At 73.8% G+C, this 55,881-nt stretch carries 48 protein-coding genes and 1 tRNA gene (2 of these 49 only partly in view); 24 read left to right on the top strand and 25 right to left on the bottom strand.

The annotated features are described in order from the left end of the window. On the bottom strand, positions 1 to 1,832 hold the 5' portion of the coding sequence (locus ACJ9NR_RS33040) for an ABC transporter ATP-binding protein (RefSeq protein WP_412491847.1). Its footprint begins 70 nt before the window's first position; only the first 1,832 of its 1,902 coding nucleotides appear in the window; its start codon is at positions 1,830 to 1,832; the stop codon falls past the left edge of the window. A gap of 174 nt (positions 1,833 to 2,006) precedes the next feature. On the opposite strand from ACJ9NR_RS33040, the gene ACJ9NR_RS33035 reads away from it, so the two are divergent. The 7 genes from ACJ9NR_RS33035 to ACJ9NR_RS33005 all read left to right on the top strand — a co-directional run bounded on the left by ACJ9NR_RS33035 (position 2,007) and on the right by ACJ9NR_RS33005 (position 10,317). Then, complete coding sequence (locus ACJ9NR_RS33035; protein WP_412491014.1) at positions 2,007 to 2,984, top strand: flippase-like domain-containing protein; 978 nt, start codon at positions 2,007 to 2,009, stop codon at positions 2,982 to 2,984. A 330-nt stretch (positions 2,985 to 3,314) separates the two neighbouring features. Continuing rightward, positions 3,315 to 4,079, top strand: a complete 765-nt coding sequence (locus tag ACJ9NR_RS33030) for a crotonase/enoyl-CoA hydratase family protein (RefSeq protein ID WP_412491015.1) — start codon at positions 3,315 to 3,317, stop codon at positions 4,077 to 4,079. A gap of 166 nt (positions 4,080 to 4,245) precedes the next feature. After that, positions 4,246 to 5,343, top strand: coding sequence for a mechanosensitive ion channel family protein (locus tag ACJ9NR_RS33025; RefSeq protein WP_412491016.1), 1,098 nt, complete (start codon positions 4,246 to 4,248; stop codon positions 5,341 to 5,343). Positions 5,344 to 5,571: 228 nt separating this feature from the next. Next, on the top strand, positions 5,572 to 7,791 hold the full coding sequence (locus ACJ9NR_RS33020; RefSeq protein WP_412491017.1) for an NADP-dependent isocitrate dehydrogenase: 2,220 nt from the start codon (positions 5,572 to 5,574) through the stop codon (positions 7,789 to 7,791). A 222-nt stretch (positions 7,792 to 8,013) separates the two neighbouring features. Continuing rightward, positions 8,014 to 8,184 (top strand): hypothetical protein, encoded by a 171-nt coding sequence (locus ACJ9NR_RS33015; RefSeq protein WP_412491018.1) that lies wholly within the window; start codon positions 8,014 to 8,016, stop codon positions 8,182 to 8,184. A 53-nt stretch (positions 8,185 to 8,237) separates the two neighbouring features. Beyond that, complete coding sequence (locus ACJ9NR_RS33010; RefSeq protein WP_412491019.1) at positions 8,238 to 9,035, top strand: N-formylglutamate amidohydrolase; 798 nt, start codon at positions 8,238 to 8,240, stop codon at positions 9,033 to 9,035. A gap of 58 nt (positions 9,036 to 9,093) precedes the next feature. Continuing rightward, the gene (locus ACJ9NR_RS33005; protein WP_412491020.1) at positions 9,094 to 10,317 is read left to right on the top strand and encodes a cytochrome P450; all 1,224 of its coding nucleotides are present in this window, start codon (positions 9,094 to 9,096) and stop codon (positions 10,315 to 10,317) included. An 18-nt stretch (positions 10,318 to 10,335) separates the two neighbouring features. Here the strand turns inward: ACJ9NR_RS33005 and ACJ9NR_RS33000 are convergent, their stop codons facing one another. The 3 genes from ACJ9NR_RS33000 to ACJ9NR_RS32990 are packed head-to-tail and all read right to left on the bottom strand — an operon-like array spanning position 10,336 to position 12,898. Further along, positions 10,336 to 10,821 (bottom strand): hypothetical protein, encoded by a 486-nt coding sequence (locus tag ACJ9NR_RS33000; RefSeq protein WP_412491021.1) that lies wholly within the window; start codon positions 10,819 to 10,821, stop codon positions 10,336 to 10,338. A 5-nt stretch (positions 10,822 to 10,826) separates the two neighbouring features. Beyond that, positions 10,827 to 11,402, bottom strand: a complete 576-nt coding sequence (locus ACJ9NR_RS32995) for an RNA polymerase sigma factor (protein WP_412491022.1) — start codon at positions 11,400 to 11,402, stop codon at positions 10,827 to 10,829. Positions 11,403 to 11,461: 59 nt separating this feature from the next. Then, the gene (locus ACJ9NR_RS32990) at positions 11,462 to 12,898 is read right to left on the bottom strand and encodes a S8/S53 family peptidase (protein WP_412491023.1); all 1,437 of its coding nucleotides are present in this window, start codon (positions 12,896 to 12,898) and stop codon (positions 11,462 to 11,464) included. 147 nt (positions 12,899 to 13,045) lie between these two features. Here ACJ9NR_RS32990 and ACJ9NR_RS32985 point away from each other — a divergent pair, with 147 nt between their 5' ends. After that, positions 13,046 to 15,610, top strand: a complete 2,565-nt coding sequence (locus ACJ9NR_RS32985) for a CHAT domain-containing protein (RefSeq protein WP_412491848.1) — start codon at positions 13,046 to 13,048, stop codon at positions 15,608 to 15,610. A gap of 93 nt (positions 15,611 to 15,703) precedes the next feature. On the opposite strand, the gene ACJ9NR_RS32980 is transcribed toward ACJ9NR_RS32985, so the two are convergent. Then, positions 15,704 to 17,638 (bottom strand): LuxR family transcriptional regulator AbsR2, encoded by a 1,935-nt coding sequence (locus ACJ9NR_RS32980; RefSeq protein ID WP_412491024.1) that lies wholly within the window; start codon positions 17,636 to 17,638, stop codon positions 15,704 to 15,706. A gap of 70 nt (positions 17,639 to 17,708) precedes the next feature. Here ACJ9NR_RS32980 and absR1 point away from each other — a divergent pair, with 70 nt between their 5' ends. Then, on the top strand, positions 17,709 to 18,794 hold the full coding sequence (absR1, locus tag ACJ9NR_RS32975) for a beta-glucuronidase AbsR1 (protein WP_412491025.1): 1,086 nt from the start codon (positions 17,709 to 17,711) through the stop codon (positions 18,792 to 18,794). A gap of 135 nt (positions 18,795 to 18,929) precedes the next feature. Here the strand turns inward: absR1 and ACJ9NR_RS32970 are convergent, their stop codons facing one another. Together ACJ9NR_RS32970 and ACJ9NR_RS32965 are read right to left on the bottom strand one after the other, a co-directional pair. Beyond that, a complete protein-coding gene (locus ACJ9NR_RS32970; RefSeq protein ID WP_412491026.1) occupies positions 18,930 to 20,369 on the bottom strand; it encodes an NAD-dependent succinate-semialdehyde dehydrogenase in 1,440 nt (479 codons plus the stop codon). A 95-nt stretch (positions 20,370 to 20,464) separates the two neighbouring features. Continuing rightward, complete coding sequence (locus tag ACJ9NR_RS32965) at positions 20,465 to 21,733, bottom strand: aspartate aminotransferase family protein (RefSeq protein ID WP_412491027.1); 1,269 nt, start codon at positions 21,731 to 21,733, stop codon at positions 20,465 to 20,467. A 224-nt stretch (positions 21,734 to 21,957) separates the two neighbouring features. Here ACJ9NR_RS32965 and ACJ9NR_RS32960 point away from each other — a divergent pair, with 224 nt between their 5' ends. Continuing rightward, entirely contained in the window at positions 21,958 to 23,595 is a 1,638-nt protein-coding gene (locus ACJ9NR_RS32960) for a PucR family transcriptional regulator (RefSeq protein WP_412491028.1), read from the top strand. 552 nt (positions 23,596 to 24,147) lie between these two features. Here ACJ9NR_RS32960 and ACJ9NR_RS32955 read toward each other — a convergent pair. The 3 genes from ACJ9NR_RS32955 to ACJ9NR_RS32945 all read right to left on the bottom strand — a co-directional run bounded on the left by ACJ9NR_RS32955 (position 24,148) and on the right by ACJ9NR_RS32945 (position 27,516). Then, positions 24,148 to 24,882 (bottom strand): DUF1775 domain-containing protein, encoded by a 735-nt coding sequence (locus ACJ9NR_RS32955; RefSeq protein ID WP_412491030.1) that lies wholly within the window; start codon positions 24,880 to 24,882, stop codon positions 24,148 to 24,150. A gap of 1,039 nt (positions 24,883 to 25,921) precedes the next feature. Beyond that, positions 25,922 to 25,998: transfer RNA gene (locus ACJ9NR_RS32950), tRNA-Pro, on the bottom strand. A gap of 66 nt (positions 25,999 to 26,064) precedes the next feature. Further along, entirely contained in the window at positions 26,065 to 27,516 is a 1,452-nt protein-coding gene (locus ACJ9NR_RS32945; RefSeq protein ID WP_412491031.1) for an MFS transporter, read from the bottom strand. 249 nt (positions 27,517 to 27,765) lie between these two features. Here ACJ9NR_RS32945 and ACJ9NR_RS32940 point away from each other — a divergent pair, with 249 nt between their 5' ends. Then, the gene (locus ACJ9NR_RS32940) at positions 27,766 to 28,374 is read left to right on the top strand and encodes a TetR/AcrR family transcriptional regulator (protein WP_412491032.1); all 609 of its coding nucleotides are present in this window, start codon (positions 27,766 to 27,768) and stop codon (positions 28,372 to 28,374) included. A gap of 181 nt (positions 28,375 to 28,555) precedes the next feature. Here ACJ9NR_RS32940 and ACJ9NR_RS32935 read toward each other — a convergent pair whose 3' ends face one another. Genes ACJ9NR_RS32935 through ACJ9NR_RS32925 form a run of 3 tightly spaced genes read right to left on the bottom strand, consistent with a single transcriptional unit; the run spans position 28,556 to position 31,181 of the window. After that, the gene (locus tag ACJ9NR_RS32935; protein WP_412491033.1) at positions 28,556 to 29,638 is read right to left on the bottom strand and encodes a maleylacetate reductase; all 1,083 of its coding nucleotides are present in this window, start codon (positions 29,636 to 29,638) and stop codon (positions 28,556 to 28,558) included. Further along, on the bottom strand, positions 29,635 to 30,558 hold the full coding sequence (locus ACJ9NR_RS32930; RefSeq protein ID WP_412491034.1) for an intradiol ring-cleavage dioxygenase: 924 nt from the start codon (positions 30,556 to 30,558) through the stop codon (positions 29,635 to 29,637). Before ACJ9NR_RS32930 ends, ACJ9NR_RS32935 begins: the two co-directional genes overlap by 4 nt. Positions 30,559 to 30,584: 26 nt before the next feature. Further along, the gene (locus tag ACJ9NR_RS32925) at positions 30,585 to 31,181 is read right to left on the bottom strand and encodes a hypothetical protein (protein ID WP_412491035.1); all 597 of its coding nucleotides are present in this window, start codon (positions 31,179 to 31,181) and stop codon (positions 30,585 to 30,587) included. 274 nt (positions 31,182 to 31,455) lie between these two features. Here ACJ9NR_RS32925 and ACJ9NR_RS32920 point away from each other — a divergent pair, with 274 nt between their 5' ends. Next, the gene (locus ACJ9NR_RS32920; protein WP_412491036.1) at positions 31,456 to 31,800 is read left to right on the top strand and encodes a cupin domain-containing protein; all 345 of its coding nucleotides are present in this window, start codon (positions 31,456 to 31,458) and stop codon (positions 31,798 to 31,800) included. On the opposite strand, the gene ACJ9NR_RS32915 is transcribed toward ACJ9NR_RS32920, so the two are convergent. Beyond that, positions 31,790 to 32,812, bottom strand: a complete 1,023-nt coding sequence (locus tag ACJ9NR_RS32915; RefSeq protein ID WP_412491037.1) for a LacI family DNA-binding transcriptional regulator — start codon at positions 32,810 to 32,812, stop codon at positions 31,790 to 31,792. The two genes, ACJ9NR_RS32920 and ACJ9NR_RS32915, sit on opposite strands and share 11 nt — an antisense overlap. 131 nt (positions 32,813 to 32,943) lie before the next feature. On the opposite strand from ACJ9NR_RS32915, the gene ACJ9NR_RS32910 reads away from it, so the two are divergent. Next, a complete protein-coding gene (locus ACJ9NR_RS32910) occupies positions 32,944 to 34,104 on the top strand; it encodes a Gfo/Idh/MocA family protein (protein ID WP_412491038.1) in 1,161 nt (386 codons plus the stop codon). Here the strand turns inward: ACJ9NR_RS32910 and ACJ9NR_RS32905 are convergent. Continuing rightward, on the bottom strand, positions 34,085 to 34,705 hold the full coding sequence (locus tag ACJ9NR_RS32905) for a poly-gamma-glutamate hydrolase family protein (protein WP_412491039.1): 621 nt from the start codon (positions 34,703 to 34,705) through the stop codon (positions 34,085 to 34,087). The two genes, ACJ9NR_RS32910 and ACJ9NR_RS32905, sit on opposite strands and share 20 nt — an antisense overlap. 10 nt (positions 34,706 to 34,715) lie before the next feature. Then, complete coding sequence (locus ACJ9NR_RS32900; RefSeq protein WP_412491040.1) at positions 34,716 to 35,747, bottom strand: LacI family DNA-binding transcriptional regulator; 1,032 nt, start codon at positions 35,745 to 35,747, stop codon at positions 34,716 to 34,718. 143 nt (positions 35,748 to 35,890) lie between these two features. Between ACJ9NR_RS32900 and ACJ9NR_RS32895 the strand changes: the two genes are divergently transcribed. The 6 genes from ACJ9NR_RS32895 to ACJ9NR_RS32870 all read left to right on the top strand — a co-directional run bounded on the left by ACJ9NR_RS32895 (position 35,891) and on the right by ACJ9NR_RS32870 (position 41,874). Next, complete coding sequence (locus ACJ9NR_RS32895) at positions 35,891 to 37,054, top strand: phytanoyl-CoA dioxygenase family protein (RefSeq protein ID WP_412491041.1); 1,164 nt, start codon at positions 35,891 to 35,893, stop codon at positions 37,052 to 37,054. Between the two features lie 12 nt (positions 37,055 to 37,066). Then, positions 37,067 to 37,846: an SDR family oxidoreductase gene (locus tag ACJ9NR_RS32890; protein WP_412491042.1), complete on the top strand. Its 780-nt coding sequence runs from the start codon at positions 37,067 to 37,069 to the stop codon at positions 37,844 to 37,846. A 45-nt stretch (positions 37,847 to 37,891) separates the two neighbouring features. After that, the gene (locus tag ACJ9NR_RS32885; RefSeq protein ID WP_412491043.1) at positions 37,892 to 38,896 is read left to right on the top strand and encodes a Gfo/Idh/MocA family protein; all 1,005 of its coding nucleotides are present in this window, start codon (positions 37,892 to 37,894) and stop codon (positions 38,894 to 38,896) included. Positions 38,897 to 39,054: 158 nt separating this feature from the next. Continuing rightward, positions 39,055 to 40,374: a protoporphyrinogen/coproporphyrinogen oxidase gene (locus tag ACJ9NR_RS32880; RefSeq protein WP_412491044.1), complete on the top strand. Its 1,320-nt coding sequence runs from the start codon at positions 39,055 to 39,057 to the stop codon at positions 40,372 to 40,374. Beyond that, complete coding sequence (locus ACJ9NR_RS32875) at positions 40,371 to 41,387, top strand: Gfo/Idh/MocA family protein (protein ID WP_412491045.1); 1,017 nt, start codon at positions 40,371 to 40,373, stop codon at positions 41,385 to 41,387. The genes ACJ9NR_RS32880 and ACJ9NR_RS32875 overlap by 4 nt, the downstream gene beginning before the upstream one ends. Positions 41,388 to 41,427: 40 nt before the next feature. Next, positions 41,428 to 41,874: a GNAT family N-acetyltransferase gene (locus ACJ9NR_RS32870; protein ID WP_412491046.1), complete on the top strand. Its 447-nt coding sequence runs from the start codon at positions 41,428 to 41,430 to the stop codon at positions 41,872 to 41,874. Here the strand turns inward: ACJ9NR_RS32870 and ACJ9NR_RS32865 are convergent. The 4 genes from ACJ9NR_RS32865 to ACJ9NR_RS32850 form a co-directional block, all read right to left on the bottom strand. Then, positions 41,867 to 42,892 carry a Gfo/Idh/MocA family protein gene (locus tag ACJ9NR_RS32865; RefSeq protein WP_412491047.1) on the bottom strand — a complete coding sequence of 342 codons (1,026 nt, stop codon included), beginning with the start codon at positions 42,890 to 42,892 and terminating at the stop codon, positions 41,867 to 41,869. The genes ACJ9NR_RS32870 and ACJ9NR_RS32865 overlap by 8 nt on opposite strands. 447 nt (positions 42,893 to 43,339) lie before the next feature. Beyond that, positions 43,340 to 44,248 carry an ATP-binding cassette domain-containing protein gene (locus ACJ9NR_RS32860; RefSeq protein ID WP_412491048.1) on the bottom strand — a complete coding sequence of 303 codons (909 nt, stop codon included), beginning with the start codon at positions 44,246 to 44,248 and terminating at the stop codon, positions 43,340 to 43,342. 4 nt (positions 44,249 to 44,252) lie between these two features. After that, complete coding sequence (locus tag ACJ9NR_RS32855) at positions 44,253 to 45,323, bottom strand: ABC transporter permease (RefSeq protein WP_412491049.1); 1,071 nt, start codon at positions 45,321 to 45,323, stop codon at positions 44,253 to 44,255. 5 nt (positions 45,324 to 45,328) lie between these two features. After that, positions 45,329 to 46,348 carry a sugar ABC transporter substrate-binding protein gene (locus tag ACJ9NR_RS32850; protein WP_412491050.1) on the bottom strand — a complete coding sequence of 340 codons (1,020 nt, stop codon included), beginning with the start codon at positions 46,346 to 46,348 and terminating at the stop codon, positions 45,329 to 45,331. 289 nt (positions 46,349 to 46,637) lie between these two features. Here ACJ9NR_RS32850 and ACJ9NR_RS32845 point away from each other — a divergent pair, with 289 nt between their 5' ends. The 5 genes from ACJ9NR_RS32845 to ACJ9NR_RS32825 are packed head-to-tail and all read left to right on the top strand — an operon-like array spanning position 46,638 to position 52,102. After that, on the top strand, positions 46,638 to 46,970 hold the full coding sequence (locus tag ACJ9NR_RS32845) for a hypothetical protein (protein ID WP_412491051.1): 333 nt from the start codon (positions 46,638 to 46,640) through the stop codon (positions 46,968 to 46,970). Positions 46,971 to 46,997: 27 nt separating this feature from the next. After that, positions 46,998 to 47,888: a 5-deoxy-glucuronate isomerase gene (gene iolB, locus ACJ9NR_RS32840; RefSeq protein WP_412491052.1), complete on the top strand. Its 891-nt coding sequence runs from the start codon at positions 46,998 to 47,000 to the stop codon at positions 47,886 to 47,888. Beyond that, positions 47,888 to 49,765, top strand: a complete 1,878-nt coding sequence (gene iolD, locus ACJ9NR_RS32835) for a 3D-(3,5/4)-trihydroxycyclohexane-1,2-dione acylhydrolase (decyclizing) (RefSeq protein ID WP_412491053.1) — start codon at positions 47,888 to 47,890, stop codon at positions 49,763 to 49,765. The genes iolB and iolD overlap by 1 nt, the downstream gene beginning before the upstream one ends. Before the next feature lie 28 nt (positions 49,766 to 49,793). Further along, on the top strand, positions 49,794 to 51,287 hold the full coding sequence (locus ACJ9NR_RS32830; protein WP_412491054.1) for a CoA-acylating methylmalonate-semialdehyde dehydrogenase: 1,494 nt from the start codon (positions 49,794 to 49,796) through the stop codon (positions 51,285 to 51,287). A gap of 32 nt (positions 51,288 to 51,319) precedes the next feature. Beyond that, positions 51,320 to 52,102 (top strand): GntR family transcriptional regulator, encoded by a 783-nt coding sequence (locus ACJ9NR_RS32825; protein WP_412491055.1) that lies wholly within the window; start codon positions 51,320 to 51,322, stop codon positions 52,100 to 52,102. Here ACJ9NR_RS32825 and ACJ9NR_RS32820 read toward each other — a convergent pair. The 5 genes from ACJ9NR_RS32820 to ACJ9NR_RS32800 form a co-directional block, all read right to left on the bottom strand. Then, positions 52,051 to 52,254: a hypothetical protein gene (locus ACJ9NR_RS32820; protein WP_412491056.1), complete on the bottom strand. Its 204-nt coding sequence runs from the start codon at positions 52,252 to 52,254 to the stop codon at positions 52,051 to 52,053. The genes ACJ9NR_RS32825 and ACJ9NR_RS32820 overlap by 52 nt on opposite strands. Positions 52,255 to 52,369: 115 nt before the next feature. Then, positions 52,370 to 53,245, bottom strand: coding sequence for a DMT family transporter (locus ACJ9NR_RS32815; protein WP_412491057.1), 876 nt, complete (start codon positions 53,243 to 53,245; stop codon positions 52,370 to 52,372). Positions 53,246 to 53,353: 108 nt separating this feature from the next. Beyond that, complete coding sequence (locus ACJ9NR_RS32810) at positions 53,354 to 54,103, bottom strand: acetate uptake transporter (protein ID WP_412491058.1); 750 nt, start codon at positions 54,101 to 54,103, stop codon at positions 53,354 to 53,356. A 120-nt stretch (positions 54,104 to 54,223) separates the two neighbouring features. After that, positions 54,224 to 55,339: a YihY/virulence factor BrkB family protein gene (locus ACJ9NR_RS32805; protein WP_412491059.1), complete on the bottom strand. Its 1,116-nt coding sequence runs from the start codon at positions 55,337 to 55,339 to the stop codon at positions 54,224 to 54,226. A gap of 121 nt (positions 55,340 to 55,460) precedes the next feature. After that, positions 55,461 to 55,881: the 3' end of an ABC transporter ATP-binding protein gene (locus tag ACJ9NR_RS32800; protein ID WP_412491060.1), read on the bottom strand. 1,430 nt of this gene lie beyond the right edge of the window; only the last 421 of its 1,851 coding nucleotides appear in the window; the start codon falls outside the window, past its right edge; it ends in the stop codon at positions 55,461 to 55,463.

Raw genomic sequence — 55,881 nt, 5'->3', positions numbered from 1 at the left:
TACAGCTCCGCGTACCGTCCGCCCGCCGCGAGCAGCTCCTCGTGGGTGCCCCGCTCGACGATCAGCCCGGCCTCGATCACCAGGATCACGTCCGCCGCCCGCACGGTGGACAGCCGGTGGGCGATGACGACCGCGGTGCGGCCGGCCAGGGCCTCGGTCAGGGCCTCCTGCACGGCCGCCTCCGAGGTGTTGTCGAGGTGGGCGGTCGCCTCGTCGAGGATGACGACGCGCTGGCGGGCCAGCAGCAGGCGGGCGATGGTCATGCGCTGGCGTTCGCCGCCGGAGAGGCGGTAGCCGCGCTCGCCGACCACCGTCTCCAGGCCGTCGGGCAGGGAGCGTACGAGATCGTCGAGGCGGGAGCGGCGCAGCGCGTCCCACAGTTCGGCGTCGGTGGCCTCGGGTGCGGCGAGGAGGAGGTTGGCGCGGACCGTGTCGTGGAAGAGGTGGCCGTCCTGGGTCACCATGCCGAGGGTGGCCCGCAGGGAGGCGGCCGTGAGGTCGCGGACGTCGGTGCCGCCGATGCGTACGGCGCCCTCGTCCACGTCGTACAGGCGCGGCAGCAGTTGCGCGATGGTCGACTTGCCCGCGCCGGAGGAGCCCACGAGGGCGACGGTCTGGCCGGGTTCGGCGCGGAAGGAGATGCCGTGCAGGACCTCGGCGCCGCCGCGGGTGTCGAGGGAGGCGACCTCCTCCAGGGAGGCCAGGGAGACCTTGTCGGCGGACGGGTAGCCGAAGCGGACGTCGTCGAACTCGACGGAGACCGGCCCCTCGGGTACGGCGCGCGCGTCCGGCTTCTCCTCGATCAGCGGCTGGAGGTCGAGCACCTCGAAGACGCGCTCGAAGCTGACCAGGGCGCTCATCACCTCGACGCGGGCGCCGGCGAGCGCGGTGAGCGGCGCGTACATGCGGGTCAGCAGCAGCGCCAGGGAGACCACCGCGCCCGGCTCCAGGCTGCCGCGCAGCGCGAACCAGCCGCCGAGGCCGTAGACCAGGGCGAGGGCGAGGGAGGAGACCAGGGTCAGGGCGGTGATGAAGACCGACTGGGCGGTGGCGGTCCGTACCCCGATCTCGGCGACCCGGCGGGCCCGCGCGGCGAACTCCACGGACTCCTCCTCCGGGCGTCCGAAGAGCTTGACCAGGGTGGCTCCGGGGGCGGAGAACCGTTCGGTCATGCGGGTGCCCATCGCCGCGTTCAGCGTGGCCGCCTCCCGCTGCATCCGGGCCATCCGGCTGCCCATGCGCCGGGCGGGCACCACGAACACCGGCAGCAGCACCAGCGCCAGCAGGGTGATCTGCCAGGACAGGGTGAGCATCACCACGAGCGTGAGCACCAGGGTGACCAGGTTGCTGACCACTCCGGAGAGGGTGTTGCTGAAGGCTCGCTGGGCGCCGATGACGTCGTTGTTGAGCCGGGAGACCAGCGCGCCCGTACGTGTACGTGTGAAGAACGCGACCGGCATCCGCTGCACATGATCGAACACAGCCGTCCGCAGATCGAGGATGAGCCCCTCGCCGAGCGTCGCCGAGAGCCTGCGGCCGAGGATGCCCAGGGCCGCCTCGGCCACCGCGATCAGGGCGATGAGCAGGGCCAGGCGTACGACCTTGCCCTCCTCATCACCCGACACGATCGCGTTCACGACGCGGCCGGCCAGTACGGGGGTCGCGACGGCGAGCAGGGCCGTCATCACCCCGAGCACCACGAACTGCGCGATGCGCGCGCGGTGCGGGCGGGCGAAGGCGGCGATACGGCGGAGCGTGGCACGCGCCACGGGGCGCCGTTCCTGCTGGGCCGTCATGACACTGTGCAGCTGTGTCCACGCTGTGGTCTCCATGCTCATGGGAGAGAACCTAGAACCTCGAGCGTCGTTGAGGTCAACTCCCCCGCTGCCCCGTCCCGCCGCGGGAAGGACCCCATGGCCCCGCCTCCCCACCCGCTGCCCGTCCGTAAGACGCCGTCCGCGGTCCCGCAACCCGCAGTTGGCGCGGTGCGGAGAACCTCTTCGGGTGTGACCGCGGTTGAACTCCCCCAAGGCCCGCCCCCGGGACGGCTCCCCCGTCGCGTCCCGGTCCGCCGGATCCTGTGCCTGGTTCCTCTTCTGCTGGTCGCCGTCGTCGCCGTACGGCACCGGTCGGTCCTCGTGGAGGGCCTCGGTCAGCTGCGGGCCGCGCAGTGGCCCTGGCTGCTGGCGGCGGTCGGCGCGACCTGTCTGACCTGGGTGGCCGCCGCCTTCACCCGGCAGGGCGCCGTCGTCGACCGGCTGCCGAGGCGGCGGCTGCTCGCCACGCAGTTCGCGGCGGGCTCGGCCAACCACCTGCTGCCGACCGGCCTCGGCGCGGGGGCGGTCAACCTGCGCTTCATGACCGTGTGCGGCATCCCCCTCGCCCGCTCCTCGGCCGCCCTGGCCCTGTATCTGCTGGCGGAGTCGGTCACCCGGGTGGCGCTGCTGGTCACGCTGCTGCTCGCCTTCCCGGGCGCCCTGCGCCCCGGCGGCCTGCTGCCCGCGGGCACGACGGGCCCGCTGCTGCTCGCGGCCACCGCGGTCGTGCTCGCGGCAGCCGTCCTCCTGGTCCTCCTGCGACGGCTGCGGACGGCCGCGCTGTCCTTCCTGCGCACGGCGCTGGGCGAACTGCGCTCGGTGCACTCCCGCCCCTCCCGGGCGCTCGCGCTGTGGGGCGGTTCACTCGCCTTCCCCACGCTGCAGGCGGCCGGGCTGGTGCTGGTCGGGCTGTCGCTGGGGCTGCCGGTGCCGCCCGTGCACATGGCCGTGGCATATCTGGCGGCGACGGTCGCCGTCGCGGTGGTACCGACGCCGGGCGGGATCGGCTCGGTGGAGGCGGCGCTCGTCGTGGCGCTGGTGGCGGCGGGCGCCCCGGCCGCCGTAGCCACGGCCGTCGTTCTCGCCTACCGGGTCATCACGGTGTGGCTGCCGCTGCTGCCGGGGGCACTGACGCTCGGCGCGCTGGTGCGGCTGAAGGTCATCTGAAACGGGCGGGGGCCACCGGCCACGGGCCGACCGTGCCGGAAGCAGCCACCCGGAATTCAGGGACACTGCCTTGTGCGGGGCGCCCCGGACTCGCACACGAGCCCGGGGCCGCGAGTCCACAGAGCCACACGACCGTACGGCCACAGAGTCGCAAGGCCACGGAGCCGCACGGCCACACGGCCACAGAGTCGCACGGCCACACGGCCGCACGACCACAGAGCCACACAACCGCAAGGCCGCAAGGCCGCAAGGCCGCAAGGCCGCAAGGCCGCAAGGCCGCAAGGCAAGATCACGGAGTCACACGACCGCAAGGATGAAAGGGGACCCGAGATGCCGGTCCGTACCGAGCGCCAGGGGCACGTCACCACCGTCGTCCTCTCCCGCCCCGCGGCCCGCAACGCGGTGGACGGCCCGACGGCCGCCGAACTCGCCTCCGCCTTCCGGGAGTTCGAAGCGGACGAGGAGGCGCGGGTGGCGGTGCTGTGGGGTGAGGGCGGCACGTTCTGCGCGGGCGCCGACCTGAAGGCGATCGGCACCGAGCGCGGCAACCGCGTCGCGGAGGACGGCGACGGCCCGATGGGACCCACCCGGTTGCGGCTGTCCAAGCCGGTGATCGCCGCGGTCGCGGGGCACGCGGTGGCCGGCGGACTGGAGCTGGCCCTCTGGTGCGACCTGCGGGTGGCCGAGGAGGACGCGGTCTTCGGCGTCTTCTGCCGCCGCTGGGGCGTGCCGCTCATCGACGGCGGCACGGTCCGCCTGCCCCGCCTGATCGGGCAGAGCCGCGCGATGGACATGATCCTCACCGGCCGCCCGGTCGCGGCCCCGGAGGCCTACGGGATGGGCCTCGCCAACCGCGTGGTCCCCACCGGTACGGCCCGCGCGGAGGCGGAGGCCCTGGCCGCCGGGATCGCCCGTTTCCCGCAGGCCTGCCTGCGGGCCGACCGGGCGTCGGTGCTGGAGCAGGACGGGCGGGACGAGGCGGCGGCGATGCGCGGCGAGCTCCGTCACGGTACGGGCGTGCTGGCCCAGAGCCTCCAGGGGGCGGCGCGGTTCGCCTCCGGGGCGGGACGGCACGGGTCGTTCGAAGAGGTGTGACGTGCCGGCCGGCCGAGCGGCGACGGCAGGTACGGCACCCCTCGCCGGGTACGGCAGGATGGACGGCCGTACATCCGACATGGCGAGCAGGTGGAAACGTGACGACACTTCACATCCGGCACTCCGCGGCCCCGCCGGCCGCAGATCGGCTTTCCGGAGGTGACCGGTGAACCGCGCACTCACCGTGGACGACCTGGTCATCGCCGGTATCGCGGTGGCCGCGGGCCTGCTGGCCGCCTTCCTGCTGCGCGTCCTGACGCGCTGGCTGGGCAAGCACGCCGAACGCACCCGCTGGAGCGGTGACGACGTCATCGTGGACGCGCTGCGCACGGTGGTGCCCTGGGCGGCGGTGGTCGGGGGCGTGGCCGCGGCCGGCGGGGTGCTGCCGCTGACGAGGACGGTCCAGCACCATGTGAACCAGGTCCTGACCGTGATCCTCATCTTCGTGGTGACGCTGACCGCGGCCCGGGTCATCGGCGGCCTGGTACGCGCCGTCACCCAGTCCCGGTCCGGTGTGGCCGGATCGGCCACGATCTTCGTCAACATCACCCGGGTCCTGGTCCTGGCGATCGGCTTCCTGGTGGTGCTGCAGACACTGGGCATCTCCATAGCGCCCCTGCTCACCGCCCTGGGAGTCGGCGGTCTTGCGGTCGCCCTCGCGCTGCAGGACACGCTCGCCAACCTCTTCGCGGGTGTCCACATCCTGGCCTCCAAGACCGTGCAGCCGGGCGACTACATCCGGCTGAGCAGCGGCGAGGAGGGATACGTGGTCGACATCAACTGGCGCCAGACGACGGTCCGCCAGCTGTCCAAGAACCTGGTCGTCATCCCCAACGGCCAGCTGGCGAAGACGAACATGACCAACTTCACCCGGCCCGACGAGGACCTGACCATCCTGCTCCAGGTCGGCGTCTCCTACGACAGCGACCTCGAGCACGTGGAACGGGTGACCACGGCGGTCATCGCCGAGGTGATGACCGAGATCACCGGCGCCGTCCCGGACCACGAACCGGCGATCCGCTTCCACACCTTCGGTGAGTCCAGCATCGACTTCACGGTCATCCTGGGCGTCGGCGAGTTCAGTGACCAGTTCCGCATCAAGCACGAGTTCATCAAGCGCCTGCACAGGCGCTACCGCGACGAGGGCATCGGCATCCCGTACCCCACGCGGACCGTGACGCTGCAGCAGGAGGCGGTCGCCATCCCGCAGCAGCGCGGCGCGGAGCGCGAGCCGGGCGAAGCGCCCTCCGCCCGGCTCGGCTGAGCCGCTGCCGCGTGGCCGGGTCGCCGTGGTACCGCCCGGCCCCGCGGCGGTGCGGTGAGGCGGGCGCCGGGTGCACCGGCGTGACCGTCCGGCGCGGCCGGCCGGGCGCCCGGCCCCCTCGGATCGGGTGCCGGAGTGTGGGACGTGTGGCCGACCCCTTTCGAGCCCGGCTCGCTCACGAGATATCTTGATGTCGAGCAATGTTGCAGACGTGGAGCGGAGCACCCGGTGACTGACTCGACCATCTTCTATACGCACACTGACGAGGCCCCGGCCCTGGCGACGTATTCCTTCCTGCCGGTGGTCCAGGCGTACGCCTCGCAGGCGGGTGTCGCCGTGGCCACGCGGGACATCTCGCTGGCCGGACGCATCATCTCGGTGTTCCCGGAGTACCTGACCGAGGACCAGCGCGTCCCGGACGCGCTGCACGAGCTGGGCGAGCTGGCCAAGACGCCCGAGGCCAACATCATCAAGCTGCCGAACATCTCGGCGTCGATCCCGCAGCTCAAGGCCGCGATCGCCGAGCTGCAGGGCCAGGGCTACGCGCTGCCGAACTACCCGGACGAGCCGAAGACCGACGAGGAGCGGGAGATCCAGGCCCGCTACGACAAGGTCAAGGGCTCCGCGGTCAACCCGGTGCTGCGGGAGGGCAACTCCGACCGCCGCGCCCCCGCCTCGGTCAAGAACTACGCCAGGACCCACCCGCACCGCATGGGCGCCTGGTCCCCGGACTCCAGGACCGAGGTCGCCACCATGGGCGAGAACGACTTCCGCTCCACCGAGAAGTCCGTGGTCATCTCCGAGGCCGGTTCCCTGAGGATCGAGCTGGTCGGCGAGGACGGCACCACCACCGTGCTGCGCGAGTCCGTCCCCGTCCTCGAGGGCGAGGTCGTCGACGCCTCCGTGATGCGCGCCGCCGCGCTCAACGAGTTCCTCGCCGCGCAGGTCGCCCGTGCCAAGCAGAACGGCGTGCTGTTCTCCGTGCACCTCAAGGCGACGATGATGAAGGTCTCCGACCCGATCATCTTCGGCCATGTGGTGCGCGCCTTCTTCCCGAAGACCTTCGCCAAGTACGGCGAGACGCTCGCCGCGGCCGGACTGAGCCCGAACGACGGTCTGGGCGGCATCTACAAGGGCCTGGAGTCCCTGCCGGAGGGTGCCGAGATCAAGGCCTCCTTCGACGCGGAGATCGCCGACGGCCCCGAGCTGGCCATGGTCGACTCCGACCGCGGCATCACCAACCTGCACGTGCCGTCCGACGTGATCGTCGACGCCTCCATGCCGGCCATGATCCGCACCTCCGGCCACATGTGGGGCCCGGACGGCCAGGAGGCCGACACCCTCGCGGTCCTGCCCGACTCCTCCTACGCGGGCGTCTACCAGGCCGTCATCGAGGACTGCAGGGCCAACGGCGCCTACGACCCCTCGACCATGGGTTCCGTCCCGAACGTCGGCCTGATGGCGCAGAAGGCCGAGGAGTACGGCTCCCACGACAAGACCTTCGAGATCAAGGCCGCCGGCACGGTCCGCCTGGTCGACGCCGGCGGCAACGCCGTCATCGAGCAGCCGGTCGCCCCGGGCGACATCTTCCGCGCCTGCCAGACCAAGGACGCCCCGATCAAGGACTGGGTGAAGCTGGCCGTCACCCGCGCCCGCGCCACCGGCGACCCGGCCGTGTTCTGGCTGGACGAGACCCGCGCGCACGACGCCAACCTGATCGCCAAGGTCAACGCCTACCTGCCGGAGCACGACACCGAGGGCCTGGACATCCGCATCCTCCCTCCGGTCGACGCCACCAGGCTGTCGGTCGAGCGCATCCGCCGCGGCGAGGACACCATCTCGGTGACCGGCAACGTGCTGCGCGACTACCTCACCGACCTCTTCCCGATCCTGGAGCTGGGCACCAGCGCCAAGATGCTCTCGGTGGTCCCGCTGATGGCGGGCGGCGGCCTGTTCGAGACGGGCGCCGGCGGCTCCGCGCCGAAGCACGTCCAGCAGCTGGTCAAGGAGAACTACCTGCGCTGGGACTCCCTCGGTGAGTTCTTCGCCCTCGTCCCCGCCTTCGAGCAGTACGCCACGGCCACCGGCAACGCCCGCGCCAGGGTCCTGGCCGACACCCTCGACCGGGCCACGGCGACCTTCCTCAACGAGGACAAGTCCCCGACCCGCCGCGTCGGCGGCATCGACAACCGCGGCAGCCACTTCTACCTGTCCCTGTACTGGGCGCAGGAGCTGGCCGGGCAGACCGACGACGCGGACCTGGCCAAGGCCTTCGCCCCGCTCGCCGAGACGCTCGCCGCGAACGAGCAGAAGATCGTCGACGAGCTGATCGCCGTCCAGGGCAAGCAGGCCGACATCGGCGGCTACTACCAGCCCGACCCGGCGAAGGCCGCCGCGGTCATGCGCCCCTCGGCCACGTGGAACGAGGCGCTGGCCTCCCTGAGCTGACGTCCGCGGCCCGGCGTCCGCGCTCCGGCTCTCCGGCTCCGCCCCGGCAGGCACCACGCCCGCCGGGGCGGAGCCGTGTCCGCGGGCGCGCGGCGTCCAGGAGCTGGGCGCGGACGGCGATACGGCGGGCGTCGGTGCGCGAGAGCCGGTGGACGGTCATGGATCGAGACTAGGCGAGGGGTCCGACAACGCGGCCCGGCACCGGGGCGGATACTCGGGTGCATGGAGTCCGCCCTCTTCACGACCCTGCACGGGCCGCCCGCGACCCCGCCCGCCATGGCCTTCGGATCAGCTGCTGCTGCGTGCCGGGAGGACGGCGCGCCTGCGCGTCGCACCGCCGTGGACCCGGCGGGCGGGGTCGCGGCCGGGCAGGTGCCGCCGCGCGGCCCGTAGGTGGCAGGGACCGTTCCACGCCCCCGGCCGCATCACCACCGCAGGAGCAGCCCGTGCCCCGCCCCACCCCGTCGTTCGAGTACCTGCCCGGCGCCGCCGGCTCCCCCGTGATCCTCCATGTGCCGCACTCGGCGCGGGACGTACCGGACGGCGTACGCGCGGGCATCGTGCTGGACGACGCGGCACTGGAGCGGGAGCTCGACCACATCACCGACGCGCACACGGCCGAGATCGCCGCGGCGGCGGGCGGGCTGTCGGCGCTCGCGCCCTGGCGGTTCGTCAACCGGCTCTCCCGGCTGGTCGTCGATCCGGAGCGGTTCCCCGACGAGCGGGAGGAGATGCTGTCGGTCGGGATGGGCGCGGTCTACACCGCCACCACGCACCGGGAGGCCCTGCGGCCCGCGGACACCGACCCCGAGCCGCTGATCGCACGGTACTTCCTGCCGTACGCCCGCGCCATGACCGAGGCGGTCGCCGGCCGGCTCGCCGCCACGGGCCGGGCCGTGATCATCGACGTGCACTCCTATCCGAGCGCCCCGCTCCCCTACGAACTGCACGGCACGGGCCCCCGCCCGCCGGTCTGCCTCGGCACCGACCCCTTCCACACGCCGCCGGAGCTGGCGGCCGCGGCCCGGGACGCGTTCGCGGCGTACGGGGGGACGGGCCTCGACAGCCCGTTCAGCGGGGCCTACGTACCGCTGGAGTTCCACGGCGCGGACCCGCGCGTCACCGCCCTGATGGTGGAGATCCGCCGGGACACGTACATGACCGAGCCGGGCGGCCCCGCCACCCCCGCGCTGAGCCGGCCGGCGTCGGCCCTGGCCGCGCTCGTCGACGCCGTGACGGGCTGACCTCCGGCTGGAGCACTCCGGCGCGACACGCACCCGGGCGGGGCCCAGGGTGGACAGCATGATCGAGGAGACCAGCACGTTGACGGAGCAGACCCCGCCGCCCCCCGTGCGGGAGTGGCCCGCGCTCGACCTGGCCGGGACGGAGTTCGATCCGGTGCTCGCGGCGCTGATGCGCGAGGGACCGCTGACGCGGATCCGGCTGCCGCACGGTGAGGGCTGGGCGTGGCTGGCGACCCGGTACGAGGACGTGAAGCTGATCACGAACGACCCGCGGTTCAGCCGTACGGAGGTCACCCGCCGTCAGGTGACCCGGCTGGCCCCCAGCTTCGCGCCCCGGCCGGGCTCGCTCGCCTGGGCCGACCAGCCGGACCACAACCGGCTGCGCAAGGCGATCGCTGGCGCCTTCACGGTGGGCGCGGCCAAGCGGCTGCGGCCCCGCGCGCAGCGGATCCTGGACGGGCTGGTGGACGGCGTCGTGGCCGGCGGGCCGCCCGCCGACCTCGTCGCGCGGGTGCTGGAGCCCTTCCCGGTCGCCGTGGTCAGCGAGGTGATGGGCGTGCCCGCCGGGGACCGGGAGCGGGTGCACGCCTGGACGCGGCAGATCATCTCCACCTCCGGCGGGGCCGAGGCCGCCGACCGTGCCAAGCAGGGCATGTACGGGTGGATCGCCGAGACCGTCCGCGCGCGGGCGGGCAGCACGGGCGAGGACGTGTACTCGCTGCTGGGCGCCGCCGTCGGCCGCGGCGAGATCAGCGAGGAGGAGGCCGTGGGCCTCGCCGGACCGCTGCAGATCGGCGGCGAGGCGGTCACCCACAACTGCGGCCAGATGCTGTTCCTGATGCTCTCCCGGCCGTGGCTGCTGGAGCGGGCGAGGCGGCCGGAGGAACGCGGGCGCGTGCTCGACGAACTGCTGCGCTTCGTCCCGCACCGCTCCTCGGTGGGGCTGGCCCGCATCGCCCTTCAGGACGTGCGACTGCACGGCCACCGCATCGCCGCGGGCGAGCCCGTGTACGTCTCCTACCTGGCCGCCAACCGCGACCCGGACGTCTTCCCCGACCCGGACCGGATCGACCCCGACCGCGCCGCCGGCGCGCATCTGGCGTACGGCAACGGCCCGCACTACTGCACCGGGGCCGTTCTCGCGCGCCTGCAGACCGAACTGCTCGTCGACACGCTGCTCGGGCGGCTGCCGGGCATGCGGCTCGCGGTGCCCGCCGGCGACGTCGTCTGGCGCCGCGGGACGATGATCCGGGGGCCGCAGACCCTGCCCGTCACCTGGTGAGGGCAGGGTCCGGGGCGCTCAGACCGTCAGCCAGTCCGTGACGAGCACGCCCTGCCCGGTCCGCAGCCGGAGCGCGAACGGGCCGGCGGGGGGCTCGCCGTAGGTGAAGCGCCCCATGGCGTCGGTCTGCAGGGGCGAGCCGGCGACGGGGCCGCCGAGCACCTCGACCCCGGCCGTCTGGGGCGGCAGCACCTGCCCCATCAGACCGTGCGCGGACAGCTCCACGTCGACGGTCACCCCACCCGCGTGGAACGTCAGCATCCGCGGCACGTCCGTCGCGCCCCGCACCGGGATCGCGTCGACCACCGAGTCGAAGGTCAGCTCGGCGATCTTCGCATCGAGATCGTGCAACGCGAAGGCGTCGACGGCGATCTGGCGCAGTTCGGCCGGCACCGGGTCCAGGATGGCCGTGGCCCGGCGCAGTTCCTCCTCCAGCAGGTCGAGGCCCACGTCCTCGCCCTCGAAGGCGTCCTCGCCGCCGATGTCACTCATGTCGTCGTCCATGTCCCTCACGCCGCTCCCCGTGCCTCGAGTCGTGCCCGCAGGCGCCGCAGACAGCGCTGGCGGAGCGGTCCGATGCTGCCCACGGCGATCCCCAGCGCCGCGGACACCTCCTGGTAGCTGGGCGGCGGTGTGGCCATCAGGACCCGCAGCAGCTGCCTGCAGCGTTCGCCCAGTTCCTCGAACTCCTGCCACAGGTGGCGGATCCGCTCGCTCTGCGCGGCCGCCTCCTCCAGGTCGAGGAACGACTGCTCGGGCGTACGGTCCTCACTGACCCGGTCGAGCAGTTGCGGATCGTCCGTCGGGGTCAGCCGCCGCAAGCTCTTGAGCACCTTCAGGCACTCGTGCCGCGCGGTACTGGCCAGCCATGACCCGGCCTTCTCCGGTTCCCGGATCCGGCCCAGGTGCTGGGCGAAGCGGAACCACGCCGTCTGGTACACCTCGTGCGCGTCGGCCTCGGAGAGCCGGTGCGAGCGCACGACGGACCACACCAGTGGGCTCAGCCCTTCCACGAGCGCCTTCCAGGCCGCCGCGTCACCGTCGACGGCGGACTGGACCAGCGCGCCGACATCTGCTCGGTCCACGGCCCCACCCCTCGAGTACGGCATGACATCGTACGCCGTGGAAGGGGGCGTTCCGCACCTCATGTCCCGGGAGAGAGCTGTACGACCGGACCCGGGCGCCAGCCGGCCGGGCGCAGCGCCGGTACGTGCGCCCCGCGCACTTCCGCGAACCCGGTGTTCGCCGCGAGCAGTTGCCTGCACGCCGCGCGCGCGTCGCCCTCCTTGTTGGCCGTCATGTAGGCGGCGACCATCCCCGCGGCCACGGGGGTGGCGAAGGAGGTGCCGCTCCAGTGGGCGTAGCCCTCGAACATCACCTGGTCGGCCTTGCCGGCGGTGGGTGTGCCGGCCTCGCTCAGCGCCCCGGTGTGGCGCGGGTACTGGCAGGTGCAGGCGTAGGTGAAGCCGAAGCGGCAGGCGTCGTAGGTGGAGTGCTGGTAGGCGTACGGCACCGGCGCGTCGAAGCCGGTCAGCGCGCTGGTCAGGCGCTCGCCGGGGGCGTAGGCGCGCACCCAGGCACCGTGGTTGGAGAAGCAGGCGCCGAACTCGCCGTCGCTGCGCAGCGCGCCGACCGAGAGCACGGCGTCAGCGAAGTCGGGCAGGGAGGCGTAGGCGGCGGGCCAGAACGGGGTGGCGCTGGCGTTGTTGCCGGCCGCCGCGACCATCAGCGTGCGCTGCCCGCGCAGTTCCCGCATGAAGCCCTCGACACCGAGCAGGCCGTCGACGCGGCCGTTGGAGGTGCCGGCGGACAGGCTGATGATGTCCGGCCAGCCGTGCTCGTCGACCGCGGCGAACAGCCGCTCGCCGAACTCGGACTCCAGGATCGCGCCGGCGTCGTTGAGGGTGTTGCGCACGGTGATGTCCGTGTTGGGCGCGACGGCCGCGACCAGGCCGGCGATGAAGGTGCCGTGGCCGACGTACTGCAGCAGGCTGCCCCGGCCGTCGGTCTCGGTGCCGTGCAGGTCGCCCTGGACGTGGGCGAGGAGGGGGACCATGCCGTAGTCGTGGGTGAGGCCGTTGTCGATGACGAGGACGCCGACGGCGGTGTCCTGGTCGTGCCGGCCCTCGGCCGCGACCGGGTTGGTGGCCTGGGTGAGCGGGGCGGGCACCGGCTCGTCGCCGGGGCAGGAGTTGACCGCGATCGACACCACGTGGTTGCGGCTGACCAGCCGGCGCCGCTGCCGTCCCTCGTGCTCGCGCATGGCCCGCAGGGCGTGTGCGACCGACCGGTCGCCGTGCCGGTCGCCGTGGCCCGGGTCGCCGACCTGGATGCGGGTGATGCCCGAGCGGTTGGTCTCGGGGCTGACCCGCTGCACGTGGTCGGCGGTCAGGCCGGTCGCCTCGGTGAAGTGGGTGCGCACGGTGTCCTCGACGAGCCGCGCCTCCTCCCCGTCGCGGGCGAGGACCACGCCCTTCTCGTAGATGAACTCGGCCGCGTCGTCGGGCCCCAGGGCCAGGGAGACATCGGGCATCGAGCGCTGGATCTGGTCGAACTGCTCTCGGAATCGCTGAGGCGCCATGGCGGTCCTCCCGGTGAGGCGGCTGTCGTCAGTCAGAGTCTGGGGGCGTTTGGTTGATACAGCACCGAACCGGTGTGGCCGCTACCAGGGGCCACTACTATCCGTGGGGTGACAGGGGCAAGCGACACGGTGCTCGAACTGCTGCCGATGGTGTTCGCCGACCCGGGCCAGGCCCGGGCCCGGGCGCAGGGCGTGCTCGACGCCGACCCGTCGCCCTGGCACGCCTCCGTCGCCCACCAGGTGATCGGCATCTGGCAGCGCGACTGGGGCGACATGAGGATCGCCCTGCGCCATCTGCGCCGGGCCCGCGACCTCGCGGCCCGCGCCGAGGCACCGGAGCGGGAGGCGGACGTCCTGGCCGCGCTGGGCGTGGCGCTGGTGCACGCGGGCCGCACCCGGCAGGGCCTGGAGGCACTGGAGCGGGGCGTCACGGTCAGCAGCGGCCACACCCGCGCGCGGGTGCTGTTCCGGCGGGCCTACGCCTCCTGGGTGCTGGGCCGGCACCGCGAGGCACTGGAGGACGTACGCCGGGCGATCCCCGTGCTGCGGCAGGTGGACGACGTCATCTGGACGGCGCGGGCGCTGACGCTGCGGGCCACCGTGCATCTGGCGCTCGGCGCGGTGGACCGGGCGGACGCCGACTTCACCGCGGCCGAGGCGCTGTGGGACACCACCGGCCAGGACCACGACAAGGCGGACGTGGTGGAGAGCCGGGGCCTGGCCGCCTTCCGTCAGGGCGACATCCCGGCGGCGCTGCGGCTGATGGACGAGGCCGAGGAGCGCTACGCCAAGCTCGGCACGCCGTCCTTCATGCTCTCCATCCGCCGCTGCGACGTCCTGATGGCGGCCGGGCTCGCCCCGGAGGCGCTCACCGTCGCGGACGCGGCGATCGGCGCGCTGGACGGCATCGGCGGGCAGTCCACGCGCAAGGCGGAGCTGCTGCTGGTGGCCGCCCGCGCGGCCCGGCTCGCGGGCGATCCGCACACCGCGATCGCGCGCGCGGCGCTGGCGGTGCGGCTGTTCGCGGGGCAGCGCCGCACCTGGTGGGAGACCCACGCCCGCCTGGTGCTGCTGCAGGCGCGGGTGGCCTCCGGGCGCCGCTCGGGGCGCCTGGTCGCGGACGCGGCGGCGGTGGCCGAGCGGCTGGCGTCCTTCGGCGCGCCGGCCGCCCCGGAGGCCTCGCTGCTGGCGGGCCGGATCGCGCTCGGCCTGGGCTGGACGGCGGACGCGGAGCGGCATCTGGCCGTCGCCGCGCGCAGCCGGCACGGCGGGCCGCCGCTGGCGCGGATGACGGGCTGGGCCGCGCAGGCGCTGCGGGCCCGGGCGGCCGGCTCGGGGCGGGGTGTGCTGGAGGCGTGCCGGCGCGGGCTGGACGTGCTGGACGACCACCGGATGACGCTGGGCGCCTCGGAGCTCAGGGCCCGCGCCACCGAGCAGGGCGCGGAACTGGCCGCGCTGGCCCAGCGGGCCAGCCTCGACTCCGGCGGTCCGCGCCGGCTGCTGACCTGGAGCGAACGCTGGCGGGCCACCGTCCTGACCGCACCGCCGGCCCGGCCGCCCGCGGACCCGGCCCTGCTGGGCGACCTGACCGCGTTCCGGGAGATCGCCGCGCGCGCGGAGGAGGGGCGCAGGGAAGGCCGTCCGGTCCCGGCCCTGGAGCGCGAACAGCGGCGTCTGGAGCGGGAGATCCGTGCGCGGACCCTGCACCTGCGCGGCGACGCGCCGGGGGACGGGGACCGCTTCGACGCCGGCCGGCTGCTGCGACGGCTGGGCGGGGTACGGCTGGTGGAGCTCGCCGTGCTCGACGGGCGCGTGCAGGTGCTGCTGTGCGGGCAGGGGCGGGTGCGGCGGTTCGAGGCGGGGCGGCTCGCCGACGCCGAGATCGAGGCCGAGCACGTGCAGGCCGGGCTGCGCCGGCTCGCCCATCCCGGCGCGGAGGGACGGCTCCCGCTCGTCGAGGCCATGGGCCGCCGCCTGGAGGAGCTGCTGCTCGGCCCGGCCGCCGCGCACCTGGGTTCCGGTCCGGTCGTCGTCGTCCCGCCGGGCCGGCTGCACAGCGTGCCGTGGGCGCTGCTGCCCAGCCTGCGGGAACGGGTGCTGAGCGTGTCGCCGTCGGCGAGCAGCTGGCTGCGCGCCCACGAGACCGAGCCGCCGCCCGGCGGCCGCCAGGTCCTGGTGCGCGGGCCGGGCCTGGCCACGGGCGGCGCGGAGGTGTCCGAACTCGCCGCCCGCTACGGCACACCGCTGCTGCTGGAGGAGGACGACGCGCGCGCGACCCGCGTCCTGGCCGGACTCGACGGAGCGGCGCTGGCCCACATCGCCGCGCACGGCACGTTCCGGGCCGACAGCCCGCTGTTCTCCTCGCTGCGGATGGCCGACGGACCGCTCATCGTGCACGACTTCGAGCGCCTCGACCGCAGCCCGTACCGGATCATCCTGTCCTGCTGCGACACCGCCCGGCTCGCCTCGGTCGGCGCGGACGAGCTCCTCGGCCTGGTCACCGCCCTGCTGCCGCTGGGCACGGCGGGCGTCGTGGCCAGCAGCGCGCCCGTCAACGACGCCGCCGTGGTGCCGCTGATGCTCGCCCTGCACAAGGGACTCGACGCGGGCCTGTCGCTGGCGGAGGCGCTGCGGGACGCGCGCGCCGCCCTGCCGGGGGACGCGCTGCACCAGGCGACGGGCTGGGCGTTCACGGCGTTCGGCGCGGCCTGAACCGGCCGGGACCCGCAGGGGCGCCGGGACACGGGACGGCGGCCTGACCCCTCCCCCGAATACTGGGGGTCAGACCGCCGGTTCATGGGCGGCTCAGGCCGGCTGCGCCCCCGGCAGCTCGACGAGCCACGGCAGCGCACCCCGGTCGCTCGCGCCGAGCCGGGCGTAGGCGCTGTAGAGGTGGTTGCCGACGGTACGGACGGACAGCGTGAGCCGCTGCGCGATCTGCCGGTTGCTCAGGCCGGCGGCCGCGAGGGTGACGACCTGGCGCTGGCGGGCGGTCAGTTCGCCCAGGACCAGGCCGGCCAGGGCCGGGGTGCGGGCGCCCTGGCAGCGGCGGGCCAGCGCGACGGCACGCGTGCGTGCGGTGCGTGCGGCGCGCGGGTCGCGGTGCGCGCGGGCGGCCTGGGCGTGCGCCTCGGCGGCGAACAGCAGGAACCCGCGCTCCTGGAGCGCCCCGGCCGCCCGGTCCAGGGCCGGACCGTCCGCGCGGGCCAGCGCGTCGGCGTGCCGGGCGAACACGCCGTCGGCCGGCAGCCGCCCGGCGGCCTTCTCCGGGGCTCCGAGGCGCACCAGGTCGTAGAGCGCGAACGCGGTGTCCGTGCAGTCGCCGCCCGCGCCGTACGTCCGCACCATGCGGTCCGTGATGTCGCCGATCGCCGCCAGGGCCGCGTCGGTGTCCCCGCGGGCCGCGGCCAGCCAGGCGGACGGCTCCGGCAGGTCCGGGCGGTCCGCCACCGTCTCCCGTGCCGTGGCCACGTCCCCCGACTGCGCGGCGGCCAGGGCGAGTTCGGCGCGGCAGGGCGCGTCGTGCGCCGCCTCCCGCAGCCCCTCCCTCGCCCAGGCCGCCGCCGTGCGCAGCTCCCCCCGAAGCCGCGCGAACCGGGCGCGCACGGCCGCGTACCCCGCGGGTACCGTCGCGCCCTCCTGGGCCAGCCACTCCCCCGCGGGCATGGCCGCCGGCCGTACGTCACCCTGCTCGATCCGCCCGGTCAGCGCCGCCGCCTCGGCGGCGAGGGCCGCCTCGCACCCCTCCGGCGTACGGGACAGGCGGGCCGCCCTGAGCCGGCCGGCCGACGCGCGCAGCACGGGGCCGTGCAGCGGGTGCGCGAGGCGCACGGTGCCGTGCTCGTCGACCCGGACCAGGCCGTCGGCCTCGAGGTTCTCCAGGACCGGCAGGTCGAGGTCGTCCAGGTGCAGCGGCAGGGGCTCGGCGAAGGCGAGCCGTTCGAGCGTGCCGCGCTCCTTCGGGCCGTGGCCCTGCAGGACGCGCGCGGCGCGCTCGCGGACCGCCGCCGTGACCGGCACCGGGCCGCGCCAGGCCCGGGCGCCCGGGTCCGGCGGGCCGGGGGCGGCTCCGGCCGCCGGCTCGCGCGGCGTGAGCAGGCCGCGCTCGCGGACCGCGTCCAGCAGGTCGCGCAGCAGCCGCAGATCGCCCCGGCACAGGTGCTGGAGGCGGTCGAGGGTGAGCGGTTCCAGCCCGCCGCGGACGCCTGCCGCAAGCAGCTGCTCGGTGTCCTCCCGGGGCAGCGGCTCCAGGGCGAGGCGCGGCAGCAGCTCGCCGGTCCACAGCCGGGAGATCGCGCCGGGGCACGGGCCGCCGTCCGCGGCGACGGCGATCAGCCGGGTGCGGCCGTGCACGGCGAGCTGGTGCACGAGGGCGGCGGAGGCGTCGTCGAGCAGGTGGGCGTCGTCGACCACCAGCAGCCGTACGCCGGACAGGAGCTGGACCGCCCGGTGCAGGGAGACCGCCTCGGGCAGCAGGTGGGCGAACGCGGCGAAGGGGAGGTGCCGGGTCTCGGGCGTGCCGGTCGCGCGGGCGTGGTCGGCGCCGCGCACGGCCTCGGTGACCAGCCGGGTCTTGCCGCAGCCGGCCGGACCGGTCACCACGATGCCGTGACGGCCCGCGGTCAGGGACCGGCGGACCAGCTCCAGCTCGTCCTCACGTCCGGTGAACGGCCAGGGCGCCTGCAGGGTCTTCGCGTCGCGTTCGAAGCTCGTCACGGGAGTATGAGCGCGCGTACTCATTCCTGATACAGGCCGACTTGAGTAGACCCCGACTCAGGCGCCCGTGCCGCCCGCACGGCAGTCTGTGCGCATGACCGGACGCTACTGCTCCCTCGCGCAGCAGTCGGCCCCCTCCTTCACCCCGGGGCTGACCGCCGAGCGGCTCGGTGCGCTCGCCGCCGGACGCGCGATGTGGGTCAACGGCACGGTCCTGCACTACTACTTCTTCGACGGCGACGCCGACGGTTCGGTCATCTCCGTACCGGGGACGGGGCACTCCCGCCGGGTGTCGTGGGTCGGCGCCGAGGAGCAGCGGGACGTGGTGCGCGAGTGCTTCCGGGAGTGGCAGGACCTCGGCACGGGGGTGTCCTTCGTCGAGGTCGGCGACCGCTCCGAGGCGGAGCTGCGCGTCGGCTTCCAGTCCGGCGACGGCTCCTGGTCGGCCGTGGGCAGGGACTGCCTGCGGCTCGGGCAGCAGGAGCGCACCATGAACTTCGGCTGGGACCTGACCGCGCCCGGGGAGCGCGGGACGGCCCTGCACGAGATCGGGCACGCGCTCGGCATGCTGCACGAGCACCAGAGCCCGTTCGCCGGCATCCACTGGGACGACGAGGCCGTCTACGCCGATCTGGCGGGCCCGCCGAACCACTGGAGCCGGGACCGGACGTACGTCAACATCCTGCGCAAGCTCGACCCCGCCGAGGCCAACGGCCCGGTGTGGGACCCGCAGTCGATCATGCAGTTCCCGTTCCCGGGCGAGTTCATCCTGGAGCCGGAGCAGTTCCGTGCGGGCCTGAACCCGCCCGGCACGCTCTCGCCCGCCGACAAGGAGTTCGTGCTGCGCTGGTACCCGCCGGCCGATCCCGCGCGGCTGACCGCGCTGGAGCCCTTCCGCTCCGCGCCGCTGCGCCTGGCGCCCGGCGAGCAGGCCGACTTCGTGATCGACCCGCCGGAGACCCGCGAGTACACCGTGGGCACCTTCGGCGCCCACGACTGTGTCCTGGTCCTCTTCGAGGAACGGGACGGCGAGCCCCGCTACGTCGCCGGCCGCGACGACGGCGGAGAGCCGCACAACGCCACCATGAAGGCCCGCCTGGTCAAGGGCCGCCGCTATCACGTCCGCGTTCGTCTGTACTCCGCGTGGGGTCCGGGGGAGACAGCGGTCATGTGCTGGTGACAGCACGGACCGCCCCCCACGCGGTCGGCCGGCCCACAGTCCGGCGCCGGGGGAGCGGTTGGAGGACGTCGCCTTCGGGGGAGGGGGACGTCCTCCAACCCATGCCCGCGCCGGCCGCCGGTGGCGCCCCGGTGCTCAGCGCGCCGGCACCGCCAGGTACTGGTACTCCAGGAACTCCTCGATGCCGACCCGGCCGCCCTCGCGCCCGAGCCCGGACTGCTTGACGCCCCCGAACGGGGCGGCCGGGTTGGAGACCAGGCCCGTGTTGAGGCCGACCATGCCGACCTCCAGCCGTTCGCTGACCCGCAGGGCCCGGTCCAGGCCCCCGGTGAAGAGGTAGCCGACCAGGCCCCAGGGCGTGTCGTTGGCGCGGCTGACGACCTCGTCCTCCTCGTCGAAGGTGAGGATCGCCGCCACGGGTCCGAAGATCTCCGTGTCCATCAGGCGGCTGCCGGGATCGACGTCCGTGAGCACCGTGGGCGGATAGAAGCAGCCCGGTCCCTCCGGCGTGCGGCCGCCGACGAGCACGCGGGCGCCCCGCTCCACCGCGTCGGCCACCAGCTCCTCCACCTTGGCGCGGCCGGCGGTGTCGATGAGCGGGCCGACGTCGACGCCCTCGCGGGTGCCGGGACCCACCACGAGCGCGCCCATCCGCGCGGCGAGCCGGCGCGCGAACTTGGCCGCCACCCGGCGGTGCACGAAGAAGCGGTTCGCCGCCGTGCAGGCCTCCCCCATGTTGCGCATCTTGGCGACCATCGCGCCGTCCACGGCCGCGTCGAGGTCGGCGTCGTCGAAGACGATGAACGGGGCGTTGCCGCCGAGCTCCATCGAGGTCCGTACGACGGTCTCGGCGCACTGCGCGAGCAGCAGCCGGCCGACGGCGGTGGAGCCGGTGAAGGAGAGCTTGCGGATCCGCCCGCCGCGCAGGAGCGGCGCGCACACCTCACCCGCCCGGGAGGTGGTGACGACGTTGAGCACGCCGTCCGGCAGTCCGGCCTCCTTGAGGATCGCGGCGAGCGCCAGGCTGGAGAGAGGGGTCTGCGGGGCCGGTTTGTGCACCATGGTGCAGCCCGCCGCGATCGCCGGGCCGATCTTGCGGGTGCCCATGGCGAGGGGGAAGTTCCAGGGGGTGATGAGCAGGCAGGGGCCCACCGGGCGGCGGCTGAGCAGCATGCGGTTGCGGCCGTCGGGGAGGGTGCCGTAGCCGCCGTCGATGCGGACCGCCTCCTCCGAGAACCAGCGGAAGAACTCGGCGGCGTAGGCGACTTCGCCACGCGCCTCGGCCAGCGGCTTGCCCATCTCGGAGGTCATCAGACGGGCGAGCTCGCCGGTGCGGTCGAGGATGATCTCGTGCGCGCGGCGCAGGATCTCGCTGCGCGCGCGGGGCGCCGTACGGGCCCACTCCTGCTGGGCGTCGACGGCCGCGTCCTCCGCGAGCCGGGCGTCCTTGGGACCGGCGTCGGCGACGCGCGCGAGGACCTCGCCGGTCGCGGGGTCGTCGACGGGCATGGTGGCGCCGTCCGCGGCGTCCACCCAGGCTCCGTCGATGAACAACTGCGTGGGTGTGTTGGTCATGGGGTGCCTCCTGGTCGGTGGGACGGCGGTCCGGAGAAGCGGTGGTCCGGAGAAGCGGTGGTCCGGAGAGGCGGTTCGGGCAGGCGGGTGTCCGTTCACCGGCCGGCGGACCCGGCCGTGCCGGCCTCCACCGCCTTCGCCCACGCCCGGAGTCCCTCGTCGATCGCGGTCTCGTCGACGACCAGCGCGGGGATCATCCGTACGACCTGGTTCCAGGCCCCGCACAGCAGCAGGAGCAGGCCCTCCTCGACGGCGGCCCGCTGCACGCGGGAGGCGGTCTCCGGGTCGGGACCGCCGTCCTCGGTGACGAACTCGCTGGCCAGCATCAGGCCCAGGCCGCGCACGTCGCCGATGGCGGGCGTGCGGTCGGCGACCTCCCGCAGACCGGCGCGCAGCCGCGCGCCCATGGCGTCGGCGTTCTCCACGAGTTTCTCCTCGCGTACGACGTCGAGGGTGGCGCAGGCGGCCGCACAGGCGACGGCGTTGGCGCCGTAGGTGCCGCCCTGCGAGCCCGGCCAGGCCCTGCTCATCAGCTCCTCGGAGGCGGCGATGCCCGACAGGGGGAAGCCGCTGGCCAGGCCCTTGGCGGTGACGAGGATGTCGGGGGTGACGCCGAAGTGGTCGTGGCCCCAGAAGCGGCCGGTGCGGCCGACGCCGGTCTGGACCTCGTCGAGGACGAGCAGGAAGCCGTGGCGGTCGGCCCGCTCGCGCAGTCCCTCCAGGAAGGCGCGGTTCGCGGGCACGTAGCCGCCCTCGCCGAGCACGGGCTCGACGACGACGGCGGCGGTGTCGGCGGGCGAGGAGATGGTCTGCAGGGTGTAGTCGAGTTCCGTCAGCGCGAAGCGGGTGGCGGTCTCCTCGTCCCAGCCGTAGCGGAAGGCCGTCGGGAAGGGCGTGACGACCACGCCGCCCATCAGCGGGGAGAAGCCGGAGCGGAAGCGGGTGCCGGAGGTGGTCATCGAGGCGGCGGCGACGGTACGGCCGTGGAAGCCGCCGTGGCAGACGAGCACGTTCGGCCGGCCGGTGGCCTGCCGGGCCAGCCGCAGCGCGGCCTCGACGGCCTCGCTGCCGGAGTTGGTGAAGAACAGGCTGTCCAGGCCGGGCGGCAGTACCTCGCCGAGCTTGTCCACGAGTTGCCTGAGGGGCCGGTGCATGACGGTCGTGTACTGACCGTGGATGAGCGTGCCGACCTGCTCCCGGGCCGCCGCCACGACCTTGGGATGGCAGTGGCCGGTGCTGGTGACGCCGATGCCGGCGGTGAAGTCGAGGTAGCGGCGGCCCTCCTCGTCGTAGAGGTGGACGCCCTCGCCCCGGGCCGCCACGACGGGGGTGGCCTGGCGGAGGTGCGGCGACAGTGCGGTCATGGGGGGCCTCCTGGGCCGTACGGGGAACTCCGGTCTTCCGAGCGTCCCCGCCGCCGCGGGCGACGGCAACGCCCGAACCGTCCAGCCGGAGGACGGTGTCCGGACGATGTGTCAGCCGCGGCGGACCGGCCCACCGGTCCGCCGCGCGGGGACCGGGCGGCCCGCCTCCCCCGTCTGCCGGGCGGCGCCGCTTGTCACCGTGTCCGGGCGGGCAGGTAGGCCCTATGCGCGAGAACGAGTCCTCCGAGCGCGAGACCGCCGGCACCGCGAGCCGTCCGCTCACCGTCGCCGACGCGCTGGCCCTGCCGGTCCTCGCCGCCGGACAGCCGCAGGTCGTCACGGGGGTGGACCACCTCGACCGGCCGGTGCGCTGGGTGCACATCACCGAGCTGACGGACCCGGCGTCCTTCCTCAAGGGCGGTGAACTCGTCCTGACCACCGGCATGCCCCTGCCGGAGGAGCCTGCGGGCGTGCGCCGGTACGTCGACGAGCTCGCGGACGTCGGAGCTGCGGCCCTGGTCATCGAGCTCGTACGGCGCTACCACCGCCCGCCGGCCGCCCTGGTGGACGCCTGCCGGGCCCGTGGCCTGCCGCTGGTCACGCTCGCCGCGGACGTCAACTTCCTGGACGTGACCCAGGTCGTCCACGCGCTGCTGCTGGGCAACCAGGCGGACGCGATGCGCCGGACCCAGCGCATCCACGAGGCGTTCACCGCGCTGACGCTGCGCGGTGCGGGACCGCGGGAGGTGGTGCGCGCGGCGGCGCAGACCAGCGGCCGGACGGTCGTGCTGGAGAACCTGGTGCACCAGGCGCTGGTCTGCGAGCCGTCCGGCCGCACGCTGGAGGAGGCGCTCACCGGCTGGGAACGGCGCTCGCGGGCCGCACCGCCGCGCGAGCGCACCGAGGTGTGCGGGCCCGAGGGCTGGCTCGTGGCACCCGTGGAGTACCAGGGCGAGCGCTGGGGCCGCGCGGTCATGCTCCCCGCGCGCACGGGTCCGTCCGCCTTCGGACCGGAGGACGTCACCGTCCTGGAGCGGACGGCGATGGCCCTGACCATCGCCCGCCTCATCCACGCCACGCCCTGGGAGCGCACCGCGCACCGGGGCGCCCTGCGCGACCTGGCCGAGCAGCGCCACCGCTCCCCCGCGGACGCCCACGCCCGGTTCGCCGCGCTGGGGCTGCCCGTCGCGGACTGCTCCTTCGTCGCCGTACGCGTGGACTTGCCCGCCGGGGCCGACGACGCGGAGGCGGAGCGCCGCCTGTCCGAGACCCTGCGGGCGGCCGGGGTGCCGACGCTCGTCGGCGTCCTGGCGCCCGGCAGGCTCGGCGTGCTGCTCGCCCTGCGCACCGCGGGGACCTGGCGCCCGGCGGTCGAACGGCTGAGCCTCGGTGCGCTCGCCGTCGACCCGGACGCGGTGGTGAGCGTCGGCTCCGAGGTCAGGGACCTCCCCGCCGCCGCCCGCTCCTTCCGCGAGGCCGGGCGCGTGGCCGAGGCGGTGCCTCCCGGCGCGCCGCCGCCCGAGGGCCGGTCCTTCCACGAGCTGTCCGACATCGGCCTGCGCCGCCTGCTGTACGCGCTGCGCGAGGACGTCCGGATCCAGGAGTACGCCGAGCGCCGGCTCGGGCGCCTCGCCGACCACGACACCCGGCACGGCACGGACCTGCTGACGACCCTGCGCCACTACCTGGACGCGGCCGGGAACAAGACGACCACGGCGCGCCGCGGCAACCTCTCCCGCGAGACGGTCTACCAGCGGCTCCGGACGATCGAACGACTGCTGGACTGCGACCTGGAATCGGGCGGACAGCGCACCGAACTGCATGTGGCCCTGGCGGCACTGGACGTGCTGCGGACCCGCTGACCGGGCACGCGCCGCCGCGCCCGGAGGCGGAGCACCCCGCTCCGGGCCCGTCCCGCGCCCCCGTCACGCCCGGGCCCCAGCGGCCGGTCCGCCGAGTCCGGTCCCGGCGCCGGTCCCAGCGCTCGGACACCCCTGCACGAGCGGCGCCCCGCGGGACGGGGCCGCGGCGCACCAGGACGCGCACGCACCACCCGGCCGACCCGGCCGCACCGGCGTACCGGCGCGGGAGAGGGCCCGTGGGGCGGGGTCCCGGCCGCCCCACGGGCTCTGCCCTCCTTTACGTGATGAACACCTCCGATGCTCATCCGTGCCCCGTGCCCCGTGCCCCCTGCCGCAGGCCGGGCGGCGCACGGCCTGCGGGGGACGACCGGGCGGGGGACGACCGGGCAGGGGACGACCGGGCAGGGGACGGCAAGCCGCCGAAGGCCACGGCGAGGTACGCGCCCAGGGCCCGCGCCGAGGCGGGGCCACCGGGCGAAGGGGGGGCGGGTGCCACGGCCGGGGCGCGAAGGCGGGCCGGCGTGATCCCGTGGCTCGGCGGCTGCCGCGGCCTCAGTCCTGCGGCGAGGGCGACGAGCGGCGCCTGGCCAGGACCCAGCCTCCGCCGCCGAGCACGACCAGCGCCAGTACCGCTGCGCCGACGACCAGGCCGGTCGAGGGGCCGTGGTCCTGCTCGGCGCCGGCGGTGTCGGCGACCGGTGCGGACGAGGCGGCCGTGGCCGAGGGAGCGTCCGGCGCCGAGCCGGCCGGGGCCGTGGCGCCCGCTTCCGGGCTGAGCGGTGTGGCTCCCGGTGCCGCCGCCTTCAGCTTCAGGACCGGGGCGGGCTGCTCCGGTTCCTTGCCCCCGGTTGGCGTCTCGATCCAGCGGGAGACCTCGCCGTCGCTGTAGGTCTCGACGGTCTTGAAGACGAGCTCCTTGGCGTTCGGCAGCTGCTTGACCTTGATCCTGTGCTCGGCGTCGACGCCCGGTTTCAGGGCCGGTCCGCCGAGGGTGTAGCCGTCACCGGCCGCCGTGAGTTTCCAGCCCTCGGGGGCGCCGTCGAGGGTCACGTCGCCGGGAGCGATGCCCTCGGGCAGGACGACGCGCACCTTGGTGAAGCCACCGGAGGCGGACTCGGCCTCCGAGACGAAGGTCAGGGTGACGTCGGTGGCGAGGGCCTGCGGGGTGTCGGCCTCGACCTCCGCGTGCGCGGACGCGGGCACGGACAGGGCGAGGGTGGCCGTCACGGCGGCGGCGCCGGCGAGCGCGGCACGGCGGGCGGTACGGGCGAGTGGACGGATGTGCATGGACACAGAGGAGTTCCTTGCCGGTAGGGGAAGGACCGGACCGGCGGCAGCCTGGTCCGGTGGCGGACCGGAGTCGCTCCCGCGCCGGTGGGCCTCTGCGCACCACCGCGTGCTCCAGTACGTCTTCCCGGGTACGCGCCACGCCGTGCGCGTCGGCCGCGACACCGCACCGGGGCAGCCGTACCGGCTTCGCCCCCTGATGACCGACCGGCCGGGGCAACGCCTGCGCCAGGGCCGCCGCGGCCACCCGGGCCAGGGTGCGCAGGGCGCCGAGGCCGGCCGACATCCGCGCGTCGGCGCGGTGCAGCAGCCAGGCCACCGACAGGGCGGAGAGCGCGTGCACGGTCGTCATCGCCGCTCCGGCATGGTGCCAGGCGTGGCCGTCGCCCGGCGCCGCGGCCATGTGGCCGCCGTGCGCCGCGTGCGCCGGCGTGCCGACGGGCGCGTCGACGTCCGCGTACGACAGCGCCAGATGCAGCAGTGCCTGCGTCGTGAGCGTGAAGGCGATGGTGGCGGTCGCGGCGTAGCGGCGCCGGGCGAGCGGCCAGACCGCCAGGAACTGACCGGCACACGCCGCCCCGGCCAGTCGCCACGGCACCGCGCCCTCGACGATCGCGTGGTGTCCGAACGCGGCGAGCACGGTGCCGAGCACGGCGAACAGCCCGGCCCGCACGCACGCACCCGCGCGGCCGGCCCGCTCTCCCCCGGCACCTGTCGCGTGCCCGGTCACCTCGTCACACGGCACGTCCGTCCGTCATCCTCCGGCTACCGGCGGTCGGCCCCCACGGTCGGCGCGCGGGCGAGCCGGCCGAAGCAGGGTATGGGCGTTCACCTTGTCGTATACGGCGGACCGGGCGGGGGCGTTCACGCGGGTTCCGGGGTTCCGGGGTTCCGGGGTTCCGGGGTTCCGGGAGACGTTCACGCGGTTCCGGGGCTCCGGGAGAGCCGAGAGACGCGGGAGATCCGCGAGAGCCGGGAGCAGCATGAGTCAGCCGCCCTCCCCTTGCGCGGGAGAGCGGCTTTCGACCTGCGGTGAAGCTGGTCGGGACGACAGGATTTGAACCTGCGACCCCTTGACCCCCAGTCAAGTGCGCTACCAAGCTGCGCCACGTCCCGGTGCGCCTCGCGCGGAGAACCGCGTGATCGCGCAGGTCGACCCTACCGTACGGCCGACGCCGGGGGTCAACCGCGTGCGGCGGGTACGGCCGCTTGCGGCTGCCCGGGTGCCGGGGCGTCCGTGGAACTCGCCGCGGGGGTGAGGCGGCCGCGACGGGCGGCCGGGACGAGCAGGGCCGCGAGTGCGGCGGCCAGGCACAGAACGGCCAGCAGGGTGAAGCCGTGGGTGTAGCCGGAGGCGTACGGCAGCCCCGAGGGCTGGAGGTGGCCGGTGACCAGGACGCTGGTCAGGGCGGCGCCGATGGAGCCGCCGATGGTCCGGATGTTGGCGTTCATGCCGGTCGCGGCGCCGGTCTGGGAGGCCGGGACGCTGCCCACGATCAGGTTGGCCATCGAGGCGAAGGCCAGCCCGATGCCGAGGCCGAACACGCCGGAGACCAGGGCGACCTGCCACTGCCGGTCGTGCCAGGCGGCGAGCAGGCCGAGGGCGAGGGCACCGAGCGCCGCCCCGGCCGTCAGCAGGGTTTTCGCACCTACGACCGGCTCCAGCCGGCCGCTGAGGATGCCGGAGAAGAACATGGTCGCCAGCATCGGCAGCATCAGCAGGCCGGAGGCCGTGACACTCGCGCCGAAGCCGTATCCGGCGGAGCCGGGCGTCTGCACGAAGCCGGGCAGGAAGGACCACAGCGCGTACATGCCCGCGCCGAACAGCAGGGCCACGGTGTTGGTGGTCCACACGGTGGGCAGCCGCATCACGCGCAGGTCGATCAGCGGAGTGCGGGAGCGGGCCTCGGCCAGCAGCCAGGCGGTGAACAGGACCGCCGCCGCGGCGAACAGGCCGATCACCTTCGCCGAGCCCCAGCCCCAGGTGCCCGCCTGGCTCAGCGGCAGCAGCAGCGCCACCAGCCAGGCCGACAGCAGGGCCGCGCCCAGCCAACCGACGCTGCCTCCGCCCCTGTTGGGCGACTCGGGGACGTAGCGCAGGGCGATCAGCACGGTGGCCGCGACGACCGCCACGGGGATCCAGAACAGCCAGCGGTAGTCGAGCGCGGACACGATCGGCCCGGCGGCGACGATGCCGACGCCGCCGCCCGCGGCGATCACGGCGGACAGGTTGCTGATGCTGCCGCTGACCCGCGAGGCGTCGAACTCGTCGCGGATGATGCCGAAGGAGAGCGGGAAGAGCGCGCCGCCGACCCCCTGGACGACCCGGGCGACGATCAGTACGCCGATGGTCGGGGCGAGCGCGGCGAGCAGGCAGCCGAGCAGCACGACGGACAGGACGGCGACGAGGGTGCGCTTCTTGCCGATCAGGTCGCCGACGCGGCCGAGGATCGGGGTGAAGACGGAGGCGGACAGCAGGTAGGCCGTCATCACCCAGGTCGCGGTGGACTGTGAGGTGTGCAGCGCGTGCTGGACCGTGGGCAGGGCCGGAGCTATCAGCGACTGCAGCATGGCGAACACACCGGCGCCGGTCGCGAGGACGGCGAAGGTGAGACGGGTGGACTTGCGGGGCATGGACGTGCCTCTCCGAACGAACGGGGTGCGGCCGGAGTCCTCGGGCGCCGTCGTACGGGCCCGGGGGCGCCCGCTGGGCACCTTCGGGCACGCCGACGGCCGCGGTGAGCGGTCGCGGAAAGGGGAGGGTGTGCCGCGCGCGGCCGTACGCGGCCGCGGCGATCGCACTCGCACTGGTAAAGTGGAGGTACCCCTCCACTGTAGCGGAGGTGCCCCTCCGTTTCAACTCGTCCCGCCCGGGAGGCAGCAGTGTCGGCCCAGCCGTACCCCGTCCGTGAGCTCGTGGCGTCCCGGCGCCCGCACCGGAAGGACGCCGCGCGCAACTACGACGCCCTGCTGGCCGCCGCCCGCGAGGCGTTCGCCGAGCACGGCGCCGAGGCGTCCTTGGAGGACATCGCCCGGCGCGCGGGCGTCGGCATCGGCACCCTGTACCGGAACTTCCCCTCCCGCCGCGAACTGTTCGAGAGCGTGTACGCGGACGAGGTCAACGAGCTCGTCCGGGTCGCCGAGGAGGTCGCCGACCGGGAGCCGTGGGAGGCGCTGACCGCCTGGCTCACCCGGTTCGCGGACTACATGGTGACCAAGCGGGCCGTGCGCGAGGCACTCGACGAGGAGTCGGAGATCTTCGACGCCTGCCGCGAGTCGATGTACGCCGCCGGCGGGCCGCTGTTCACCCGCGCGCAGCGGGCCGGGGTGGCCCGCGGGGACATGGACTTCGGCGACCTGATCCGCATGGTCGCCGGCATCACCGGGACGGTGTTCGCCGACGACGCCCAGCGGGACCGGGTGCTGGCCATCGCCCTGGACGGGGTGCGCACCGGGGCTGAGGCGGCGCGGCACCCGCGGCTCGGCCGGTAGCCCGGCGGCCCCGGACACCCGTGAAGAGTCAACAGCCGGCCGGTGGTGCCGGTCCAGTCCTCGGTGTAGACGACGTCGTAGGACTTGTTCGTGTACGTCAGCCAACGCGCCGCGACACGGCCGGATGCCGGCCCGGGACAGGACAGGCGGGACAGGACGGGGCGGGACCCGTCGGGCGGGGTCAGTCGCCGGGGAACTCCGGGGGCCCGCCCTCGTACGCCGCCCGCAGCACCGCGAGCGCGCCCTCCGCGGTGACCGCGCGCGGGTTGGCGTACGACTGGCCCGCCGTCCGGGCGGCCGCCTCCGCCAGGTCCGCTTCCCTCAGGCCCAGTTCGGCCAGCGAGCGGGGGGCGCCCAGCCGGGCGGCGAGGGCCCGCAGGGCGTGCGGCGCGTCGGCCGCGTCCAGGGCGCGGGCCACCGTGGCGGCCGCTTCCGGGGCCGCGGGGGCGTTGTAGGCGAGGGCGTAGGGCAGGACCACCGTGTGCGTCTCGGCGTGCGGCAGGTCGAACGTGCCGCCCAGGACATGGCAGAGCTTGTGGTGCAGGCCCATGGTGGTGGCGCCCAGGCAGGAGCCGCACAGCCAGGCGCCGTACAGGGCGCGGCCGCGGGCCTCGAGGGAGTCCGGCTGGTCGGCCACCGCGGGCAGGGCGCCCGCCATGGCCCGCAGGCCCTCCTCCGCCATCAGCGTGGTCAGGGGCGAGGCGTCGGGGGCGTAGAGCGCCTCGACGGCGTGCGCGACGGCGTTGATGCCGCTGGTGACCGTGAGCGGCACGGGCAGGGAGAGGGTGAGTTCGGGGTCGTAGACGACGCTGCGCGGCAGGACGACGGGGTCGCGGCCGGTGCGTTTGGCGCCGTGTTCGGTCAGGCCCCAGACGGGGGTCATCTCCGAGCCGGAGTAGGTGGAGGGCACCGCGATCGGCGTCAGCCCGGTGCGCAGGGCGATCGCCTTGCCGAGTCCGATCGAGGAGCCGCCGCCGACCGCCACGCAGCCGTCGGCGCCCGCCGCGCGGGCCACCTCGACGGCGCGGGTGGCGACGTCGGCGGGGACGTGCATCCGGGCGCCGGTGTGCAGGCCCACGCAGGCGGGGCCGAGGGAGTCGGCGACCGCGCGGGCGGTGGCCGCGCCACGGCTGCCGCAGACCACGAGCAGGCGGCGCAGGCCGAGCGCGGCGGCCTCCCGGGGGGTCGCGGTGGTGGCGGCGCCGGGCCGGAAGACGACCCGCACCGGCCAGGACTCGTGAAAGAAGTCCAGGACGTCCTTCACGACCGCTCCAGTACGAGGTCGAAGCGGGCGTACCGGAAGGGGTTCGCGACGCCGAACTCGGCCGCCAGGGAAGGATCGTCCGTCCGGGCGAAGTCCTGCACGAGGCTCGGCTTGACGGCGAACACGGCGTCGGAGTCGAGGTGTTCGCTGCCCGCGACGAAGATGTGCGTGGTGACCGGTACGTGCCCCTCGGCGGAGGCGATGAAGTGGATGTGGGCCGGGCGGTAGGGGTGGCGGCCGGTCGCGCGCAGCAGGTCCCCGACCGGGCCGTCCGTCGGGATGGGGTACGGGCTCGGCACACAGGTGCGGAACCGGAAGCGGCCGTCGGCGTCCGCGGTGAACAGTCCGCGGCCGTTGCCCGGCGGCTGCACGTCGGGGCGCTGGACGTCGTAGAAGCCGTCGCCGTCGGCCTGCCAGACGTCGATCACCGCGCCCGGCAGGGGGGTTCCGTCCCGGGACAGGACCCGGCCGCCGACCACGCAGGGCTCGCCGCCGCCCACCAGGTCGATGTCGGCGCCGAGTTCGCGCACCGGTGACTCGGTCATGTGGAAGGGGCCGAGGACCGTCGACTCGGTGGCGCCCGCGGCGCGGTCGCCGTTGATCGTCTCGACGAGCATCGACAGTCCGAGCACGTCGGACAGGAGGATGAACTCCTGCCGGGTGCCGGTGCAGGTCTGCCCGGTCCTGGTCAGGAAGGTGACGGCCTTCTCCCACTCCTGTTGTGTCAGCCGTGTCTCGCGCGCGAAGGCGTGCACGTGGCGGATCAGGCCGGCGAGCAGCTCACGCAGCCGCGGGTCGGCGGTACCGGCGAGGCTGGCGACGGCCTCGTCGGTGACGGTCCTGTCGGTGACGGTCGCCGCCGCGGCGGCCTCGTCGGTGGCGGTCGTCCCGCCGGTCGTGCCGGTGGCGTCGGTGGTCATGACGGCTCCCTTCCCGGGTGCGCGGGTCAACCGAACCAGACGCTGAGCCGTACGTGCTCCTCGCCGTGCTCGGCCGCGAGGTGGCGCATGGCGCTCCACACCTCTGCCCAGCATCCCTCGTTCGGCGGGGCGAGCATGCGGGCGGTGAGGACCACGGGCCGGTACACCGCGCCGTCCAGGTGCACCTCGGCGCCGGGCGGCCATTCCGGCGGGGCGAGGTGCAGGCCTCCGCCGCCGAAGAGCTCACCCGCCGCCGTGCGCAGGGTGGGTGTCACCCGTACGAGGTGCTCGCCGCCCGGGTCCGAGCGGTGCGTCCAGTACCAGGCGGGCCGGGAGGCCAGCGGCTCGTCCCAGTCGACCGCGCCGGCCTCGGCCCAGCTGACGTGCGTGTGGCTGTGCTGGTGATCGCCGAGCGCCGCCTCGCGCACCGGGTCCGACACGTCGTCGGGCAGTCCGCGGTCGGCGAAGAGCGGGCGCTCCACGTCGCCGGTCCCGCGCACGCCGAAGAGGCAGTCCCAGGCGACGTAGTCCCGCGGCGGGCTGAAGTCCAGCAGATCGAACTCCATCCGCCAGCGTCCGTCGGCGCGGCGGCTTTCGATGGCACCATCCATGTCCGTCCCCACGCGGCGAACCTTATGGCAGGACGGACGGCCTGTGACGCCATGATGGGGTGATCGTGTCCGCTAGGGCTACGATCACACCGGGCGGCGCGTCCATCGGGCGGGCCTGCAGCGCCCTCCGGGGGCGCGGGGAAGCCGCGCGGACCGCCACGGCGGTGCCGCGGACGGTCGACGGCGTACCGGCCCGCGCCGGCACGACGAAGTGTCCTGCCACCCGCCCGACTACCGCACACAGTGTCCACGCACGGCCGGCGGTACCCCTCGTTAGGGTCGCGTCATGACCCACAGCTTCGTTGTGCACGTCCCGGACGCCGAGCTCGAGCCGGAGCCCCTCGACCCGGAGCGGATCGTCTCCGGTGCCCCGGAGGTGACCGGCAGGGTCGTCTGGGAGTCGGCGGACGGCAGGCAGCTGCGCGGCGTCTGGCAGATCACGCCGGGCGTGGTGACCGACACCGAGGCGGACGAGGTGTTCGTCGTGCTGAGCGGGTCGGCGACCATCGAGGTGGCGGGCGGGCCGACGCTGCGGGTGGGGCCCGGCGACCTGGCCGTGCTGCGCGCGGGCGACCGTACGACGTGGACGGTGCACGAGACGCTGCGCAAGGCGTACGCCGTCAACCGGTGAGCGGGATTCCGTCCCCGGGCGGGGCCGCGGTCGTGCCGCGGATCTCCAGCGTCGGTACGGACAGGTGCAGCCGCCCCGCTCCCCCGGGCCGTTCGAAGCGGTCAAGCAGGCAGCGGGCGGCGCGCCGGCCCACCTCCTGCCCGGCGTTGTCGACGGTGGTCAGCCAGACGTGGCGCAGCCGGGAGATGCTGGTGTTGTCGTAGCCGACGACCGACACGTCCTGCGGGACGCGCAGGCCGAGTTCCTCCGCGGCCGAGAGCGCGCCGACGGAGGCGATGTCGTTGACGGCGAACAGGGCCGTGGGCCGCCGCGGGCGGCTGAGCAGCCGGACGGTGGCGCGGTAGCCGCCCTCCTCGGTCATGTCGCTGGGTTCGGCCACGGCCTGGTCCGCGAGGCCGTGCGCCCGTACGGTCGCCTCGAAGCCGCGCCTGCGCAGCTCGCCGACGGCGCCGTAGCCCGCGATGTGCGCGACGCGCCGGTGGCCGAGTGCGATGAGGTGCTCGGTGACCAGCCGGGCGCCCTGCTCGTCGTCGCACGCCACCACGTCCACGCCGGCCGGGGCGGGCTCTCGGGCCCCGGCCACCACGACCGGGATCCGCTCCGCGGCCGTGCCCAGCGCGGCCGGGCCGGGCAGGGTGCCGACGACGACCAGGCCGTCCACCCGCAGGTCGAGGAGCGGCTCGGCGGGGTCCTGACCGGCGCGGCGGTTGAGGCGGGCGTCGGCCAGCAGCATCCGCAGGCCGTTGTCGTGCAGCAGCGGGTTCAGGCCGTCGAGGAGGTCGACGAACCAGGGGTTGCGCAGGTCGTTGAGGAGCACGCCGACCGTGCGCGTGCGCCGCTCGCTGAGGCTGCGCGCCGCCTCGTTGGGCCGGTAGCCGAGCTCCCGCGCCGCCCGCAGCACGGCCTCCCGCTTCTCGGGCCGCACCTGCCCGGAGCCGCGCAGCACCAGCGAGACCAGCGACTTCGACACGCCGGCGGCTTCGGCCACGTCGCGAATGGTCGGCGGTTTCATGCTCTGGACCGTTCCATGGGCGGCAGCGGCTTGTCAAAGGGCCGAGCGAGGGTTGACAGCGGCAGTTTCTGGCCTCCAGGGTGACCCGGACAGGTTGTGGACCGTTCCAAGAGTTCCGAAGAGGGGCTGTCATGGTGGATTCGCTCGGTGTCGCCGTCATCGGGTTCGGCTGGATGGGCCGGGTGCACACCCAGGCGTACGCCCGCGTGCCGCACCACTACCCGGAGCTGGGCCTGCGCCCGACGCTGGTGGCGGTCGCCGAGGAGGTGCCGGGCCGCGCCGAGGAGGCCGCCGCGCAGTTCGGGTTCGCCTCGACGACCCGGGACTGGCGCGACATCGCCGGGGACCCGCGCGTGCGGGCCGTGTCCATCACCGCCCCCAACTTCCTGCACCGTGAGATCGGCGTCGCGATGGCCGCGGCGGGCAAGCACATCTGGATCGAGAAGCCGGTCGGGCTGGGCACCGCGGACGCGCGGGCGGTCGCCGACGCGGTCGCCGGCGCGGGCGTGCGGGGCGCGGTGGGCTTCAACTACCGCAACGCGCCGGCCGTCGAGACGGCCCGCGCACTCATCGCCTCCGGGGAGATCGGCCGCGTCACGCACGCCCGCGTCCGCCTGTTCAGCGACTACGCCGCCCACCCGGAGGGCGCGCTGACCTGGCGCTACGAGAAGGAGCGCGGCGGCAGCGGCGTCCTGGGCGATCTCGCCTCGCACGGCGCCGACCTGGCCCGCTTCCTGCTCGGCCCCGTCGAGTCGCTGACCGCCGACACGGCCGTCTTCATCCCCGAGCGGGCCCGCCCCACCGGTGCCACCGCCGGACACGCCCGGGCCACCGGCGGCGAGCTCGGCCCGGTCGAGAACGAGGACTACGTGAACTGTCTGCTGCGCTTCGCCTCCGGCGCCCGCGGCGTGCTGGAGGCCTGCCGGGTCTCGGTCGGCGAGCAGAACAACTACGGCTTCGAGGTGCACGGCACCGAGGGCGCCGTCCTCTGGGACTTCCGCCGCATGAACGAGCTCGGCGTCAGCCGCGGCCCCGGCTACCAGGACCAGCCCGTCAGCACGGTGTACGTCGGCCCGGGCGCCGGGGAGTACGGCGCCTTCCAGCCCGGCGCCGCCAACGGCATGGGCTACGACGACCTGAAGGTGATCGAGGCCCACCGGTTCCTGCGCTCGATCGCGGAGGGCAGGCCCTGCGGCGCCACCCTGCAGGACGCCGTGCGCAGTGCCGCCGTACTGGAGGCGATGGTCCGGTCGGCGGAGAGCGGCGGCTGGGTCAGCGTGCCGGACGCGTGACGGACTCGGCGGCCAGCAGCCGGACCCCGGTGACGAGCGCGTCGACGACGGGGCGCGGCGGATCGTCGGGGACCCGCGGGCCGCGGCCCGCCCGGTGGGTGCGGGCGGACAGCGGCAGTTCGACCTGGACCCCGCCGCGCCGCGGCAGGTTGACCGGGTTCCTGGCGTGCACGCCGCGCAGCGCGGCCGGGATCTCGGCGAGGTCGGTGACCGGGTCGAACCGCGGGCGCAGGGCGCTCAGCCCCGAGGCGAGCAGGTGGGCGGCCGGGCGGTTGGTCCCGCCGAGGAAGATGGACCGCGGTGTCGCCGGTCTCATGTGGCCGTGCAGCGAGACCGCGAGGGTGACCCGGGACAGGAACACCCGCAGCAGGGCGCAGTGCTCGACCGCCATGCGCGGGGAGGGGATGTGCACCGGCTCCGGCACTCCCGGCTGGGTGAAGACCAGGCTGGTGGCGCCGCAGCGTTCGGCCACCGACCGGGCCAGCTCGGCGGTGCCGCCCTCGTTGCTGCCGTGCAGCGCGAGCAGTCCGACCTCGCCGCCGGTGGTGAGCGTGGCGAGCAGCCGGACGCCCTCGATCTCCACGAGTTCGGTCCTCGTCATGCCCGTCTCCTCACCCCGTCGCCTGTGGTGGCATGTTGTACGGCGTCACCACCTGGATCGCCGAGGGCAGCGTAGGCCCGGTGGGCGGCAGCGCGCCGTGCGCGCGCATGACGATGTGGCAGGCCGCGCGCATGTCCCGGCGCAGGTCGTGGTGGAGGACGGCGGACAGGCGGTGCTCGCGCAGCAGGCGGGTGTTGTCGTGGTCGAGGTCGTGCGCGACGAACACCGCGCACTCGCGGCCCAGGTCCTCGAAGGCGCGCAGGGTGGCGATGTTGCCGCCGCCGATGGAGTAGACGGCGCGGATGCCCGGGTCGCGGGCGAGGGCGGCGCGCACGAGGTCGTACTGGGTGGCGTCCAGGCCCTGCCCCTCGGCGATCTCGACCAGCGCGCGGTCCGGGTGGCGGCTGCGCATGGCGCCGCGGAAGCCCATCTCGCGCTCCTCCTCGTTGCGGAAGAAGCCGCTGCTGAGGCTGGTGAGCACGTTGCCGGGCCGCTCGCCCAGCCACTGCCCCATGAGGTAGGCGGCGGTGGCGCCTGCGGCGCGGTTGTCGATGCCGACGTAGGCGAGGCGGGCGGTGGCGGGCAGGTCGGTGAACAGGGTGACGACGGGGATACCCGCCTCGGCGAGCCGGCCGACGGCGGCCGTGACCTCGGGGACGTCCGGGGCCTTGAGGATCACGCCCTGCGAGCCGCGCCGGGCGATCCGGTCCAGGGCCGCGGTCAGCTCCGCCACCGGGCCGGTCTCGCGGAAGTGGAACCGCGAGCGCACCACGGCCGGGTGCAGCGCGGGCAGCTCCGCCTCCAGGGCGGTGCGCACGGCCGTGGAGAACCGCTCCGGCGCCTGCATCACGATGTCGATCATGAAGGTGCGGCCGACCAGCCGGACCTGGGTGCGCTGCCGGTCCAGGTCGCTGATGGCCTGCCGGACCTCCCGCGCGGTGCTCTCCCGGACGCCGCCCCTGGCGTTGAGCACCCGGTCGACGGTCGCTTCGCTCAGGCCCGCCTGCCGGGCGATCTCCCGGATCGGGAAGGGGTGGCCCATGCGCGGACTCCTCTCGCCGGCACGTTGAGGGGTTTTTGATGGCAGCGTGCCGGTTGTTCGCCAGGTTTGTCATGACAAGAATGACAGGGCAGCCCAGGGCTGTCACCGAGCGCCGTGTGACACCTCCGACCGAAGGAACGACGATGTCTTCCACCTTTGCGGATCACCGTGTCTGGCTGTCCGAACAGGACTGCGACCTGGCCGGCTTCCGTGAGCTGGTCGAGCGGAGCACCGACCTCGAGGACTTCCCGCACGCCTCTGCGGTGGAGCACGGCGTCCTGGTCTACGACAGCGCGCGGCTGCGCGCGGCCGAGCGGCGGCCGCTGCGCTGCGAACTGGTGCGGGCGCTGACCGAGGGGCCCGGCGTCGTGGTCCTCAAGGGCGCCTTCCCCGACCTGTCCGTCGTCGACCGGCTCAGCGCCGTGTTCGACGCCCTGATCGCCGAGCAGCGCGCGGCGGGTGCCACGGCCGGTGACCACTTCGCCGCGCCGGGCGCCAACGACCGGGTGTGGAACGCGCTGGAGAAGGCGGCCCTGTACGACGCCGGGGCGTTCGCCGACTACTACGCCAACGACGTCCTCGCGCTGGTCTCGGCCGCCTGGCTCGGCCCCGGCTACCAGGTGACCTCGCAGGTCAACGTGGTCAACCCGGGCGGCGCGGCGCAGACCGTCCACCGCGACTACCACCTCGGCTTCCTCTCCGGCGAGGCGGCGGCCGCCTACCCGGCCCACGTCCACCGGCTGTCCCCCGTGCTCACCCTCCAGGGCGCGGTCGCGCACTGCGACATGCCGGTGGAGTCCGGGCCGACGCTGTACCTGCCGTACTCGCAGCGCTACGAGCCCGGCTACCTGGCCTGGCGGCTGCCCGCGTTCCAGGCGTACTTCGACGCCCACCGCGTCCAGCTCCCGCTCGCCAAGGGCGACGCGGCCTTCTTCAACCCCGCGCTGTTCCACGCGGCCGGCGCCAACCGCTCCGCGGACATCCGCCGCATGGCCAACCTGCTCCAGGTCTCCTCCGCGTTCGGGCGGGCCATGGAGACGGTGGACCGCGAGGCCGTCACCAACGCCGTCTACCCCGTGCTGCTCGAGCGCAGGGCCGGGGGCGCGGACGAGGACTGGCTGGAGAACGTGGTCGCCGCCAGTGCCGAGGGCTACCCCTTCCCCACCAACCTCGACAGCGACCCGCCGGCCGACGGCCTCGCCCCGCCCGCGCAGGCGGACGTCGTACGGCGCGCGCTGCGCGAATCATGGACTCCCGAGGCCCTGCGGCAGGAGCTGCGGGCCGGCGCCGGGCGCCGGGAAAGCTGAAAGGACCTTCACATGGGACTTCTCGACGGCAAGGTCGTCCTCGTCAACGGCGGCAGTCAGGGCGTCGGCGCCGCCGTCGCCCGGGCCGCCGTCCGCGCGGGCGCGGCGGCGGTGGCCGTGACCGGGCGTCGCCCGGAACCGGGCGAGGCACTGGTCGCCGAGCTGACGGCCGAGGGCGGCAAGGCGATGTTCATCCGCGCCGACCTCGCCGACGCCGGGCAGGCGAGGACCGCGGTGGGCGACGTGGTCGCGGCGTACGGGCGGATCGACTGCCTGGTCAACTCCGCGGGGCTCACCTCCCGCGGCACGCTGCTGGACACCACGCCCGAGCTGTTCGACCAGCACATCGCGATCAACCTCAAGGCGCCGTTCTTCGCCATGCAGGCCGCCGTGGCGGACATGGTCTCCCGCGGGTCACCCGGCACGATCGTCAACATCATCACGTCCTCGGCGCACGGCGGGCAGCCCTTCCTCGCCCCCTACGTCGCCGCGAAGGCGGGCCTGGCCGGCCTGACCCGCAACGCCGCGCACGCGCACCGCTGGGACCGCGTCCGCATCAACGGCCTCAACATCGGCTGGACGGCGACCGAGGGCGAGGACGCGACGCAGAAGCGCTTCCACGGCGCCGGCGACGACTGGCGCGAGGAGGCCGCCGCCCGGCTGCCGATGGGCAGGCTGGGGCAGCCGGACGAGATCGCCGACTTCGTGGTCCTGCTGCTGTCGGACCGGTCGGGCGTGGTGACCGGATCGGTGATCGACTGGGACCAGAACGTGCTCGGCGGCCTCGACTGAGGAACCCGGCAAGACACCCGCACCCTCTCTAGGAGCAGCACCCCCATGCGTATCGGAATCCTCGGCCTCGGCCGCATCGGCGCCTTCCACGCCGAGACCCTCTCCGGACTCGACGTGGTCGAGTCGCTCGTGCTCACCGACCCGTTCGCGGACGCCGCCAAGTCCGCCGCGGAGCGGTTCGGCGGCGAGGTCGTGGACTCGCCGGAGGCGCTGCTGGCCGCCGGCGTCGACGGCATCGTGGTCGCGGCCGCGACGGACGCCCACCCCGGGCTGATCCTGGCCGGGGTCGAGGCCGGCGTCCCCGTCTTCTGCGAGAAGCCCGTGGCCCGGACCATGGCCGAGGGCGCAGAGGTCCTGAAGGCGATCGAGGGCAGCGGGGTGCCGGTCCAGATCGGCTACAACCGGCGCTTCGACGCCGGGTTCGCCGCCGCCCGCGCGGCCGTGCGGAGCGGCGAGCTCGGCACGCTGCACACCGTGCGGTCGACCACCCTGGACCCGGCTCCGCCGCCGGCCGCGTACATCGCCGCCTCCGGCGGCATCTTCCGCGACTGCTCGGTGCACGACTTCGACATCATCCGCTGGGTGACCGGCCGCGAGGTGCGCGAGGTGTACGCCGTCGGTGGCAACCGCGGCGCCGAGTACATCAAGGAGGCGGGCGACGCCGACACCACCGGCGCGCTCCTCACCCTCGACGACGGCACCATCGCGGTGGTCTCCAACTCCCGGCACAACGCCCGGGGCTACGACGTCCGCATGGAGATCCACGGCTTCACGGACTCCATCGCCGTCGGCCTGGAGGACAAGCTGCCGCTGCGCTCCGTCGAGCCGGGCGTGACCTTCCCGGCCGGCACCCCGCACGACTTCTTCATGGACCGCTTCACCGCGGCCTACCGCGCCGAACTCACCGCGTTCACCGAGGTGGTGGCGGGCAGCCGGCCCTCGCCGTGCACGGTCGCGGACGCCTTGGAGGCCGGCTGGATCGCGGACGCCTGCACCCTGTCGCTGCACGAGCACCGGCCGGTGACCGTCGCGGAGGTCCGCGCCGGCTGACGGCGCCCCGGTCCCTCGTGCTCCGTGCTCCGGGCGGCCTGCGCCGTCCGGAGCACGGGAGTGTGTCAACCACCACCTCGCCCCGGCGGTCATCATCACGGGGTCGCCCGTACCACCGTGCGATCCACTCATGCCGGACCGACCGAGGAGCGACACCCATGAACACCGCCGAGACGTCCCGGCCCGACGGGCCCCGCCGCGTGATCGTCGTCGGTGCCGGACCGGGCGGGCTGACCGCCGCCCGTGAACTGGAGCGCGCGGGGCACCGGGTGACGGTGCTGGAGGAGCAGGACTCCGTCGCCGGGAAGTGCCGCACCGTGCGGGTGGCGGGCCTGGCCCACGACCTGGGCGGCCACATATGCACCAACCGCTACGAGCGGACGGCGGAGTTGATGGGCGAACTCGGCGTGAAGACCGAGCGCACCACCCGCTACCGCATCCTCGACGTCGAGCGCCGCACCGCCTCCCGCCAGGCGATGTCGTTCTTACGTGATCCCGCCCTCCGCCGCTACCGGGCGCTGCGCGAGCGGGAGTTCCCGCGCATCGCCGAACCCGGCCTCGCCCACTCCGCGCGGGCCCTCGCCGCGCCCGTCGCCGACTGGATCGCCGCGCACCGGCTCCAGTCCATGGCCGCGTCGTTCGGCCCCGGCTACACGGCGGCCGGCTACGGCTATCTCGACGACGAGGTGCCCGCGCTCTACTTCGTCAAGTACGCCGAGATGACCGGGCTGCTCTCCCCCGGCTCCGAACTGCTGGGCCACGACGGCGCGTTCACCGTCACGGGCGGCTTCGCCACGCTGTGGCGCCGGGTCGCCGCGGAGCTGCGGGACGTGCGGTGCGGGGTGCGCGTGCGGTCCGTCCAGCGGCCGGGCGACGGTGTACGGGTCCTGACGGACTCAGGCCCGCTGGAGGCCGACGACCTGGTGCTGGCCGTCACGCCGGACCGCATCCTGCCGGTGCTGGACGCCACGCCCGGGGAGCGCGACCTCGCCGGCCGGATCCGCCACAACGCCTACCACACCACCGTCGCCACCGCCCCCGGCCTGCCCGACAACGCCTTCTACTTCCTCGCCCCCCACACCGCGCACCGCACGGCGCGGGGCCACTGCGTCTCGTACCACCACCGCTACCCGGACAGCGACGTACGGACCTTCTACTCCTACGGCCGCCCCGAGGACGTCGCCGCCCTGCTGCCGCGGGACGTCGCACGGCTGGGCGGGCGGCTTCAGGAGGTGCATGTGCACCAGCCCTGGGCGTTCATGCCGCACTTCGGCAGCGGCGACCTCGAGGACGGCGCCCTGGACCGCCTCGACGCGCTCCAGGGCCGTGACCGCACCTACTACACCGGCGGCCTGCCCGCCTTCGAACTGGTCGAGTGCGCCGTCGCCCATGCCCAGGACCTCGTCCGCCGCCATTTCCCGCCGGCACAGGGCACACTGACCCCGCAGGAACGGATCAAGGAGGAACGCACGTCATGAGCGAAGAAGGCCGCGCACCCCTGCGCATCGGCGTCCTGGGCGCCGCGCGCATCACCGAACGCGCTCTGGTCGGCCCCGCCCGCGCCGGTGGACACCGCCTCGTGGCCGTGGCCGCGCGGGAGCGCTCCCGCGCCGAGGCCTTCGCCGCCGAACACGGAGTGGAGCGGGTCGTGGGCTCCTACCGGGAGCTGCTGGCCGACCCCGAGGTCGAGGTCGTCTACAACCCGCTCGCCAACGGCCTGCACGGCCCCTGGAACCTCGCCGCCCTCGCGGCCGGCAAGCACGTGCTGAGCGAGAAGCCGTCGGCGAGCAATGCCGAGGAGGCCGCCGAGGTGCGTCGGGCGGCGGAGAAGGCCGGCACCGTGTTCATGGAGGCGTTCCACTACCTCTTCCACCCGGTCACCCGCCGCCTGCACGAACTGCTCGCCGGCGGTGAACTGGGCGAACTGCGGCGCGTGGAGGCCCTGGTCGCCATCCCGGCCCCCGCGGACACCGACCCCCGCTGGTCCCTGCCGCTGGCCGGCGGCGCCATGATGGACCTGGGCTGCTACAGCCTGCACGCCCTGCGCATGCTCGCCCCCTGGGCGGGCGGCGCGCCACGCCTCGTCTCCGCGCGGGGCGGCGAACGGGCGGGCGCGCCGGGAGTCGACGAATGGCTCGACGCCGACCTGGAGTTCCCGAACGGAGCCACCGGCAGCGCACGCTGCCACATGGCCTTCGACCGGGTCGAGATGAGCTGCCGCGTGATCGGCAGCCGCGGTGAGGCGCTGGCCCCGAACTACGTCCTCCCCCACCTCGACGACCGGCTCGTGATCCGTACCGGGGACGGCGAGCGGACGGAGCGTCTGGGCACCAGGTCGTCCTACAGCCACCAGCTGGAGGCGTTCGCGGCGCGCGTCCGCGAGGGCAGGCCGCTGCCGCTGGACGCGGCCGACGCGGTGGCGACGATGACGCTGATCGACGAGTGCTACCGGGCGGCGGGGTTCGAGCCGCGGCCCCGCACCACGCCGTAGCCGCACCCCGTGCGGCCGTGGCTCTGGGATGATCGGCGCCATGGCCGCACACATCACCCCCGCCCACGTCGCCGACCTCCGGCAGGTCCTGGCCGACCACTCCCGCTACTGGGGCGATCGCGATCTTCGGGCGCTCCATCTCCCGGTTCTGGTGCGGGAGTTCGGCGAGACCTGTCTGGTCGCCCGGTCCGCCGGCGGCGGCATCCCCGGCTATCTGATCGGCTTCGTCACACCCGGCCGCACGGGCTACGTGCATCTCGTCGCGACGAGGGACGACGCCCGCGGCACCGGCCTGGGGCGCGCGTTGTACGCCGCCTTCACCGAGGCCGCGCGGCGGCAGGGGGCGGCCCGGCTGAAGGCGATCACGAGCCCCGGCAACACGGCTTCCGTGGCGTTCCACCGGCGCCTCGGCTTCGAGGCACGGCTGGAGGAGGACTACAACGGCCCCGGTGAGGCCCGGGTCGTGTTCTCGCGCGCGCTCAGCTGACGTCGTAGAGCGCCGGCCGCTCGGTCAGCTCGACCTCCGCCCGGCCCCCCTCCCGCAGCGAGCGGACGCCCGCCTCACAGACCGCGGCGACCGCGTAGCCGTCCCACGCGCTCGGACCGGTGGTCTCGCCGCGGCGGGTGGCGTCGACCCATGCCTGGACCTCGCGGTCGTAGGCGTCGGCGAAGCGCTCGACGAAGTCCTGGGCGATGGTCCCGCCCCAGCGCCCGGCCATGGTGGTGACCATGGCGTGGCCGTCGCCGATGCGGGCCGTGCCGCGTTCGCAGACCACCTCGGCCTGGACCTGGTAGCCGAAGCCGCAGTTGACGAAGATCTCGACGTCGACGATCGCCCCGCCGTCGGTCTCGAGGACGACGAACTGCGGGTCCTGCACGGCGTCCGGCGCGTTCGCGGACGGTGTGGGGCGCAGGACCGTGACGGCGGTGATCTCCTGGCCGAGCAGCCACCGGGTGACGTCCATCTCGTGCGCGACGGAGTCGTTGATGAGCATCTCGCTCGTCCAGCCGGGCGGGGAGGCGACGTTGCGGTGCCGGTTGTGCAGCAGCAGGGGGCGGCCCAACTGGCCCGTGCCGAGAAGTGACTTGAGCTTGGTGTACTCGGTGTCGTAGCGCCGCATGAAGCCCACCTGGAGGCGGCGGTGGCCCAGTTGCCGCTCGGCCTCCAGCACGCGCAGCGCGGAGGCCGCGTCGGGGGTGAGGGGCTTCTCGCACAGCACGGGCAGGTCGCGGGCGAACGCCGCCAGCAGGGCCGCCTCGTGGGCGGGTCCGGGGGAGGCGATCAGGACGGCGTCGACGTCGGCGGCCGCGATCGTGGCGGCCGCGTCGGTGGAGGCGGTGCAGCCCTCCACGCGGGCGGCGACGGCCTTCGCGCGCTCCGCGTCGACGTCGACCACGGCGGTCACCCGGGCCCCGCTGATGACCTCCTGGATGCGGCGCACGTGGTCCGCACCCATCTTGCCGGTGCCGACGACGGCGACCTTCAGCGTCTCGAGCCGAGCCATGGTGGCCCCCTTCGGATGGTCGGCGCCGGGGCGGTCGGCGCCGCAGGACCTCGGGAAGTTGCTGGTGCGCGTCGCGAGGGGCGGCGGCGCGTCCGGCTCGCGGCACTCGCCGCGGGTCTCGGTCAGCCTGACGCTCTCGCCGCCGCGGCCGGCCCCGTGGTGTCCCGGACGGCCGGGCCGCGGTGCGGGCCGGTGGGGACGGTCCGGTGCGGACGGTGAGGACGGTGCCGGGCGGGGACCCGCGTCCCGCGGCGGGCCGTCTCGCCGGTGAGCCGGGCCGGGTCCGTCGGCCGGCGGCCGTACGGGCCCGGCCCGGTCCCCGCGTGGCCGGCCTCGGCGGCCTCGGCCGGGAGGCGTTCCCGAGGCATCTGCCGGGGTTCCTCGGCGGACCACCCGCCCGGGAGCCGGGGTCCGCGCCGGTCCGGACGGTCCGGAAGGGCCGCCATGTCAGGCGGTGCCTTCCGGGCCCGCCGCGACGGGTGCGGTGAGGTCGCCCTGTTCCGGGAGTTCCTCGAGGTCGACGCCGCTGACCTGGGACAGCTCGTGTTTGAGGGCGGTGAGTTCGGCGCCTCCGGCCATGTGGTTGGTCAGCTGTTCGAGGCTGACCTCGCTGCGCGCGGCGGACAGTTCCATGGTGCCCAGGCGCAGCACGCTGAAGTGGTCGCCGACCATGTAGGCGTGGTGGGGGTTGTGGGTGATGAAGATGACGCCGAGGCCGCGGTCGCGGGCGGCGGCGATGTACTTCAGCACCACGCCGGACTGCTTCACGCCGAGGGCGGCGGTGGGCTCGTCCAGGATGAGCACGCGGGCGCCGAAGTAGACGGCGCGGGCGATGGCCACGCACTGGCGCTGGCCGCCCGAGAGGGTGCCGATGGGCTGTTCGAGGTCGTCGAGGACGATGCCCATCTCGCGCAGTTCGTGGTCGGCGGTCTTCTTCATCTTCTCGATGTCCAGGCGGCGCAGGGGCCAGGGGCCCCTGGTCATCTCGGAGCCGAGGAAGAAGTTGCGCCACACCGGCATCAGGGGGACGACGGCGAGGTCCTGGTAGACGGTGGCGATGCCCTTGTCGAGGGCTTCGCGGGGGGTGGTGAAGCGGACGGGGGCGCCGTCGACGAGGAACTCGCCCTCGGTGTGCTGGTGCAGTCCGGAGATGATCTTGATCAGGGTGGACTTGCCGGCGCCGTTGTCGCCGAGGACGCAGGTGACCTGGCGGGGGCGGACCTGGAGGCTGACGCCGTGCAGGGCGCGGATGTTGCCGTAGGACTTGCCCGCGTTGCGCAGTTCGACGACCACGTCGCCGTCCGGGGCGGTGTCCGCGATGATCGCGCCGTGGGTTCCGCTGTTGCTGTCACTCATCGGGTCACCTCCGGGTCATGGTGCGCTGGACCCACAGATTGATCAGGACGGCGCCGAGGAGCATGACGCCGAGGAAGGCCTTGAACCAGTCGGGGTTCCAGCCGGCGTAGACGATGCCCTGCTGGACCATGCCGAACATGAAGGCGCCGAAGACCGGGCCGATCGCGGTGCCGTAGCCGCCGGTCAGCAGGCAGCCGCCGATCACCGCGCCGGAGATGTAGATCAGTTCCTGGCCCACGCCCTCGCCGGACTGCACGGTGTTGAAGGAGAACAGCTGGTGCATGCCGACGAACCAGGCGCCGAAGCCGACCAGCATGAACAGCGAGATCTTGGTGAAGGCCACCGGGACGCCGACGGCGCGGGCGCTGTCCTTGTTGCCGCCGACGGCGAAGGTCCAGTTGCCGTACCTGGTGCGCATCAGCACCCAGGTGGCGATCACCGCGAACAGCAGCCACCAGAAGATGGTGATCTTGACCTGGACGCCGCCGATGTCGAAGGAGGAGGCGAAGACCTTCTTGGCCTGGTCGAAGCCGTCCATGTTGCTGATGTCGTCGGTGGCGACGTTGCCGGTGACCAGCTTGGTCACGGCGAGGTTGACGCCCTGGAGGATCAGGAAGGTGCCCAGGGTGACCAGGAAGCTGGGCAGGCCGGTCCTGACGACCATCCAGCCGTTGAAGAAGCCGATCGCCAGCGACACGGCCAGGGCGGCGACGACGCCGGCCCAGACGTTCAGGGTCAGCTGGTAGGCGAGCATGCTCGCGGTCAGCGCCGAGGTGATCACCCCGACACCGGCGGACAGGTCGAACTCGCCGCCGATCATCAGCAGGGCCACCGGGATGGTGACGATGCCGAGGGTGGAGGACTGGTACAGGATGTTCGCCATCGAGCTGGCTTCCCGTACCGGGGGTGCCGCGATCAGGAAGAAGACGTAGACCGCGACGGCGCCGAGGAGGACACCCACCTCGGGCCGGGCCAGCGTCCTGACCAGCAGCGTCCGCGGGGCCGTGCGGCCGTCGGCCTGATCGGGGCCGGAGGCCGGCGGTGTCTTCACCGCCGGCTCAGCGTGTTGGGTCATGCTCGTCACCGGGTGCCCTTCGCGGCGAACTTGGCGACGGCGTCGACGTTGGACTTGTCGACGAAGGCGGGACCGGTCAGGACCGGCTGCTCACCGCCGCCCATGTAGTTGCCGTTGTTCTTGTACAGCCACAGCGAGTCGATCGCGAGGTAGCCCTGCAGATAGGGCTGCTGGTCCACCGCGAACTGGATCGTGCCCTTGCTGATGGCGCTGGTGAGGTCCTTGTTGAGGTCGAAGGTGGCGACCTTCGCCTTGCTGCCGGCGTCCGACACCGACTGCACGGCCGTCAGCGCGAAGGGCGCGCCGAGCGTGGCGACGTAGTCGATGGAGGGGTCCTGCTTGAGCTTGGCGGTGATCGTCGACTTCACGGACGGCATGTCGGTGCCGTTGACGTTGAGCACCTCGCTCTTGCCGGAGAAGGTCTTCTTCAGGCCGTCGCAGCGCTGCGTCAGGCCGACGTTGCCCTGCTCCTGGATGACACAGACGACGTGCTTGGCGCCGACCTCGTTGAGCTTCTTGCCGAAGGCCTCGCCGGCGACGCTCTCGTCCTGGCCGAAGAACTCCATCAGGCCGAGCTTCTTCCAGTCGCTCACGCCCGAGTTCAGGCCCACGACCGGTATGTTCGCGGACTGCGCCTTGCCGATGACGCCCTTGAGGGCGTCGGGCTTGGCGAGGGTGACCGCGATGCCGTCGACCTTCTGGTCGATCGCGTTCTGCACCAGGTTGGACTGGTTGCCGGCGTTCGGGTTGGCCGAGTAGATCAGCTTGATGTTGTCCTTGGCGGCGGCGGCCTCGGCGCCCTTGCGGACGATGTCCCAGAAGGTGTCGCCGGGCGACTGGTGCGTGACCAGCGCGACGGTCATCCGGGGCGTGGTGGCCTTGCCGGCGGAGGCGTTGCCGCCGCCCTCCTCGGACTTCTTGCCCCCGGAGCTGCTGGAGCAGCCGGCGAGGGCCAGGGCTGCTGCCGCGGCCACCGCGACGACGGGGACGAGTCTGCGGGAGCGGGAAGGAGAAACGCGGTCCATCGTTCCTGGCACCTCACTGTGCGTTGCGGAGGAAAGGAGGAGGGGATCACGAAGATCCGAACCCGGGATCTTGGCATGCCCGGGAGGTCTGCCGCAAACGCGGCGGTCGGCTTGGGACGGGATCAAACCCCTGGCCGCGCCCGCTGTCAATACTTTGTTAAGACATCATTTCACCGTCAGGTCCGAATGTAAGTACAAACTATTGACAGCGTCACCCCGCGCGGCCTACACCTGGATTGCGGCAGCCCCTCCGGGGATCCGCGCCCCAGCCCCGTCCGAGGAGCGTCGCATGGCCGAGTCAGCCCAGCCCTTCGGCGCCCACCCGCACCATGCGCTGAAGGAGTTCGGCATCGACGACCGCCGGGTCACGCCCGTCACCGCCCGTCCGGCGCCGGTCACCTGCTGCGAGATCGTCCCGCCGGACGGCCTCCCTCTGTGCTCCTACCGGCAGCCTAAAGCGCCTGACCTGGAGATACCCACCCGAGGAACCGGACTTCTTCGCCGTCCGGGCGACCCGGGTGCCGCGGATCACCGGCACGGCACCGGGCCGGGCGCGCGGCGCGGCCGCTCGGCCGGGGGCAGTGTGGAGACGGCGGCGGCCACGGCCGTCGGCCTGTTGTGACCTGGCGTTGTGACACGGAGGAACGCGATGACCTATCACCTTCCCGCGGGCAAGGCCCTCGGCGGCCCCTACGTCGTGGACGTCTCGCCCGAGAAGGCCGGCTGGGGCTACTCCAGCCTGCGCGTCCTGGAGCTGCCGCCGGGCGGCACACACAGCTTCGACACCGGCGACAGCGAGTGGATCGTGCTCCCGCTCCACGGCGGCTGCACGGTGAGCGCCGCCGACGACTTCGGCCATGACACCTTCGAGCTCACCGGCCGCGAGAGCGTCTTCAGCGGCGTCACCGACTTCGCCTACCTGCCCAGGGACGCCCGTACGACGGTCACGTCCGCCGGCGGCGGGCGGTTCGCGTTCACCGGGGCCCGCTGCTCCCGCCGGCTGCCCGCCCGCTACGGCCCGGCCTCCTCGGTACCGGTCGAGCTGCGCGGCACCGGCAACTGCTCCCGGCAGGTCAACAACTTCGGCGCGGCCGGGGTCTTCGAGTGCGACAAGCTCATCGCGGTCGAGGTGATCACCCCGGGCGGCAACTGGTCCTCCTTCCCGCCGCACAAGCACGACGAGCACCGGCCCGGCGAGGAGTCCGTCCTGGAGGAGGTCTACTACTTCGAGTTCGCCGGCCACGACGGCACGCCCGGCCTCGGCTACCAGCGCGTCTCCCCCTCCGGGCACGGCCGGGGCACCGACGTGCTGGCCGAGGTGCGCGGCGGCGACGTCGTCCTGATCCCCGACGGCTGGCACGGACCGTCCATGGCGGTGCCCGGCCACCACATGTACTACCTCAACGTCATGGCGGGCCCCGAGCCCGAACGCGCCTGGCTGATCTGCGACCACCCGGACCACGCCTGGGTCCGCGGCACCTGGCCCGAGCAGCCCGTCGACCCCCGTCTCCCCCTCTACACGGCACCGGAGCAGTCCTGATGAGCACCCACACCCGCCGCCTGACCGTCGCCCAGGCACTGGTGCGCTTCCTGTCCGTGCAGTACACCGAGCGCGACGGCGTGCGCCACCGGCTGATCGCGGGCACCTGGGGCATCTTCGGTCACGGCAACGTCGCCGGGATCGGGCAGGCCCTGCTGGAGGCCGGCGAGCAGGCGATGCCCTTCCACCAGGGCCGCAACGAGCAGGCCATGGTGCACGCGGCCGTCGGCCACGCCCGCCAGCTCGACCGCCTCTCCGCGCAGGCCGTCACCACCTCCATCGGTCCCGGCGCCACCAACCTGGTGACCGGAGCCGCCCTGGCCACCGTCAACCGCATCCCGGTGCTCCTGCTGCCCGGCGACTACTTCGCCACCCGGGCGGCCGACCCGCTGCTGCAGCAGCTGGAGCACCCCAGCGAGGCGGACGTCTCGGTCAACGACACCCTGCGCCCGGTCTCCCGCTACTTCGACCGCGTCACCCGCCCCGAGGCGCTCATCCCCTCGGCCCTGAACGCCATGCGGGTCCTCGCCGACCCGGTCGAGACCGGTGCGGTCACCCTGGCCCTCCCCCAGGACGTGCAGGCCGAGGCGTACGACTGGCCCGAGGAGTTCTTCGCCGAGCGCGTGTGGCCCGTACGGCGTCCCGCGCCCGACCCGGCCGAGGTGCGCGAGGCGCTGACGGCGATCCGGGCCGCCGAGCGCCCGCTGATCGTCGCGGGCGGCGGCGTCCACCACAGCCGGGCCGAACAGGCCCTGAAGGAGCTGGTGGACGCCACCGGCATCCCGGTCGCCTCCACCCAGGCGGGCAAGGGCGCACTGCGCCACGACCACCCGGCCGACCTCGGCGGCATCGGCCACACCGGCACCGAGGTCAGCGACGACATCGCCCGCACCGCCGACCTGGTCATCGGCGTCGGCACCCGCTACACCGACTTCACGACCGCCTCCGGCACCCTCTTCCGCCACCCGGACGTCCGGTTCGTCAACCTCAACATCGCCGCGTTCGACGCCCACAAGCTGGCGGCACGCACCCTCGTCTGCGACGCGCGGGCGGGCCTCGAGGCGCTGCTGGAGGGGCTGTCCGGCCACCGCGTCGACAGCGGGTACGAGGCCGGGTACCGGGCCGGCAAGGCGCGCTGGGAGCAGGTCGTCGAGGCCGCCCTCACCGCCGCCGACGACACCGGCGTGCCGACCCAGACGCAGGTGCTCGGCGCCCTGGACGCGGTCGTCGGCGACGACGACGTGGTGATCAACGCGGCCGGCTCGCTCCCCGGCGACCTGCACAAGCTGTGGCGGGCGCGCGGCCGGCGCCAGTACCACCTGGAGTACGGCTACTCCTGCATGGGCTACGAGATCCCCGCGGCCATCGGCGTCCAGCAGGCCGCGCCCGGCACCCCGGTGTGGGCGCTGGTGGGCGACGGCACCTACCTGATGATGCCGACCGAGATCGTCACGGCCGTCCAGGAGCGCCTGCCCGTCAACCTCGTCCTGCTGCAGAACCACGGCTACGCCTCCATCGGCGGCCTGTCCGAGACGGTCGGCGGTGAACGCTTCGGCACCGCCTACCGCTACCGCGCGGCCGACGGCACCTTCTCCGGCGACCCGCTCCCCGTCGACCTCGCCGCCAACGCGGGCAGCCTCGGCATGGACGTGCTGCGCGCCAAGACGGTCCGCGAGCTGCGCGAGGCGCTCGCCGCGGCCCGCGCCTCCGACCGCCCGACCTGCGTCTACGTCGAGACCGACACCGCCGGCCCGGCCGCTCCCCCGGCCGCGGCCTGGTGGGACGTGCCGGTCGCCGAGACCGCCTCCCGCGAGGCCGCCGTACGGGCCCGCGAGGAGTACGACCGGCAGGCCGCCGGCCGGCGCCGCCACCTGTGAACCTCCCCATGCGAAAGGCACCCGCACCGTGAAGACCATCACCCACTGGATCGGCGGCAAGCCCGTCGAGTCCGCCTCCGGCCGCTACGGCGCCGTGTACGACCCGGCGACCGGCACGCAGCAGAAGCAGGTCGCGTTCGCGACCGTCGAGGACGTGGACGCCGCCGTCGCCTCCGCCAGGGCCGCGTTCGAGAGCTGGGGCGCCACCTCGATCGCCAGGCGCACCGCGATCCTGTTCAGGTACCGCGAACTGCTGGACGCGCACCGCGACGAGATCGCCTCACTGATCACCGCCGAGCACGGCAAGGTGCACTCCGACGCGCTGGGCGAGGTCGCGCGCGGCATGGAGATCGTCGAGCTGGCCTGCGGGATCAGCGTGCACCTCAAGGGCGAGCTGTCGACCCAGGTCTCCACCCGCGTCGACGTGGCCTCGATCCGCCAGCCGCTGGGCGTGGTCGCGGGCATCACGCCGTTCAACTTCCCCGCCATGGTGCCGATGTGGATGTTCCCGCTCGCCATCGCGTGCGGCAACACCTTCGTGCTCAAGCCCAGCGAGAAGGACCCCTCGGCCTCCTTCCGGCTGGCGGAACTCGCCGCCGAGGCGGGCCTGCCGGACGGGGTGCTGAACATCGTGCAGGGCGACAAGGTCGCCGTGGACCGCCTGCTGGAGCACCCGGACGTCGAGGCGGTCTCGTTCGTCGGCTCCACGCCGATCGCGCGGTACATCCAGCTCAAGGCGGTCGAGCACGGCAAGCGGGTACAGGCGCTCGGTGGCGCCAAGAACCACATGCTGGTGCTGCCCGACGCCGACCTCGACTTCGCCGCCGACCAGGCGATCAACGCGGCGTACGGCTCCGCGGGCGAGCGCTGCATGGCCGTCTCCGTCGTGGTCGCGGTCGGCGACACCGGCGACGAACTCGTCGGCAGGATCGCCGAACGCGCGAAGAACCTGCGCATCGGCCCCGGCGACGACCCGGCCTCCGAGATGGGCCCGCTGATCACCCGCGAGCACCGCGACAAGGTGGCCTCCTACGTCTCCTCGGCCGCCGAGCAGGGCGCCGAGGTCGTCGTGGACGGCACCGGTCACACGGTCGAGGGCCACGAGAACGGCTTCTTCCTCGGCGTGTCCCTGCTGGACAAGGTGCCGCTGACGGCGGACGCCTACCAGGACGAGATCTTCGGGCCGGTGCTGGTGGTCGTGCGCGCGGAGACCTACGACGAGGCCATCGGGCTGATCAACGACTCCCGCTGGGGCAACGGCACCGCGATCTTCACCCGGGACGGCGGCGCCGCCCGCCGCTTCCAGCTGGAGGTGAAGGCGGGCATGGTCGGCGTGAACGTGCCGATCCCGGTACCCGTCGGCTACCACTCCTTCGGCGGCTGGAAGGACTCCCTCTTCGGGGATCTGCACATCTACGGAGGCGACGGCGTCGCCTTCTACACCCAGGGCAAGGTGATCACCACGCGCTGGCCGGACCCGGCCGACGCGGGCATCGACCTCGGCTTCCCCAGCCACGCCTGACGCTTCACCGGTTCACCAGAGGGAGGTACGCCATGGCGAGGACCGGCACCACCGCACGGACCGCGACGGCCGCGCTCGACTCGCTGGACTTCGCCCTGGACCGGGGCAGTCCGGTGCCGCTGTACTACCAGCTCGCCCAGCAGCTGGAAGCGGCGATCGAACACGGGGTGCTCGCCCCGGGAAACCTCCTGGGCAACGAGATCGACCTCTCCGCCCGGCTGGGCCTGTCCAGACCGACCGTCCGGCAGGCCATCCAGTCCCTGGTCGACAAGGGCCTGCTGGTGCGCCGCCGCGGCGTCGGCACGCAGGTGGTGCACAGCCAGGTCAGGCGCCCGCTGGAACTCAGCAGCCTCTACGACGACCTGGAGGCGGCCGGCCAGGGCCCGACCACGCGGGTCGTCCGCAACGAGCGCGAGCCGGCGTCGCCCGACGTCGCGGCCGCGCTCGGCATGGCGGAGGACGGCGAGGTGGTCGTCCTGGAACGGCTGCGCCTGACCCACGGCCAGCCGGTCGCCCTGCTGTGCAACTACCTGCCCGCGACCCTGCTGGACCTCGACACCGGGCGCCTGGAGTCCACGGGTCTGTACCGGATGATGCGCACCGCAGGCATCACCCTGCACAGCGCCCGCCAGACCGTCGGCGCCCGCTCCGCCACCGCCGCCGAGGCGGCCCGCCTCGACGAGAGGGAGGGCGCCGCCCTGCTCACCATGCAGCGCACGGCGTACGACGACACGGGCCGCCCGGTGGAGTACGGGACGCACATCTACCGGGCGTCGCGGTACGCGTTCGACTTCCAGCTGCTGGTCAACCGGTGACCTGCCCCCGCGGTGCCCGGCTGCCGGCGGGTCGGCCCCTCGTCGTCCAGGGCCGCGGCTTCTCCGGGGTGCTCGGCCCGGATGGGCCGGATCCGGTCGCCCGCGAGGGCGAAGGCGAGCACCACCGCGATCGTGCCGCCCTGCCGGGCCACCGGCCGGGCTGTCCGTCGACCGTGCTCCAGGAGCGTCCGATCCGGTGCCCCGCCGAGAAGCCCGGCCGGGTGTCGGGCGATGGGGCCGCCGCCCTGGTCCGGGTGGGCGCGCGTGTCACCGGCGATCCAGCTCGCGGCTCTTGGCGACCTGCCCCGGCATGGCCGGATGGCGGGCCAGTACGAAGACGCCCGCCACCACGGCGGCCAGGCCCACCACCTCCCAGGTGAGCGCGAGGGCGTCGGTGCGCAGCCGGTCGCCGAGGAAGCCGATCCCGCAGGCGATGCCCGCCAGGGGTTCCGCGGCGGTCAGCGCGGGGAGAGACATGCGCAGCGGGCCGGTTTCGAAGGCACTCTGCACCAGCATGAGGCCGGTCACGGCCAGCGCGATCACGGCGTACGGCTGCCAGCCGGTGAGCAGGACGACCACTCCGCCGGTGCCGACGATGCTGAGGGACACCCGGGTCAGCGCGTCCTGCAGGCCGTAGAGCATGCCCGCCGCCGTGGCCAGGAACGGGGGCTCGTCGAGGCGTGGCAGGTGGCGCGCCAGGACGATCAGGGCGAAGGCGACGCCGATGACCAGGCCGATGACGGTCCACTGCCGGAAGGTCCCGGATTCGGCCGTGCCGCCGCTGGGCCTGCCGGCCAGGGTGAAGGCGGCCACTCCCCCGCCGAGCATCAGGCTGCCGGCCCAGCCGGACGCGCCGAGCCGCTGGCCGCTCAGCCAGCGCGCCAGTGCGAAGGCGAAGAGCAGGTTGGTGACGAGGAGCGGCTCGACCTGGGAGAGATCACCGTTGGCGAGGGCGACGGCGCTCAGCAGCTGGCCGGCCACCATGCATCCGATGCCGCCGAGCCACAGCCCGCTGTGCGCGAGGTCCCACAGCAGCCGGAAACGCAGGACGTCACTGGCGGGCGCCCGCTCGGCGGCGTGCTGCTGGAGCACGAAGCCGGCGCCGAGCAGGCACGCGGCAGTGAGGCCGAAGACGTAGACCATGAGCGCTACCCGTCACATCCCGCTCGGTCGCCCGGACTCCCGGGGATCTGCCGGCCTCCCTGCGTAGCCGCCGTCGTCAAGTGCCGGTCCCGGCCGGTCGGTGCCCGGTCACTGGCCCGCGCGTGCGCCCGGCATCCCCGCGCTGTAGCCGATGTCGCGCACCACCCGGCGCCCGGGCACGTTGCCGCTCAGACTCCACTTGCCCAGCGGCAGCACCACCCGCCCGCCGAAGGACTGCTCCAGCAGCATCGCACCGGCCGTGTAGAAGGCGGCCGCACTCGAAGCCACCAGCACCCACCCGGCCGCGATCCGCACATTGTGCAACGTACCGATGTACGCCGCCGCCAGCAGCCCCGCCCCCGCCGTCAGCAGGATCAGCGTCAGGAACAACCCCATGTTCTGCGCCGTCGCCCCCAGCGCCCCGAACAACGTGATCACACCCAGCGCGATGAACCAGAACCCCAGCGCCTGACTGTCCAGCAGCACCGGAGAGAGCACCCCGGTCGCCGTCAGCAGCATCAGCAGACCCCACGCCAGCCAGAACGCCCCCCAGATACCGTGCATCGCCGTCGCCAGACCGTCCCGCGCCCGATAGGCCCACATCCCCGCCAGCAACTGCGCCAGCCCCCCGAGGAAGATCGCGAACGGGGCCAGGACCACCGGCGAGGTCACCGCGTTGCCCCACCACTCGGCCAGATTCGAGGCCACCGTGAACGTCGCCGCACCGAAACCGAACAGCCCCAGGATCGACGGCGCCGCCACCGGCGTCAGAACCAGCCTGCTGCGCGCCTGCCACGCCTCGTAACCATCAGGGTCATCCATCCCATGAGGTGCAGGCGGCTGTGCTTGCGAGGTCATCGCAACTCCTTCCGAGCACGAGGGACCACGCCGCACCGGGCCCCTCCGGACCCCCGGTAGTCACCTCACCCGGCATGTCTGAAACGTCTCTCACCCCGTTTCGGGCGGAGTCACACCGTTTCAGGGGATGTCGTCCCGGTTCAGAGGGATGTCGTCGGGCGGCGATCCGTGGTGGGGGCCGGATGGCGGGTCGTTCGGTTCGTGGTGGGGGTCGGGTGGCGATTCGTGGCGGTGGTCGGGTGGTGGTGGGTGGTGGGGGTCGGGCGGCGGGTCGAAGCGCACCCGGACCTTCTGGAAGCCCTTGAACGCCTCGGTCGCCGCGTAGGAACGGTAGGCGCGGCGGTCGGCCGCGCTGAGGTGGACCCGGTCGGTGAACGGCGTCAGCAGACTGCGCGGCCACAGCCGCATCACCTGCACCGCCCCCGCCTCCGCCGCCATGACGAAGATCAGCGCTCCCCCGTACAGCCATGCGATCAGCCCCAGCACGATCCCGAACAGACCGTAGGTGGCGGTGGCCCCCCGCAGCACATGACTGACGTAGTACGTGCCCACCCACTGCAGCACCTGCCACGCACCGGCGGCCCCCAGCGCCACCACCGCCAGCCGCCGCAACGGCAGCGCCCGGTGCGTCAGCAGCCGGTAGCTCATCAGCAGAAGCAACGTGTTCAGGCACACCGAACCCGCCGTCGCCGCGATCCACGTCCCGCCCCGCAGCCGCACCCCGAACACCGGCGTCTGCGTACCCGCCACCGACAGCAACGTGAACGCCCCCAGCCCGAACGCCAGGATCAGCAGGAACACCAGCGCCTTCAACCGCGAACGGAACGGATCCGGACGCGCGTGCCGCGGCACCGCCCAGATCTTGTTCAGCGCGTACTGCGCCGCCTGCGCCACCCCCAGCGAACCGTAGAGACTGCCGATGACACCCGCCGCCAGCGCCGCCCCGCTGCCGTGGAAGGAATGGATGTTCTGCCCCAGCTGGTCCCCGATCACCGGGAACTCCCCCAGTGCCGAGTCCAGCACCCGCTGACGCAGCGCCGGACTGTCGCTCAGGAACGTGCTCAGCACCGCCACCAGGATCAGCAGCAGCGGAAACAGCGACAAGAACCCGTAGTACGTCAGCAGCGCCGCCAGATACAGCGCCTGATCGTCGTAGAACTTGTACACCACCGCCAGCGGCATCCCCACCCAGCGATGACGCCTCTGGAAACCGTCGGCACGCTCGAGAAACCTCATGGCACGCGACTTCTCCCGCAGTTCCTCATCAGGGCCGACGGGTTTCCCCGCGTCCCGGCCCCGAAACGGCCGGGCGGCCGTTCGACCAGGTGGACGTCCGCAGGCCCGGTCCGGCGCGGGCTCAGCGCAGGTCCGCGCCGGCGGGGTGTTCGTCCACGGGGGCGTCGGCCGCGGCGCTTTCGTCGGTGAGGAACCCGCCCGACTGGTGCCGCCACAGCTTGGCGTAGGCGCCGTCGGCGGCGAGCAGCTGACGGTGGCTGCCCTGTTCCACGATCCGCCCCCGGTCCAGGACGACGAGCCGGTCCATGGTGGCGACCGTGCTCAGCCGGTGCGCCACCACCAGCGCCGTGCGCCCCTCCATGAGCCGCCACAGCGCCGCCTGCACGAGGATCTCGCTCTCGGAGTCCAGGGCACTGGTCGCCTCGTCCAGCAGCAGGACCGGGGCGTCCCGCAGGATCGCCCGCGCCAGCGCGACCCGCTGGCGCTGCCCGCCGGACAGTTTGACGCCGCGCTCGCCCACCATGGTGTCGAAACCGTCGGGC

Origin of the sequence: Streptomyces sediminimaris, from assembly GCF_047049295.1 — a bacterium.
GTDB lineage: Bacteria > Actinomycetota > Actinomycetes > Streptomycetales > Streptomycetaceae > Streptomyces > Streptomyces sediminimaris.
The sequence above is the reverse complement of the archived record's forward strand: the minus strand, read 5'-3'. Positions and strand labels throughout refer to the sequence as shown.

Excerpts from the sequence above, each read along its gene's own strand:
- ACJ9NR_RS32865 (WP_412491047.1), bottom strand. The coding sequence starts at position 42,892 with ATGGCTCGGCTCGAGACGCTGAAGGTCGCCGTCGTCGGCACCGGCAAG.
- ACJ9NR_RS32880 (WP_412491044.1), top strand. The coding sequence starts at position 39,055 with ATGAACACCGCCGAGACGTCCCGGCCCGACGGGCCCCGCCGCGTGATC.
- ACJ9NR_RS33030 (WP_412491015.1), top strand. The coding sequence starts at position 3,315 with ATGCCGGTCCGTACCGAGCGCCAGGGGCACGTCACCACCGTCGTCCTC.
- ACJ9NR_RS32905 (WP_412491039.1), bottom strand. The coding sequence starts at position 34,705 with ATGACGAGGACCGAACTCGTGGAGATCGAGGGCGTCCGGCTGCTCGCC.
- ACJ9NR_RS32910 (WP_412491038.1), top strand. The coding sequence starts at position 32,944 with ATGGTGGATTCGCTCGGTGTCGCCGTCATCGGGTTCGGCTGGATGGGC.
- ACJ9NR_RS32945 (WP_412491031.1), bottom strand. The coding sequence starts at position 27,516 with ATGCCCCGCAAGTCCACCCGTCTCACCTTCGCCGTCCTCGCGACCGGC.
- ACJ9NR_RS32915 (WP_412491037.1), bottom strand. The coding sequence starts at position 32,812 with ATGAAACCGCCGACCATTCGCGACGTGGCCGAAGCCGCCGGCGTGTCG.
- ACJ9NR_RS32875 (WP_412491045.1), top strand. The coding sequence starts at position 40,371 with ATGAGCGAAGAAGGCCGCGCACCCCTGCGCATCGGCGTCCTGGGCGCC.
- absR1 (WP_412491025.1), top strand. The coding sequence starts at position 17,709 with ATGACCGGACGCTACTGCTCCCTCGCGCAGCAGTCGGCCCCCTCCTTC.
- ACJ9NR_RS32900 (WP_412491040.1), bottom strand. The coding sequence starts at position 35,747 with ATGGGCCACCCCTTCCCGATCCGGGAGATCGCCCGGCAGGCGGGCCTG.
- ACJ9NR_RS32855 (WP_412491049.1), bottom strand. The coding sequence starts at position 45,323 with ATGACCCAACACGCTGAGCCGGCGGTGAAGACACCGCCGGCCTCCGGC.
- ACJ9NR_RS32845 (WP_412491051.1), top strand. The coding sequence starts at position 46,638 with ATGGCCGAGTCAGCCCAGCCCTTCGGCGCCCACCCGCACCATGCGCTG.
- ACJ9NR_RS33005 (WP_412491020.1), top strand. The coding sequence starts at position 9,094 with ATGATCGAGGAGACCAGCACGTTGACGGAGCAGACCCCGCCGCCCCCC.
- ACJ9NR_RS32955 (WP_412491030.1), bottom strand. The coding sequence starts at position 24,882 with ATGCACATCCGTCCACTCGCCCGTACCGCCCGCCGTGCCGCGCTCGCC.
- ACJ9NR_RS32890 (WP_412491042.1), top strand. The coding sequence starts at position 37,067 with ATGGGACTTCTCGACGGCAAGGTCGTCCTCGTCAACGGCGGCAGTCAG.
- ACJ9NR_RS32990 (WP_412491023.1), bottom strand. The coding sequence starts at position 12,898 with ATGGCGCCTCAGCGATTCCGAGAGCAGTTCGACCAGATCCAGCGCTCG.
- ACJ9NR_RS32825 (WP_412491055.1), top strand. The coding sequence starts at position 51,320 with ATGGCGAGGACCGGCACCACCGCACGGACCGCGACGGCCGCGCTCGAC.
- ACJ9NR_RS32870 (WP_412491046.1), top strand. The coding sequence starts at position 41,428 with ATGGCCGCACACATCACCCCCGCCCACGTCGCCGACCTCCGGCAGGTC.
- ACJ9NR_RS32810 (WP_412491058.1), bottom strand. The coding sequence starts at position 54,103 with ATGACCTCGCAAGCACAGCCGCCTGCACCTCATGGGATGGATGACCCT.
- ACJ9NR_RS32970 (WP_412491026.1), bottom strand. The coding sequence starts at position 20,369 with ATGACCAACACACCCACGCAGTTGTTCATCGACGGAGCCTGGGTGGAC.
- ACJ9NR_RS33015 (WP_412491018.1), top strand. The coding sequence starts at position 8,014 with ATGGAGTCCGCCCTCTTCACGACCCTGCACGGGCCGCCCGCGACCCCG.
- ACJ9NR_RS32980 (WP_412491024.1), bottom strand. The coding sequence starts at position 17,638 with ATGAGTACGCGCGCTCATACTCCCGTGACGAGCTTCGAACGCGACGCG.
- ACJ9NR_RS32960 (WP_412491028.1), top strand. The coding sequence starts at position 21,958 with ATGCGCGAGAACGAGTCCTCCGAGCGCGAGACCGCCGGCACCGCGAGC.
- iolB (WP_412491052.1), top strand. The coding sequence starts at position 46,998 with ATGACCTATCACCTTCCCGCGGGCAAGGCCCTCGGCGGCCCCTACGTC.
- ACJ9NR_RS32930 (WP_412491034.1), bottom strand. The coding sequence starts at position 30,558 with ATGACCACCGACGCCACCGGCACGACCGGCGGGACGACCGCCACCGAC.
- ACJ9NR_RS32920 (WP_412491036.1), top strand. The coding sequence starts at position 31,456 with ATGACCCACAGCTTCGTTGTGCACGTCCCGGACGCCGAGCTCGAGCCG.
- iolD (WP_412491053.1), top strand. The coding sequence starts at position 47,888 with ATGAGCACCCACACCCGCCGCCTGACCGTCGCCCAGGCACTGGTGCGC.
- ACJ9NR_RS32815 (WP_412491057.1), bottom strand. The coding sequence starts at position 53,245 with ATGGTCTACGTCTTCGGCCTCACTGCCGCGTGCCTGCTCGGCGCCGGC.
- ACJ9NR_RS32850 (WP_412491050.1), bottom strand. The coding sequence starts at position 46,348 with ATGGACCGCGTTTCTCCTTCCCGCTCCCGCAGACTCGTCCCCGTCGTC.
- ACJ9NR_RS32965 (WP_412491027.1), bottom strand. The coding sequence starts at position 21,733 with ATGACCGCACTGTCGCCGCACCTCCGCCAGGCCACCCCCGTCGTGGCG.
- ACJ9NR_RS32885 (WP_412491043.1), top strand. The coding sequence starts at position 37,892 with ATGCGTATCGGAATCCTCGGCCTCGGCCGCATCGGCGCCTTCCACGCC.
- ACJ9NR_RS33000 (WP_412491021.1), bottom strand. The coding sequence starts at position 10,821 with ATGGACGACGACATGAGTGACATCGGCGGCGAGGACGCCTTCGAGGGC.
- ACJ9NR_RS32860 (WP_412491048.1), bottom strand. The coding sequence starts at position 44,248 with ATGAGTGACAGCAACAGCGGAACCCACGGCGCGATCATCGCGGACACC.
- ACJ9NR_RS32805 (WP_412491059.1), bottom strand. The coding sequence starts at position 55,339 with ATGAGGTTTCTCGAGCGTGCCGACGGTTTCCAGAGGCGTCATCGCTGG.
- ACJ9NR_RS32895 (WP_412491041.1), top strand. The coding sequence starts at position 35,891 with ATGTCTTCCACCTTTGCGGATCACCGTGTCTGGCTGTCCGAACAGGAC.
- ACJ9NR_RS32985 (WP_412491848.1), top strand. The coding sequence starts at position 13,046 with ATGGTGTTCGCCGACCCGGGCCAGGCCCGGGCCCGGGCGCAGGGCGTG.